Here is a 56,209-nt window from a genome sequence, read left to right on the forward strand (position 1 = left end):
AGAATTGAATAGCGCGCAGAATACTCATTAACGTTCGCTGTGCGGTGACGGATCCATTGACGAGCTACAAAAACCGGCAACTTCACGTGCAGCTTGATCTCACACATTTCAAACGGCGTTGAGTGCCAGTGGCGCATCAGATACCGGATTAGGCCTTCGTCATTTTGAACTGACTTGGTGCCCTTACCGTAACTTACTCGTGCCGCTTGTGTAATTGCGTTATCATCGCCCATGTAATCAATGACGCGGATAAAGCCGTGATCCAGAACAGGTTTCGCCTCATACAAGTGTGCTTCCATACCAGGCACTGTGGCGCGCGCTGTTTGGTGACGCATAGCGCGTTGTGCATCGATTTCGGCTTGTTGCTCGGGCGTTACAGGCATGGTGTTGTCTTTCTGTCCAGATTCGCATCATCACTATATCTGGGAACTGCCCATCAATAAACGCCCATATGCTGGGGTTTTTCGCCGCTGGCTTGTTGACTTAAATCACCAGAAATTAGACTATCGGGCTGTGTAGTGATTGCCAGTGTAAGGGTTGAAATGTTGGGTATTTTTCCGCGATTGATGATTGCAACCCTTGGCTTTGCGCCACTTTTGGGATGTGGCGGTGACGGGACGAACCCGTTCATCATCGACAGCATTCCAGCACAAGACACCACAAGCGACCCAAACACCGGTGCAGAAGCCACGCCAGACAACCGCTTTTTATTCAGCCCATCCGAGAACCTCATTCTAAACTCAGTCGATTTTGATGAAACAACCAATCAGTTGGTCCTGAATAACCTTCCGTTCGACAACTCTGACATAACGGGCGGTATTTACGAGCAGGTTCAACAGATTAACGCGCGCACCATCGAATACCGAAACGAGCGCGCAGGCGATCAACCTTTTGACACCTACTACGCCGTCTTCATCCGCTCACTCGAATACGAAGCAACTTCGGTTGCTTCAGGCGATTACCTTGGCTTTGGCTATGGCGGCGCGAACCTTCGGCGCATCGGCAACACGATCACCCTACCGGGCGTTGCCACCTACACCTACGCGGGCGATTATGCGGGGTACCGCACGTTTGATCAGGGGCGCGGCGGGATTGAACTGGTGACCGGTGACATCCGCATTGATGTCGATTTTGCAGATATTGATGTGGTCGAAAACATTGGCGGCACCCTGCGCGGCGTAATTACAAATAGGCAACGTGCTGCCCCTGGTGGCGGCGCTGCGATCCCAAGTGCGCTACCTAATGTATTGCTTGTGGACACTGAATTTAATCGTGATGGAGAAATCAACGAAGCCGAGGCCGGAACTGCCTTTGAAGGCGACCCGCGCGACAGCGGTATCTATGACGGCGGCTTTAACGGCGAAGATGCCGCAGCCGTTGCAGGGTTCATAAAGATTGAAGGTGTCGCAGGTATTCAGCGTGTGGGGTTCGATACGGTCACATATTCGCAGGTCATTGATGGACAAGCACAGCTCTTTACTCAAACAAGTCTGCCGAATGATTTGCGCGATGTCCGTGAACGTATTGGGCGTGGCCAAGTCATCGCAGACTTCGCATTCCAGCTGCCTGCGGGTGCTACTTTGGTTGAACGTGAAACCGATACGATTGTGCTCAGTTCAGAGTTCAACGCCCGTGAAGTTGGTGTTTTCAGCACAGACAGCGTCAACCGCGATCCGTGACGTGGTGAGGTACCCTGTTTTATTGTGCATTTGCCTATTGGCTTTCGCCATGAGCACACCCCAAACAGTGATGTCTCAAAGCGCCGGTCAGTTACGTCTGAGCAAAGAAGAAGCACGGGTATTTGCGCAAACCTTGGTTAATCAATCCGAGCCGCGCGCCGCACGTGAGGTGGCACTTGGACTTTTGCGTGCCGACCCTAACGATGTTTCAGCACTTTTTTCACTGGCGGCAGCTCAGCGTTTAATGGGTCGGTCCACTGCCGCACGGTTTGCTGCCAAAAGAGCGTTCAGCAAAACCGCAATCGGGTCAGAGAAATTTGCAGCGGCGATACTTGTTGCTGAAAGTCATCTTCGTGATGGGCAACATACCCGCGCCCAAATTTGGCTAAGACGTGCCGAACCTTTTGCGCGTGGTGCAGCGCAACAAGCGGCACTTGCCAGAAACTATGCGCAAGTTGCGCGAGCAAACCCGCTTACTTTTGAGTTGGAATTTCGCGCAGGACCGAACAGCAACATCAACAACGCCCCCAAGTCAGACAGCCTAATTTTCAACGGGATCGAAATTGCTGCACGCGGTGCCAGCCTTGCGCTTTCCGGAACCGAAATTTCTTACGGGCTAAAGCTTCGTCACAAACGCCCATCAAATGACGGTAGCGCGTTGTCTTTTGGGGCGCGGCTGAACGCCATCAATTACCGGCTTTCAGATTCCGCAAAAGCCCAAGCCCCTGAAGCGCGCCCAAGCGACTTTGCATTTTATGAGCTTGGAATTGACGCGCGCTACGACGCAAAGCCCACAGCAAATGCAGTCAACACCCTCAGATTTGAAATTAGCGCAAACTGGTACAGCGGCGAAAGGCTGACCAATTTTGCAAAAGTAGAAGCAGAGCGGCGCTTTCGCTGGGGGAGCGCGGCGACTGGCGCAATTGGATTGGGAATTACGCGCAATGAAAGGCTAGACGCCGATGAGCGGTCCTCGACTGTGGCCTCGGCAACGCTGAAAAGAATACAGACCTTAGCGGGTGGTTCACGCCTAAGCTGGTCAGCAAGCATTTCAAACACAGCGTCACGTTCAGCCCTCATTGAGCACTCAAGCCTGTCCGCAAATATCACCTACGCCCCAGCGAAACCGATATTTGGAGCCACAGCGGAATTTGGCGTTTCATTTGGTCAGCGTGATTATGCACAAGTCGTCAGCATTTTTGGCCCCAACAGCCGCAAAGACACGCAAGCGGGGATCCGCGCGCAGTTTTTACTGGAAAAGATCAATCTCTACGGATTTGCACCGCTAGTAACTCTGTCCGCCTCAAGGACTGGATCAAACATCAACCGCTATGATATCCGGCAAACAGGTGTATCATTGGGGATAGCGTCGGTCTTCTGATCGGCAATTTGAATTCTCAAAGCGAAGGAGCCAAAAATATGGCCTTAACTTACCTGCACACGATGGTTCGCGTGAAAAACCTCGAGGCATCAATGGCTTTTTTCGAGCTGTTAGGCCTGAAAGAGACGCACCGCACTGACCACGAAGGGGGGCGCTTTACTCTGGTTTTTATGGCCGCCCCCGGTCAGGAAGAAACGCCAGTTGAGTTGACCTACAATTGGGATGGCGATGATGAATTGCCTTCAGATAGCCGCCATTTTGGACATCTGGCGTACCGCGTAGACAACATCTACGAAGCCTGTCAGCATTTTATGGATAACGGCGTAACGATAAACCGCCCGCCCCATGATGGGCGCATGGCTTTTGTTCGCTCACCAGACAATATCAGTATTGAATTGCTACAAGCAGGTGAGGCGTTGGCGCCTGCAGAACCATGGGCCAGCATGAAAAATACTGGTCACTGGTAAAGACACCACGTTCTAACCAGCCCTACTGCGACTAACGTCAGGTTGGTTCTGCTGAACATTCGTTAATGTGAAATCAAAGGAGTGCGGACATCCCGCGCTCCTTTTGCCTAAGTGGACGTAGCCAACACTTAATAGATGTATCGGATTTGATCAGTCCAATAACGTTCCACGCGTTTCAGGCCATGCGTTATGTCATCCAGGCTTTCAAGATCAAGCACCTGATGCGCCTGTAGACCATCTGCGTGGCGTGCAAACAACTCGTCTACCACTTTACAGACATGCCGGCCGTTCTTAGATAGCTTTACCCGAACTGAGCGACGGTCGATTTCGCACCGCTGGTGGTGCATATATCCCATCTCAACGAGTTTTTTGAGATTATAGCTTACATTACTGCCTTGGTAGTACCCGCGTGATTTAAGCTCTCCGGCGGTGACTTCATTATGACCGATGTTGAATAACAGCAGCGCCTGAACAGCGTTGATGTCGAGCAAGCCAACCCGCTCAAACTCGTCTTTCAAAACATCGAGGAGCAGCCTATGCAGCCGCTCCACCAGTGACAACGCATCAAGGTAACTTGAGGCAAATGGGTCTTTTTGCTGGGTAATGCCCGATCCGGGAAGATTTCCTTGCATGCTCATGGCCGTGCCTCCGTCAACTAAATGTTGCGCAAGGCTTAGAGACCAATCGCTAATTACCGGTTAAAACGCAGCCATCTTTCAGCATATGCGCGGAAATCTCTGAAATCATATCCAAAAATGCAGGCGGTGTTTCGACCTGACCCGTGATCCACTGATACAGATCGTGGTCATTTTCAGCCAATAGCGCATCATATGTGGCCAACTCACCGTCGGTCATTTCACGCAGTTTACTATCCGCATAGTCCATCAAAATGACATCCATCTCTTTGATGCCCCGCCGGATTGAGCGCATGTAAAGACGCTTGATTTGCGTCTCACGCGGCTCGTCGGCAGGCGGGATCGGCTGTGGAATTTGGGGGAGTTCGCTCATGTGCCAGCCTTAATCGCTGCGCGCAGGCGCTTTTCAACAATGCCCATTCGCTCGGTTTCGCGGTAGATCCGTGCTTTGATGGCGCGAAGTTCCAACAACAACTCATCAACACCGTCAGGCAAATCCTGCCCCATATCTGGGGCCTCTACACCCTCGCCTTCGCCGTTCAACAACCAACTGAAAGACACGCCGATAATGCCCGCCATCATGGTCAACCGGTTGGCGCGCGGCTCGGACAGATCCTCCTCCCACGATTGCATTGTGGTTAGTTTCACACCAAGGCGCTTGGCCAGCTGTGCTTGGGTCATGCCAGCCGCCTCACGCGCGCCGGCAAGACGATCCCCGAAAGTAGAGGTGTCCTCGCTAAACCAATCTTCGTTTTGCTGTGTCACATCTTCCATTACATGCCTCTTCCGTCTAAGGGATATTTTAATCGTTCTAACACATTCTTATCACCGAGCAAAACGGAGCCTACAATGTCTTTTCTGTCCAAAACACTCGATCGCGTCAAACCGTCACCGACGATTGCCGTGACGACCCTTGCTGGTGAGTTGAAGGCAAAAGGCATGGATGTGATCGGCCTTGGTGCAGGTGAACCGGACTTTGACACTCCGCAAAACATCAAAGACGCAGCCGTTGCAGCAATCGCCGCAGGCAAAACCAAATACACAGCCCCCGACGGCATTCCTGAGTTGAAGCAAGCAATCTGTGAAAAGCTAAAACGCGACAACGGACTTGAGTACACCCCCGCACAGATCAGCGTGGGCACTGGCGGCAAGCAGACGCTTTATAACGCCTTCATGGCAACACTAAACGAAGGCGACGAGGTCATTATCCCCGCCCCATATTGGGTCAGCTATCCAGATATGGTTTTGCTGGGTGGCGGCACACCCGTGGCCGTTGAAGCGACCCTTGAGAACAACTTCAAAATCACTGCGGAACAGCTTGAAGCAGCGATCACGCCTAAAACAAAATGGTTTATCTTCAACTCACCCTCAAACCCAACGGGTGCGGGCTATTCAGCGGATGAGCTAAAAAAACTCACAGACGTGCTGCTAAAGCATCCGCATGTTTGGATCATGACAGACGATATGTACGAGCATCTGGCATATGATGATTTCAAATTTGCGACCCCTGCGGAAGTAGAGCCTAAGCTTTATGATCGCACCCTGACATGCAACGGCGTTTCCAAAGCCTATGCGATGACCGGATGGCGCATCGGATATGCGGCGGGTCCAGAAAACGTGATCAAAGCGATGCGTAAAGTGCAGTCGCAATCAACATCGAACCCCTGCTCTATCAGCCAGTGGGCCGCCGTTGAGGCACTGAACGGCACACAACACTTTTTGCCCGAGCATAACGTGGTCTTCAAACGCCGCCGTGACATGGTTGTGGACATGCTGAACGCAATTGACGGCGTTACCTGCCCCACACCCGAAGGTGCGTTCTATGTATATCCCAACATCGCCGGTCTGATTGGAAAAACTACACCCAAGGGCACCGTCATTGAAAACGACGAGGCTTTCTCGACCGCGCTTTTGGAAGACACAGGGGTGGCCGTGGTGTTCGGTGCAGCATTCGGACTTTCGCCAAACTTCCGCGTCAGCTACGCTACGTCAGACGAGAACCTGAAAGAAGCCTGCACGCGTATCCAGACTTTCTGCGCAGCCCTAAGCTAAGCGAGAGACCTTATGAGTAGCGATCTACCCGAGTACTATTTCCGCATCCGTGAAAACGGCGCGCAGGTATTTCGGGTGGACGCAGAAAACCGTCAACGGCGCATCGAAATGGAGCCGCTGGCGGTTCTCAACATTCGCAACAGCGAGATAAAACCGCAAGGCGACCGTGAGTTAAGCGAGGCTGATCTTGCGGTGATCCGTGAATGGATGGAAGAGCGTCAAGAGTTGCTCGCAGCCCGTGATATGGATGACATCCACCGTGCGATTGACAGTCTGAACCTGACTGCACAATGGGCACAATCCAAAGCCAGTGACGATCAGCTTGAGGAAGTAACCGACGCGCTGCTACTCGCCATGCACGACCTGCGCAGCGTATTGGTGCGCAAAAAAGCAGATCGCATCGTGGGCAAAGACTAGCCCACCTGCTGGTGTACCTCGATCACATTGCCTTCGGGATCGTGAAAAAACACCTGATGCCATTCCTTGGCAAAGGCCGTTCCGTAATCTGAGTACGGCACATCATTCGCATCCAAAAGCTTCAAAAAGGCCGCGATATCATCAGTTCGAAATGCGATGTGCCCCCGGTCCACTGGGTTGATGGTTTGGCCGTTCTTAAACGCTACATCCAAGTTTCGCTCGGCCAGATGCATCTGCATCCCACCATCTGTGGCAAAGCGGATTGAACCACTGTAGCCCGCCTCTTCAGTCTCATCCGTGCGCGGAAAATTATCTTGAGGAATGTCATCAAGCCCCAGCAGACCAGTGTAGAAATCATGCATGCGGTCAACGTCGCGGGACACAAAATTGATATGGTGGAATTCAAGCTTCATCGAAAACGCTCCTCAAATAAGTGCGCGCAGCCTAGCCCCAGTTCAGGGCGCCGTCACGCCGTGATGTAGACGCCGCGCCGCGCTGTAAATCGCCAAACCAACAAAACCGCCGCCCCTAGCAAGCCAACGATCAATCCGGCCCATACCCCAACACCGCCAAAGTCCAAGACAAATCCAAGAACATATGCTGCGGGCAATCCAAGCCCCCAATAGCTTAGCGCCGCCAGCCACATGGGCACACGGGTATCTTGCACACCGCGCAAAAGGCCCAAGCAGATAACCTGCAGCCCGTCTGCAAACTGAAACAGCGCTGCCATATAAATCAACGACACCCCAATCGGGATAATCACATCACGGGCCGGATCATCGGGATCCAAAAACGCTGTGACGAACAAATCTGGCACGCCAAAAAACACAACCATTGTCGCCGCGGAAAACGCAAAAGACGCACCAACGGCGACTTTACCGCCCAAGATCAAACCCGCCGCATCCCTGCGACCAACGGCGTTTCCGGCGCGGACAGTCGTGGCTTGGGACAGGCCCAGATGAACCATGAACGTGCCCGTGGCCACCTGCAGTGCGATGCCATGTGCGGCCAAAGCATCAGTACCAAGCCAACCCATCATTGTGGACGCCGCCGTAAACAGGCTCGTCTCAGCCAAGGACGTCAGCGCAATCGGCCAGCCTAATGCAAAAACCTGCCGCAACGCAGACGCATCAATTTTCCACAGGCTGCGGAACAGATCGTAGTGCGGCAGAACCCGTTGGGCATAGCCCATAAAGACGACAAGCATCGCAACTTGGACCAAAACTGAGGCAATCGCTGCCCCCTGGATGCCAAGTTCCGGCAAGCCCAAATTCCCAAAGATCAGGGCGTAGTTGAACACAACATTAATAGCTGCCCCGAAAAGAGTGACCCACAGCACTGGCCCTGCGCGGTCAACGGCACTTAGATAGCTTGCCAAAACCCGCACCAGCAGTGCAGGAAAAAGCCCCCACCCCGCGATACGTAAATACGTTTGCGCGCCTGATGCGACCTCAGGGGTTTGGCCCAGCCCGATCAACCAACCTTCCGAAAACCAAAGCGCCGGCATCACGGCAGCCGCAAATGCAACGGACAACCACATTCCCATGCGCGTGGCGCGGCGGACCTGAACCGTATCTGATCTCGCGTCCGCTTCTGCCACCAGCGACGTGACCGCCCATGCAAAGCCCGAGCCCACAACCTGCAGCGTCATGAAAAAGCTACCCGCAATCGTGGCCGCGGCCAGTGCCTCAACCGAATACCAGCCCAGCATAATCGTGTCGGTCAGTCCCAGCAAAAAGCCCGCCAGAAAACTGCCAATCAACGGAATGCCGAGGCGCAACAAAGCGCTAAGATGTGCGGATGCGTTCATCGCAAAACCGTTGATCTATCCCAGTGGGCCTTGCAACAAAAATCTGACTGTCCAGATGAACGAGACGCACTTCCCCCGATGCCCACGGCGTGTCATAGTGGAGCCAAACACGTATAAAAGAAGCAGTACCATGGCCAATGATCTTCTGTCCGGCGCCCAAGCCGATGACTATAACGCAGACAGCATCGAAGTGCTCGAGGGCCTCGAGCCCGTTCGCAAACGTCCCGGTATGTATATTGGCGGCACGGACGAGCGCGCCTTGCACCACATGGTCGCCGAGGTGCTCGATAACTCTATGGACGAAGCCGTTGCAGGCCATGCCAACCGCATCGAGGTCGAACTGAACGCAGATTACAGCGTGACCATCCGCGACAACGGTCGCGGCATCCCGATTGATCCGCACCCAAAGTTTCCCGACAAATCTGCGCTTGAGGTGATCTTGTGCACGCTTCACGCAGGCGGCAAATTTTCTGGCAAAGCCTATCAAACATCAGGCGGTCTGCACGGTGTGGGGGCGTCCGTTGTCAACGCACTGTCTGACAGCATGGTCGTGCAAGTGGCCCGCAACAAAGAACTCTACGAGCAAAGCTTTTCACGCGGTGTACCGTTGGGTGGGGTCGAGAAAATCGGCGCAGCCCCCAACCGGCGTGGCACCACTGTGACGTTCCACGCGGACGAGCAAATCTTTGGCTCACACCGCTTTAAGCCTGCGCGGATGTTCAAATCGATCCGCTCTAAGGCGTATCTGTTCTCTGGCGTTGAGATCCGTTGGAAATCAGCGATTGATGACGGTGAAACACCCACAGAAGCGACCTTCCATTTCCCCGGCGGCCTTGCCGACTATCTGGGCGAGACCCTCTCAGGGCTGTCAACTTATGCCGAGCGGCCCTTTGCGGGCACAGTTGATTTCCAAGAAAAGTTCAACACACCGGGCAAGGTTGAATGGGCCATCAACTGGACGCCCTCGCGCGATGGTTTTATCCAGTCCTATTGTAATACCGTGCCCACCCCCGAAGGCGGCACCCACGAAGCAGGCTTTTGGGCGGCAATCTTGAAAGGCATTCGTGCCTACGGCGAATTGGCCAACAACAAAAAGGCCGCCTCCATCACCCGTGAAGATCTGACAACTGGCGGCTCTGCGCTTGTGTCTTGTTTCATCCGCGAGCCAGAGTTTGTAGGCCAAACAAAGGACCGCCTCGCCACTGTTGAGGCGCAACGATTGGTAGAAAACGCCATACGCGATCACTTTGATACGTGGCTTGCTGCAGACACCAAATCAGCGGGTGCAATTTTGGATTTCCTCGTCCTGCGTGCCGAGGAACGTCTGCGCCGACGCCAAGAAAAAGAGACAGCACGAAAGTCAGCCACCAAAAAATTGCGCCTACCGGGTAAGTTGGTCGACTGTTCTGCGACCAACCGCGAAGGCACCGAACTGTTCATCGTTGAGGGTGACAGCGCGGGTGGGTCAGCCAAAATGGCCCGAGACCGCAAAACCCAAGCACTATTGCCACTGCGCGGTAAAATCCTGAACGTGCTTGGCGCAGCGTCCTCTAAACTTGGCAGCAACGCCGAAATTTCTGATTTGACCCAAGCGCTTGGAGTCGGTCTTGGCACCAAATTCAACGTCGATGATCTGCGCTACGACAAGATCATCATCATGACCGACGCGGACGTAGACGGCGCACACATTGCTGCGTTGCTAATGACATTCTTCTTCACACAAATGCGCCCGATGATTGACACAGGCCACCTCTATCTGGCCTGCCCGCCGCTTTTCCGACTTACCCAAGGGGCTAAGCGTGTCTATTGCCTTGATGAAGCTGAGCGCGACGCATGGCTTGAAAAAGGTTTGGGCGGCAAGGGCAAAATCGATGTGTCACGCTTCAAAGGCTTGGGCGAAATGGACGCCAAAGACCTTAAAGACACAACGATGAATCCCATGACCCGCAAGCTGATCCGCGTCACGATTGACGAGGATGTTGCCGGTGAAACCGGTGATCTGGTCGAGCGTTTGATGGGTAAAAAACCAGAAAAACGCTTTGAATACATTCAGGAAAACGCCCAGTTCGTTGAAGAGCTGGACGTCTAACCAAGGGCGCTGTTACGCGCCTTTGGCCAACTCCTGAACCCGTGTCCACAGGGCTACAGGAACCTCGACGTTGCTCATCACGTTGCGTTTTTTGCCTGGCACACGCGCACCTTCGTCGGCGGCGATTGCGTCACTCACCCGCGCGATACGCGCTGCAAATTCAGGTGCGCCGCTTGGGTCAATCATCAAGTAATACTGCCCTAAATCATGTGGCCTGCCTTCAGCTTTTTTAAGCCCGCCCACATCAAGCGAGTTAACGGAACCTGTCATACCAGCGGCCAGAATCTCGACCATCAGACCAAGCCCCCAGCCCTTGTAGCCGCCAGCTGACACAAGCGAGCCTGCCAATGCGGCCTCCGGATCAGTCGTTGGACCGCCCTGTGCATCAACCGCCCAGCCAAGCGGGATCGGCTGACCTGCGGCTTTAGCCATCGCGATCTTGCCCAATGCCACTGCGCTGGTCGAAAAGTCAAAATGCATCGCCACGCCGCCAGCGCCGTCCGGCACTGAAAGAGCGATCGGGTTCGTACCGATCACTGGCGTTTTGCCACCTGGAGCCGCCACTACAGGCGAAGCATTCGTCATCCCGATACAAATCACGCCTTTCGCGGCGGCTTGTTCGGTAAAGTACCCAAGCGACGTGCAAGTATGCGTATGCCCCACCGCCAAACTGGCGACGCCATTTTCTTTGGCTGCAATGACAGCCGTTTCAAGCCCTGCAGCAAAGGCAGGCTGTGCAAAACCAAAGCCACCGTCGACGAAAATTGCACTGGTTTTTTGACGCTCAACCCGTGGCTCAACAGACCCGTTTACACGCCCACTTTCCAATTGAATGCAGTAGCTTTCCAAATACGCCAGACCACAGATCACGTTGCCAAGGCTCTCGGAACGCGCGGTCGCATCTGCCACATGATGGGCAACGCTTTGCGTTGCGCCATAAGCCACCAGTGCTTCTTTCGCCGTTTGATAAATGTCAGTGATCGACTGGGATGTTGTGGTCATCTGGCGAAATCCTTGCGCGCTGTTGGAAAGTGGTTCGTGATTTTGGCCGCAGGTTTACGCCCTAATCCCGAAATGGCAATGCCGCTGCGTATGCCATCTGATGTGGCTACGCTTGAACGTCAGTCTCAAGCGGTGCGAAGCGCGCCTGCATCCAGCCTAATTTGGCGGTCCATTTTTGCGGCTAATTCAAGATTATGCGTCGCAATCAAAGCGGATAACCCCGTCTCACGCACCAAGTCCAACAATGTTGAAAAAACCCGTTCAGAGGTTTCAGGATCAAGATTGCCGGTGGGTTCATCAGCCAGAAGTAACTTAGGCTGATTGGCCAACGCACGACAGAACGCAACACGCTGTTGCTCACCCCCCGACAGTTCCGCAGGGCGGTGGGCTGCCCGGTGCGCAACCCCAACACGCTCTAGCAGCGCCTGACTTCGCGCGTCAGCCGCCCGTCGCGGTGTACCGGCTGCAAGTTGTGGCAAGGTCACGTTTTCAGTCGCCGAAAACTCAGGTAACAAATGATGAAACTGGTAAATAAATCCAACATCATCGCGGCGCGCGGATGTCCGCGCTCGGTCATTCAGCCGTGTCATCTCGCGCCCCGCCAGCAAAACATCTCCGCTTGTGGGCGTATCGAGCAGCCCCGCAATATGCAGTAACGTCGACTTGCCTGCACCCGACGGTGCAACAAGGGCCACCACTTCACCGGCCGAAATAGACAGATCAATACCCCGTAGCACGTCAATCTGGTTTGGCTGACCCGCGTTATAGGTCTTGGTGACGCCCTTAAGTTCCAGCACAGCATCACTCATAGCGCAGCGCCTCAACGGGGTTCATGCGCGCCGCTTTACGCGCAGGAAAAATTGTTGCCGTGAATGACAGTAGCAGCGACAAACCGACAGCTGACAAAACGTCTTCAAGCTGTAGTTTTGCGGGCAATTGATAAATGCCACGGATCGATGGATCCCACACACCACCGCCAGCGACCGTGTTCACAAACCCAAAAATCGGATCAATATAGAGGGCAAACAGACACCCCAAGATCACTCCAAGCGCCGTAGCGATAACGCCCGTAAACGCACCACATATAAAGAAGACCCGCAAAACTGCACCTTCCGTCAGGCCCATCGTGCGCAAAATACCAATATCGCGACCCTTGTTTTTCACCAACATAATCAAGCCACTGACAATGTTCATTGCTGCAATCAACACGAGGATCGACAGGATGATGAACATTACGTTGTCTTCGATATCAAGCGCCTGAAGGAACGACCCACTTGCATCTTTCCACGTCCACAGCAGCGTGCGATCCCCGCCAGCGGTCATCAATGGGCCCGCAAACCGCTCAATCTGTTCGGGCGTGTCCACCATCACTTCAATTTCATCCGCTACGCCTTCACGGTTGAAAAATTCCTGTGCTTGGGCAAACGGCATATAGACGCGGGTTTGGTCAATGTCATAGCGACCGGCGCTAAAAATATAGACCACTTCAAACGCGCCAACCCGTGGCTTCGTGCCAAAAGGCGTGCGTGCGCCATTGGGCGATATGATTTTGATCCTGTCACCGACGCCCAGACCCAATTCACGCGCAACACCTGAGCCAACGGCCACACCTTTTTCAAAATCCGAAATCACGCCGATGCTCTGCTCGGGCGCGGCGATGCGCGGGATGGTCAGCAGGTCAGGCAGACTGATGCCATAAACCTGAACGCCCGTATTACGATCGGCCTGATTGGCCATGACATTGCCACGAACAAGGGGGGCTGCACGGGTCACACCATCGATTTGGCGCAAGCGTTCGGCCACCGCGTCATAATCTTCGATCACACGGCTGGCGCCACCGTTCGGTGTGATCTCAGACGTTTGATAGACAGTCACATGGGCGTTCGCACCAAGGATCGTATCAACAAACTCTGCCCGAAAACCTGCGCGTACTGCCAATGTCGCAATAAGCGCAAAGACGGCTAGGGTGATCCCGATCAGCGAAATCCATGTCATTACAGACACGCCACCCTCTGCCCGTTTGGCGCGCAAATAACGCCAAGCGATCATCCATTCAAATGGCGCAAAGGGTTTGGGCATGAAGATCGACCCCTGTATTAATTACTCAAAATGTGTCGACGCGCTTACTATCACAAAGCGCGCCAACTTGGGATTTAAGACGCCGCCTTGCCATAGATTTGTGCAATCTTCAAAAGCGCCTGCTCGGGTGACAGCTCCTCACTTTCGCCGGTACGGCGCGATGTCAGCTCAACAACACCGTTCTTCAAGCCGCGCGGCCCGACGGTAATGCGCCATGGCAAACCGATCAGATCCATCGTGGCAAACTTACCGCCTGCCCGTTCGTTGCGGTCATCATAAAGCGGTTCAAGACCCAACGCGACTATGCTTTCATAGAGCGCTTCACAGGCCGCATCAGCCTCTGCATCACCTGTCTTGAGGTTGACGATACCACAGTGGAACGGCGTTACGCCTTCGGGCCAAATGATGCCGTTATCATCATGCGAAGCCTCAATAATTGCGCCCAACAGACGCGAAACGCCGATACCGTGGCTGCCCATGTGCACAGGTACTTTTTGCTGTTGATCGTTCACAACAGTAGCGCCCATGGCTTCCGAATATTTGGTGCCAAAGTAGAAAATCTGACCCACTTCAATACCGCGCGCAGTGCGCTGACGATCAGCTGGGACTTGGGCAAACAACTCTGCATCGTGGGTTTCATCCGTGCGCGCGTAGCGTGAGGTGAACTCATCCAGCACTCCAGCACAGGCCGCAACATCATCAAAATCAATCGCGCGGTCGCCAAACGTAAGGTCTGTGATCTCGCTGTCGTAGAAGACTTCGGACTCGCCTGTTTCAGCCAGCACCAAAAACTCATGCGTGTAATCGCCACCAATCGGGCCACCGTCCGCACGCATCGGGATCGCTTGTAGCCCCATCCGCTCGTAGCTGCGCAAATATGTCACCAAGTGACGGTTGTAGGCGTGAAGCGCGTCTTCTTTGGTCAAGTCAAACGTGTAGCCATCTTTCATCAAGAACTCACGGCCCCGCATAACACCAAAACGCGGACGGCGTTCATCACGGAATTTCCACTGGATTTGATAAAGGGTCAGCGGCAGATCTTTGTAGCTGCCCACGTGAGCGCGGAAAATATCGGTAATTTGCTCTTCGTTGGTGGGACCGTACAGCATGTCATGACCGTGGCGATCTGAAATGCGCAGCATCTCCTCGCCGTAGTCATCATAACGTCCGCTCTCCCGCCATAAATCAGCCGATTGCAGCGTTGGCATCAAAACCGGAATATGCCCAGCGCGCTGCTGTTCTTCGTGGACGATGGTCTCGATATTGCGCAGAACTTTCAGGCCCATCGGCAACCAAGAATAAATCCCCGCAGAAGCCTGTTTGATCATCCCCGCCCGCAACATCAAACGGTGCGACACGATTGACGCCTCAGAAGGGTTTTCCTTGAGGACGGGCAGGAAATAGCGGGACATACGCATGTGTTTGGGGCCTTTGTGTGTTGAATTAAAGCAGGTCTAGGCAATGTGGCCAGCGTTGGCAATCGACGATTGTTAGTGGCCAGTGAGGCTCAGCAGCAAATGGCTTTGGCAACTCATTGTGATCCATTCTCCTTGCCCACCGTAACACTAAGCACAACAGGTACCGCTTAACTTGGTTGCCGTTGGTGTAATTTATGGGAGTTAAAGAGTATGAACCGTTTTCTAAAAGCCGCCGCAGCAGGTGCAGTCGCCGCAACAATGGCAACAGCAGCGTCCGCACAGTCAATCGTTGATATCGCCGTCGGCGATGAGCGGTTCTCAACCCTTGTGGCCGCTGTTTCTGCCGCAGGCTTGGTCGACACACTGTCCGGACCTGGCCCCTTCACCGTTTTTGCGCCTGTAAACGATGCGTTTGCGGCCCTACCCGAGGGCACTGTTGAGACGCTATTGCTGCCAGAAAATAAGGGTGATTTGACGAATGTGCTGCTCTACCATGTGGATGATCGCAACCTGACCGCCGAGCAAATCCCTGCTGGTTCAAACTACTTCAAGCCGATTTTGGCTAGCGAGCGGATGTGCATCACCAAAGGTGCGGGCGGCGTCAGCATTGCCGATGGAACAGGCGAAAGCGCCAATGTCATCATCGCCAACATCAAAGCAGACAACGGTGTGATCCACGTGATCGACAAAGTGTTGCTACCCGGCACACGGCCCGCTTGCCACTAATCAATCAACCGTAAACTGAAAAAAGCTCCGTCGGTGCAAACTGGCGGGGCTTTATTTATGTTGTGGGCGGCTTTCGGTTGTTCGACAATGGATCAAGCTACGTGAAAGAGGATGGGACAAAACTATGAACGGTAAACGGATATTGATCACCGGCGCGTCACGCGGCATTGGCGAGGCGGCCGCACGGGTTTTGGCTGAACGCGGTGCAAAAGTTGCCGTGCTGGCGCGGAACGGCGCTGCCCTTGAAACCCTTGCCGCAGACATTGGCGGCATCGCAATTACCGCAGACGTCAGCGATTTCGCCTCAATGGAAAAAGCCGTAGCAACAGTGGTTGCTGAATGGGGCGGCTTGGATGTTTTGGTCAATAACGCAGGCCTGATCGACCCGATTGCGCGCATTGAAGACAGCGATCCTGCCGCTTGGAGCCAGATCGTCGATGTGAACCTTAAGGGCGTCTACTATGGTATCCGCGCGGCGCTTCCTGCGATGGACCAAGGCACGATCATCAATATTTCCTCAGGTGCGGCCACAGGCGCGCTGGAAGGCTGGTCACACTACTGCGCCACCAAAGCCGCAGTGCTGAGCCTGACCAAATGCACCCATCTGGAAAACGCATCCCGCGGTATTGTCTGTGTAGGTCTTAGCCCAGGAACAGTCGCCACGGATATGCAGCGCGACATCGCCAAAAGTGGCATCAACGCAGTCAGCCAAATGTCATGGGACGCGCATATCCCTGCTGAATGGGTCGGCAAAGCGATCGCCTACTTGTGCGGGCCGGACGGCGCAAAATACGCAGGCACAGACTTCAGCATCAAAACCCCAGAAGGCCGCGCAGCCGTCGGATTGCCAGCACCCTCTTAACAGGTGATATTGCTTGAAACCGCTCGTGCAAGACGCGATGTAGGACCAAAGGAGACGGCAATGGCGCTGCCCATCGAACAACAAGCAAAGTACTGGGGAATTGCAACGGCGGTTGTCTTTGCGATCCTGTGGTTTTTGGGCGACGTAATCCTGCCCTTCGTGCTTGGTGGCGCAATTGCCTACTGCCTGGACCCCCTTGCGGACCGGCTGGAAAAACTTGGCGCAAGCCGCGTTTTGGCGACTGTAACCATCACCATCGTCGCGATCTTGATCTTCTGTCTCTCCTTCTTGTTGGTTATTCCGTCATTGCTTGAGCAAGCAGGGCAGTTGGTGAACACCGCCCCTGATGTGTTTGAGCGCCTACGTGTTGCATTGACCGAGCGGTTCCCGTCGTTGATTGACGACCAGTCCGTGATACGCAAACAACTTTCAAGCATTGGCGAAGCAATCCAAGCCAAGGGCGGCGCATTAGTCGAAGGGCTTTTGACCAGCGCAAAGGGTCTGATCAATATTTTGGTCCTGCTCGTATTGGTGCCTGTGGTTGCATTCTATCTGCTACTCGATTGGGACAACATGACCGCCCGCGTCGATGAGCTTTTACCCCGTGACCACGCCCCTACGATCCGCAAACTTGCCGGTGATATTGACGCGACCTTGGCAAGCTTCATTCGCGGCATGGGCACGGTGTGTTTGGTTCTTGGTGCATATTATGCCGTGGCACTTATGACAGTGGGGCTGCAATTTGGTCTGATCGTCGGGTTCATCGCGGGGCTTGTGACGTTCATTCCCTATGTGGGCGCGTTGGTGGGTGGCATTCTGGCAATCGGGTTGGCCCTTTTCCAATTCTGGGGCGGCACACAAATGATCGACGGCACCAGCGTTGAGGTAGCAACTGACTGGTTCCGCATCGGGGCTGTGGGAGTAATCTTTGTCATCGGTCAGGTGGTTGAAGGTAACGTTCTTACCCCAAAACTCGTCGGCAAATCCGTGGGGCTACATCCAGTCTGGCTTATTTTTGCACTGTCGGTTTTTGGGTCAATATTCGGCTTTGTCGGCATGCTTGTCGCGGTACCATTGGCCGCAATGATCGGCGTTTTGGTACGCTTTGGCATTGAGCAATACACCGATGGCCGGCTATATCGCGGCCTTGATAAGCAGGACTAACCCCTTTCGATGCCACAACAGCTAAGCTTTGATCTGCCGTCCCGCACGGCGCTTGGACGTGATGACTTTTTCATCAGCGAGGCCAACGCGCTGGCCGTTGCCCAAGCAGAGCAAGACGATCTGTGGCCAAACGGTAAGCTTGTCCTGAGTGGGCCAAAAGGTGCGGGAAAAACCCATTTGTCCCACGTCTGGGCCAGCCAATCAGGTGCCAAGATCATACATGCCGCCAGCCTTGAGATGCCTGAAGAAAATGCAGTTGTGGTTGAAGACGTGCACACCATTGCGGGCCAACATGATGCCGAAGAGATGCTGTTTCACATCCACAACGCGGTTTTGGGCCGTGGGGGACGGCTGCTTCTTACGGGGATTGGCGCGCCAAACCACTGGCCTATCGCACTTGCGGATTTGGCTAGCCGTTTGCAAGGCACAGCACTCGTACAAATAGATGAGCCAGACGACATGTTGCTGATGGCAGTCTTGGTCAAAGGCTTTGCAGACCGACAGTTGCAACCCACACCGGCTGTGCTGACCTATCTTTTACGCCATTCCGAGCGTAGCTTTGCCCACGCCCACCAGATCGTCGCCGCCATGGATAAACGCGCTCTGTCAGAGCGCCGCACAATCAACCGTGATCTGGCGCGGGATGTTTTGTCTGACCTTGCACGCTAAATCGCGCTGCACGTAACCAAAGTGGCAATCGTTACTTCGGTGTTACAAATATCCATGTATAACTAGGCCATGACTCACGCAAATTTCCTTGACCATCCCTTTCCTGCGCCCATCGAAATCGACGCAGACATAAGCGGACCAGATCGCTTTTTTAACCGCGAAGTCTCGTGGTTGGCGTTCAACTGGCGGGTACTTGAGGAAGCGGCAAACCCTAAAGTCCCACTGCTTGAGCGGCTTAGGTTCGTGTCCATCTCAGCAACCAACCTGGACGAATTTTATACCGTGCGCGTGGCCGGACTGCGCGAGCTTGATGACGCAGGCAACCTGACACCCGCCGCGGACGGGCTAACGCCCGCGCAACAGCTGGCCATGATCAACACCAATGCCGGTGCTTTGATGGCCAAACAACAAGACGTGTTCAGTGTGCTGCGCGATCAGATGGAACACGAAGGCATCACCATTCTTGAGCGTGATGAGCTGACCCCTTCTGATCTGGAATTTTTGAACGAGCATTTTCTCAGTCAGGTTTTTCCGGTCCTTTCACCGCTGGCCATTGATCCAGCACACCCGTTTCCATTTATCCCAAATGCCGGTCTGTCGCTTGCCCTGCAACTTGAGCGCCGCCGCGATAAAGAACCCCTTCAAGCTCTTTTGCCGATCCCCGCGCAGGTTGACCGTTTTGTCCGCATGCCCGGTGATGCCGTGCGTTTCCTGCCTGTCGAAGACCTTATGCTGCTGCGCCTTGATACGATCTTTCCCGGCTATGCGACTGTTGGGCAATGTCTGTTTCGCATTTTGCGCGACAGTGATCTGGAAGTTGAAGAAGAAGCAGAAGACCTTGTGCGCGAATTTGAAACCGCACTGAAACGCCGCCGCCGTGGTGAGGTTATCCGCGTTGAATTGTCTACCGGCGCCCCCGCAGCACTGCGCAAGATGCTGATGCACAACCTCGATGTCGAAGACAGTGAGATCGTTGATGTATCAGGGGTTGTTGGTGTTGCAGACCTGTCAGCACTGATCATCAAAGATCGAAGCGACTTGATGTGGCCGGGGTTCAAGCCGCGCGTTCCTGAACGGGTTATGGACCACGACGCTGATATGTTTGCGGCTATCCGCCAGAAAGACATGCTGCTGCATCACCCCTATGAGACTTTTGATATGGTAGTCAGGTTTGTTCAACAGGCCGCCCGTGACCCCAACGTGTTGGCCATCAAACAAACACTTTATCGGACCTCCAAGAATTCCCCGATCGTGTCAGCACTTTGCGAAGCGGCAGAGGACGGCAAATCCGTCACCGCACTAGTTGAACTGAAAGCACGGTTTGATGAGGCCGCCAACATTCGCCAATCGCGCCGGCTTGAGCGCGCAGGCGCTCATGTTGTCTACGGCTTTATGACGCTTAAAACCCACGCCAAGATCAGCACCGTCGTTCGCCGCGAGGGTGACCAACTGGTCACCTACACCCACTACGGCACTGGGAACTACCACCCTGATACAGCCCGCATTTACACTGATGTATCGCTCTTTACCTGCGATCCCGCCTTGGGACGCGATGCAACCAAAGTGTTCAATTTCCTTTCGGGCTATGCAGAGCCCGAAGTTTTGGAAAACCTGTCGATCAGCCCCATGACACTGAAATCAACGCTGCTTGAGCGGATCGAGGAAGAGGCAAAACACGCCCGCGCAGGCCGCCCTGCCGCTATTTGGGCCAAGATGAACAGCCTGATCGAGGCAGATGTGATCGACGCGCTTTATGCTGCCAGCCAAGCGGGTGTGCAAATCAGCCTCGTGGTGCGCGGTATTTGCGGGCTGAAGCCCGGTATCAAAGGGCTGTCAGAAAATATCCGTGTCAAATCAATCGTCGGACGTTTTTTGGAACACAGCCGCATTGTGTGTTTCGGAAACGGCAAAGGCCTGCCCAGCAAAAAAGCGCGGGTCTACATCAGCTCTGCAGATTGGATGGGGCGGAACCTTAACCGCCGCGTTGAGACGTTGGTTGAGATCGATAATCCCACCGTAAAAGCACAAATTGTCAGCCAAGTGATGGCGGCTAATTTGGCTGACGTTGCGCAAAGCTGGGTAATGGACGGAAACGGCAACTGGACCCGTCCCGACATCCCCGAAGACAGCTTTGCGTTTAATTGTCACCGTTTCTTTATGGAAAACCCGTCACTTTCAGGACGGGGCTCCGCAGGTGCAGCAGACGTGCCCAAATTGACCCACACCGAGGACTAACGTCGCGGAGCTGTTTCTAGGATTGTGCGCCACGGCCAAAATCGGCCATACAAGAGGCGCAAGTGGCCAAAGACGGATGCGCAATGACCAAAACCAGCACCCCCAAAAGCGCTCCGCGTCAAGATAGCACTGGCGATGACATCTCCGAATGGGGCCCGTTCGGCAGACCCCTTTTCCAAGAAACGTCTGCACGTGCTTTGTCACGGGTTGGTGTGATTGATGTTGGCTCAAACTCAGTTCGATTGGTCATTTTTGACGGCGCTGCGCGATCGCCTGCGTATTTCTACAACGAAAAAATCATGTGCGGTTTGGGGGCGGGGCTTGCCGAAACGGGTCATCTGAATCCCGAAGGACGCACCCGTGCGCTGGCTGCTATTTTGCGCTTTGTGAAACTTGCCGAAGGCTTGGGGATCCCACCGCTGACAACTGTTGCGACAGCCGCCGTGCGCGAAGCCTCTGACGGGCTGGCCTTTCGAGACGAGGTCGAGGCGCAAACCGGCCTGAAGCTTTGGATCATCGACGGCAAAGAAGAGGCGCGCCTTTCTGCACAAGGTGTGTTGCTTGGCTGGCCCAAGTCATACGGGCTGGTGTGCGATATCGGTGGCGCCTCGCTTGAGTTGGCCGAGTTGCGTGACGGACGCGTTGGTAAGCGCGAAACATCGCCTTTGGGTCCGCTCAAGCTGCGCGATATCAAAGGCGGCAAGAAAGGGCGCAAGGCCCACATCGAAGCGGTCATGGATGAGCTGCACGCAAAAATGGGCGATCAAAATGACCGCTTATTCTTGGTAGGCGGTTCGTGGCGGGCCATCGCACGCATTGATATGGAGCGTTTGGGCTATCCGCTGCACGTGCTGCATGAATACCGGATGACATCAAAATCCGTGCGTGCAACTGCCGAATTTGTAGCTGGCCACGATCTTGAAGAACTGCGCCAATTGTGCGGCATTTCGGGCAGCCGCATGGCGCTTGTGCCCTACGCGCTTGAGGTGCTCAAAGTGCTGACAAGCCGTTTCAAGCCCAAAGACATCGCCATCTCAAGCTATGGGATCCGCGAAGGCATGCTCTATGAGCAGATGCCGCAGCGCCTGCGCGAACGTGATCCTTTGATCGAAGCCTGCCGCTTTGCAGAAGATAAAGACGCCCGCCTACCCGGCTTTGGCCGCACGCTTTATACCTTTATCAAACCGCTGTTTCGTGCCCTACCCGATGGACGCAAGCGTATGGTGAAAGCCGCCTGTTTGCTTCATGACGTCAGCTGGCGTGCCCACCCTGACTACCGTGCCGAGGTGTGTTTTGATACTGCAACACGCGCAAACCTTGGTGGTTTGAAGCACGCAGAGCGCGTCTACCTTGGCCTTGCCCTGCTGCACCGCTACCGCAACAACCGTGAAGGCACGCGCTTTGAGGAGCTGTCTTCCCTGCTCCCTGTTGAGGCCCAACGCGAGGCTGAAATTCTGGGCAAAGCCATTCGTTTTGGCGCGATGCTTTGGATGCAGGCGGACACGCCCATGGGCGAGCTGAAGTGGTATCCCAAGAAAAAGGTTTTGGAACTGGTTCTATCGGCGGATGCGCAGCCCCTTTACGGTGAGGTCGCCGAAGCTCGCTTTATGTCTCTGTGCAGCAGCCTAGATGCTAAGCCACAAGTGAACATGCGCCGCCGCTAAATCTCGATCTGCCCGTCTGCTGAGGGTGCGTCCGTGTTTGGCGCCGCGTCTTCTTTGCGGCGGATAATGATGTCGCCGTTCGGTAAAACCTCGGGCGCTTCATAACGTGTCGCGTCGTCGATCTTGTCTGCCAAATCGCGCAACGCAGGGCCAAACTCTTCGATCAGCGCCTGCAAAGATGGCTCAAGAGCGTCGGACAGCTGATCCAAATCTTCCTTAAGCGGCTCTACTTCGTTCAAAAGCCCCTCAAAGAACATCTCAAAACCGCGCTGCATCAACGATCGTTCATCTTGCTCTGGCTGTTCTTGCGCCACGTCCTGCGCCGTAGCCGAAAGCGTCAAAGCAAAGGTTATCGCAGCAACATAAAGAATACTTTTCATACCATTCACCTAAAATCGATTGTCCAAATTTGAAGTCCCAAAAGGCTCAGTGTACTTTTTGGCCCGCAATTTCGTCCCAAGCAGCGTTAACATCTATCAGACGTTTTTCAGCCATCCGCACAGCCTCTGCCGGCAAGCCGCGCGCAGCCAAACGGTCTGGATGGGTATCGCGCACAAGGGCGCGCCATGCGGTTCTGATTTCGCTCAGAGGGGTGCTCGGTGTGACGCCCAGAACATCGTAGGGGTCTTTGTGCGCGCCTTCCACAAATCGCGCGCGAAGCTGTCGGAACTGTGCCTCGGACAGCCCCATAATGTTCGAGACTTCGTGCAAAAAATCATCCTCGTTGGGATGATAGACACCGTCCGCAAGTGCGATATGGAACAGCCCTTCCATCAGGTCGTAAATCACATGACTATCGCGCTCAAACATCTTTGCAATCCGCGCGGCGTAAATATCAAAGCCCGCAACGTCTTGACGGGCAAGGTTAAAAACCCGTGCTGCCTGATCTTCTTCTTGTGCGGGAATATGGAAAACTTCGCGAAAGGCAGTGACCTCGTCACGGGTAACATGCCCGTCAGCTTTTGCCATTTTTGCCCCCAAAGCGATTACCGCGATGGTAAAACCAACAGTCCGCTCAGGCGGGGTGCGCAGCTTTTCAAATACGCTCGACAGGCCCTCACCCAAGGTGAGCGCAGATAATGCATCAGCTATTCGAGACCAAATCGACATACCGCCAAGTTACGCCTTTTTGAGACCTTTGTCAGTGCAAAGCGCCCTCCCAACACATGTAAATCAGGCAGGCCTGCTGAAACGGTCAAATTACGGTTAATTTCGGACGATTTCGCAGGTCAGATATCTTGAAAATCACCCGCTAAACACCATTTTGAGGACTATGTGACAGCAAAAGCTGTTACCCACAACAATAACCAAATGGACAGTCAAATGCCCTTACAACGCGCTATCGATCGCTTCTTTTCCTCCGAGGCCTCCGGAGGGATCTTGCTTATGCTCTCTGCCGTGGCGGCGCTTATCGTCGCAAACTCGGCGCTCGCACCGTTTTATGAGAGCTGGTTGAACTCCTATTTCTCAGTCAAACTTAATGATGAGGGCATCGCCAAGCCTCTAATCTTGTGGATTAACGATGGTTTGATGGCGATCTTCTTCTTTCTAATCGGTCTTGAACTGAAGAAAGAGCTGCTTGAGGGCAAACTGAAAAATCCGCGCGATGTGGTGCTTCCGGGTATGGCCGCTGTTGGTGGAATGGTTGTTCCCGCACTTGTTTTCTTCGCCTTGAACTCTGGCCTTGTCAGCATCAAAGGCTGGGCCATCCCTGCGGCAACAGACATTGCCTTTGCCCTTGGTGTGCTTGCACTTATGGGTGACCGCGTGCCGTCCTCGCTTAAGGTGTTTTTGCTGACCCTTGCGATTTTGGATGACATGGGTGCGATCATTATTATTGCGCTGTTCTACACAGCCAATCTGCAGGTCGATTATCTCTACCTCGCGCTGATCCCGCTGGCTGGTATGGTGATGCTTAACCTCAAAGGCGCGCACCGTATTGCGCCGTTCATTTTGCTTGCGACAATCATGTGGGTCTTTGTTTTGAAGTCCGGTGTTCACGCAACGCTGGCCGGTGTTGTTGCGGCGTTCTGTATCCCGCTCAAGGACAAATGGGGCAAGTCACCGCTACACTCACTCGAGCACGCTTTGTCGCCTTACGTGCTGTACCTGATCGTGCCGATCTTTGCTTTTGCCAACGCAGGCGTGGTCTTCAAGGGCATGTCTGTGACGGACATCTTCCTCCCACTGCCACTTGGTATCGCACTTGGTTTGATCGTCGGTAAGCAGGTCGGTGTCTTCGGCATCACATGGCTGATGGTCAAATCGGGACTGGCAAAATTGCCCGCTGGTGCCAATTGGTTGCACATCTACGGCGTTGCCTGCCTTGCCGGTATCGGCTTCACAATGTCGTTGTTCATCGGCTCACTCAGCTTTGATGATCCGGCCTTGATGAACCAAGTCCGCGTAGGTGTTCTGGCAGGCTCTGTCGTCTCTGCAATTTTGGGCTTTGCGGCCCTCAAGATTGCCGCACGACGCGACGAAAAAGAACAAGCCGTCGCCGCCTAGGCCACGCTCTTGAACGAACAACAAAAAGCCCACGCATCACGCGTGGGCTTTTTTCGTTTCCGACCTTCACTTCAGACAGCTTAGCTGCGCGTCTCTTTGATGATACGCAGGATATCTTGCGCGGCTTCGGGGATATTTGTCCCCGGCCCAAAGATCGCCTTCACGCCTGAGTTGTACAAGAAATCATAGTCCTGCTGCGGGATCACGCCACCACAGATCACAATGATGTCGCCAGCACCTGCAGCTTTCAGCGCCTCAACCAGTTTGGGCGCAAGCGTCTTATGACCCGCTGCTTGGCTGCTGATGCCGATCACATGCACGTCGTTGTCGATGGCGTCTTGTGCCGCTTCTTCCGGCGTTTGGAATAATGGGCCAACGTCCACATCAAACCCGATATCTGCAAAGGCGGTCGCAATTACTTTGGCGCCCCGATCATGTCCGTCTTGGCCCATTTTGACGACCAGCATCCGTGGGCGGCGGCCCTCCTCTTGGGCGAAATCTTCGACAGATTTCTGGATCGCGGCGAACCCTGCGTCACCGTCATATGCGGCACCATAAACACCCGCCAACGTCTTAACTTCAGCGCGGTGACGGCCAAACGCTTTTTCCATCGCCATACTAATTTCTCCTACAGTCGCCCGCGCACGTGCGGCCTCCACCGCCAAAGCCAACAAGTTGCCCGTACCATCTTCTGCTGCTTGGGACAGCGCATGCAGCGTGTGATCCACATCGGCTTGGTTGCGGGTCGCTTTGATCCGCTCAAGTTGTTTGATCTGGCTGTCGCGCACAGACGCATTGTCGATATCGCGGATGTCGATCTCGTCCTGTTTATCCAGCTTGAATTTGTTGACCCCAACGATCACTTCGTCGCCGCGGTCCACAGCCGCCTGACGGCGCGCAGCGGCTTCTTCGATGCGCAGTTTTGGCATGCCTGAGGCAACCGCTTTGGTCATCCCGCCCATTTCCTCGACTTCTTCGATCAGCTTCCACGCTTCATCCACCAAGTCAGCGGTCAGTTTTTCAACGTAGTAGCTGCCCGCCAGCGGATCGACCACATTGGTGACACCAGTTTCGTTTTGCAAAATGAGCTGGGTGTTGCGCGCGATCCGCGAGCTGAACTCTGTCGGCAGCGCAATCGCCTCATCAAACGAGTTGGTATGCAAAGACTGCGTGCCGCCCAGCACCGCTGACATCGCCTCGTAGGCCGTGCGAACGATGTTGTTATAGGGGTCTTGCTCTTGCAGTGACACACCAGAGGTCTGGCAGTGTGTACGCAGCATCAGTGAGCCCGGCTTTTTGGGCTCAAACTCTTCCATGATGCGGTGCCAAAGGAAGCGCGCTGCCCGCAGCTTTGCCGCTTCCATAAAGAAGTTCATGCCGATGGCGAAAAAGAACGAAAGCCGCCCTGCAAACGCATCAACATCAAGCCCCTTGGCGATGGCCGTGCGTACATACTCGCGCCCGTCAGCCAGCGTAAACGCCAACTCCTGCACAAGGTTCGCACCCGCCTCTTGCATGTGATACCCGCTGATCGAGATCGAGTTGAACTTGGGCATATCGGTGCTGGTGAACTCGATGATGTCCGCCACAATCCGCATCGAAGGCTCCGGCGGATAAATGTAGGTGTTGCGCACCATGAACTCTTTGAGAATGTCGTTTTGAATGGTCCCGGACAACTGCTCGGTCGGCACGCCCTGCTCTTGGCCCGCCACAATGAAACTTGCCAACACAGGAATAACCGCGCCGTTCATCGTCATAGAGACCGAAATTTTATCAAGCGGGATGCCATCAAACAGCGTTTTCATATCTTCAACACTGTCAATCGCCACACCTGCCTTGCCGACGTCTCCCTCAACACGTTCATGATCGCTGTCATACCCGCGGTGCGTTGCCAGATCGAACGCAACCGAAACGCCTTGCTGGCCCGCATCAAGTGCTTTGCGGTAGAAGGCGTTACTTTCTTCAGCAGTGGAAAAGCCCGCATACTGACGGATCGTCCAAGGACGGCCTGTGTACATCGTCGCACGCGGCCCGCGCGTAAACGGCGCGCTGCCAGGCATGCCGCCCATATGCTCAAGCCCTTCGGCGTCATCACTTGTGTAAACCGGCTGCACTTCGATACCTTCGGGCGTCTGCCACTTTAGATCATCAAGCGGACGGCCACGCAGTTCTTTGTTGGCCAATTCAGTCCATTCGGTTTTGTTTTCGGTCTTTTTCGTCATCTGAGCCTCCTTGGGCTGTGCAACGGGAAATTGGTAATTATATCATTACGTATGAAACGAGTTTTAGCTTTCGCGCTTGGCGCATTTATCAGTTGTGGTCCGGCCCTTGCGGCTGACGCCCCCTTGTCACCCGTGCTGTCGCCAGTGGATGAATGGCGCGCTGATCGGGCGGTGGTACTGTCCACAGATGCAGTTAGCCTTGATGATTTCAAATGGCTCGCACGGCCCATTGTTGTTTTCGCCGACAGCCCGAATGACCCGCGTTTCATCGAGCAAATGGAACTGCTTGCCGCCCGCGCAGATGACCTGGCCGAGCGCGACGTGGTTGTGATGGTGGACACAGCGCCTACTGCCAACTCTGCGCTGCGCAAAAAGCTGCGACCACGCGGATTTATGCTGGCGTTGATCGGCAAAGACGGTGGCATCAAACTGCGCAAACCGTTTCCGTGGGACGTACGCGAACTGTCGCGGACCATCGACAAAATGCCCGTGCGCAAGCGTGAAATCCGTGAAGGTCTGACGGCGGAATAACTCATACGCCCTCCTCGGCAAATTCGAAAACCGCGTCCCGCGGTAATCCTTTTTCCCACAAACGAAGCGCCACAGTTAGCGACGTCGTAAACGCGGGATCAGCTGCATAAAACTGCACCTCTGCGCCGCCCAGAAAACCAGCGGGGTTTTGCATGCGCAAAGCACCAAGCCGCGTCCAATCACGGCCCAGCCCCTCATCAATCCAGTGATCATAGACCATCACCAGCGGGACATTCTGCGCGCGTACCAACTCGCCCGCCCAGCCATCTTGCGGCTGGCTCAGGCGCATCTCACGGACCTGCGCATTGGCGAGGCCCCATAAATCCAGCACATAATTGTCATTGCCCCACGCCACGCGACCCAAGTCATTTACCGCTACAGAAGTTTTCGCAAAATCTTGGGCGAACCGCGCCATTTGCGTGTGCTGAAGGTGGATCGCTCGCGGATTGTCGATGAAATCCTTTTGTTGCCAAAGCAGCAGGCCCGAACACGCCGCAATCACCGCCACATTGGGCACACGCCACTGCCCCGCCATGATCAATCCCGCAGCCAGCATCAACAACGCATAGGCCTCATAGCGGTCCATCCAGCCGATCCGTCCTAGCACCAGATGCGCGAACCCTGCCGCTGAAATAGCCAAAGCCGCGCCACGCATCCGTCCAGAGACACCGCGTACCGACAGCAACAGAAAACCGCTGAGCGCAGCCAAAAACAGCCCGCCCGTTTGATTGAGGTTTTGCGCTACACCGCCAAAAAACTGCGCCAAAGCCCCGCCACTTGGGCTGATCCCATCACTAAGTTTTGACACCACCGAGCTTGGCAGGGGTTCAAGTCCCAGACTGCTTAAAAACACCATAAATGCAGTAATCGGCAAAAGGGCAGCGGCACCCATTATCACACCCAGCTTTGGCCGATCAACACCAATCACAACCGCTGCAGCAACAGCCAAGGCAAGCCCCTCAAGACGCAGCGCCGGCGCAAGCAAAATACCCGCCACCAACATCCACGACACACCGCGCCCTTGCACCCATTTTTGTAAACCGGCCACAATCATCAACGTTGCAGCAATGTGGGGGGTGTGTTCCATCGCGGTCATTGTAGCGCCCGCAAGGTTCAATCCCGCAGGCGCCAGCCCGGCGCCGATCAACACCCACACGCGCCCCGCGTTGTCCTCGGGCAAAGCCCGCCAACAGATCAGCGCCCAAACCAAAACCGCCCCAACCATCGCGATCAGATTAAGCGCAAACGGCACCATCCGCCCGATGCTATCTTGGGCAAAAGGCGCCAGAAGAAAGGGATAAAGGGGCGATGAGGCCGCGCTAGCAGCCTCATTTGCGTTCACCCCGTAACCACCAAGCGCAATCTGCTCGGCCATGGCGAGATGGATGTAGACATCATCAAGGGGGTATTCAAACACGCCACCGGCGCGCAAAATTCCCCCACCGATCAGAAAAACCCAGACTGCAGCAACGGGCACCAGCGCCACGAAAGCAACCACCGAATACGGCATGTTATGATACAGCCGTTGCGCAGACATTTGGGTTATTCGAACTCCATGATGATGTCATCAACCGCCAGATTGTCACCCGCAGCGGCGTTGATTTTGGTGATCTTCGTGGTCTTTTCGGCGCGCAGGATGTTCTCCATCTTCATCGCCTCCACGGTGCACAAAGCTTGGCCTTCTTGCACTTCGTCACCAACCGCTACGTCCACTTTCACAATCAATCCGGGCATCGGGCACAGCAGCAGCTTTGATGTATCAGGCGCCACTTTTTCAGGCATCAAACGGGCAAGCTCGGCCTGACGCGGGGTGTAGCACTTCAAGATCACTTCAGCACCACGCCACCGCATGCGGAAACCGGCAGTCACTTTGTTCATCTTGATCAGCATCGGCGCACCGTCAACAAAGACTTCCGCAAGCGTGTCGCCCGGGGTCCATGTGCTTTCAATACGGTGCGTGCTGCCATCATCAAAACGGACACTGGCCCCAGCTTGGTCTGCATCGATGTGCACGGGCATTTCCGTCCCGCCTGTCACGACGACCCAATCTTGGCCAACTTTACGCTCGTGATTGTCCATGCGGCCCGAGACGCGCGTGCGGCGAATTTCGGCAACACGGTACATCGCTGCCGCCGACGCCGCGAGACGCTTAAGATCAGCCTCCGCAAGGGTCACACCTTCAAAACCGTCAGGATATTCTTCCTCAATGAAGGCCGTCGTGATGTTGCCACTTGTGAATTTCTCGTGGTCATAAACCGCTGCAAGGAACGGCAGATTGTGACCAATCCCCTCCATCTCAAAGCCGTCAAGCGCGTTGCGCATATGCTCAATCGCGGTCGCACGGTCAGGGCCCCATGTGCACAGCTTTGCGATCATCGGGTCGTAATACATGCTGATTTCGCCGCCCTCAAAAACACCCGTGTCATTGCGCACAACACGGGTTTCCTCGGCCACTTCAAGCGGCGGGCGGTAGGTTTGCAAACGTCCAATTGACGGCAGGAAGTTGCGATACGGATCTTCCGCATAAAGGCGGCTTTCCATCGCCCAGCCATTCAATTTGATGTCTTCTTGCTTAAGGGACAGTGCCTCGCCGTATGCCACGCGGATCATCTGCTCAACCAAATCAACACCAGTGATCAACTCGGTCACAGGGTGTTCCACCTGAAGGCGTGTGTTCATCTCGAGGAAGTAGAAGTTGCGGTCGCCGTCCACGATAAACTCAACCGTACCAGCGGACGTATAGCCCACAGCAGCGGCCAAGGCGCAGGACTGTTCGCCCATGGCTTTGCGGGTCGCCTCATCCAAAAACGGCGAGGGTGCTTCTTCAATGACTTTTTGGTTGCGGCGCTGAATAGAGCACTCGCGTTCGCCCAAATAAAGCGTGTTTCCATGCGCATCCGCCAGCACCTGAATTTCGATGTGGCGCGGCTGTGTCACAAACTTCTCGATGAAAATGCGGTCATCACCAAAACTGTTGGCCGCCTCATTCTTGGACGACTGGAACCCCTCACGGGCTTCGGTGTCATTCCACGCAATACGCATCCCCTTGCCGCCGCCGCCAGCAGAGGCCTTAATCATCACAGGGTAGCCCACTTGGTTAGAGATTTTGACCGCGTCGTCCGCGTCCTCGATCAGGCCCATGTACCCGGGCACAGTCGATACGTTCGCTTCTTGGGCCAACTTTTTGGATGTGATCTTGTCGCCCATCGCCTCAATCGCGCCAGCGGGTGGCCCGATAAAGGCAACGCCTTCTGCCGCAAGCGCCTCGGCGAAAAGTTTATTCTCAGACAAAAAGCCGTATCCCGGATGGACCGCTTCCGCGCCCGTTTGGCGAATTGCATCCATCACTTTGTCGATCACGATGTAGGACTGATTGGCCGGTGCAGGCCCGATGTGAACCGCTTCATCGGCCATCTTCACGTGCAGCGCGTTGCGGTCAGCGTCCGAATAAATAGCGACAGTCGCAATGCCCATTTTGCGCGCGGTCTTGATAACACGACATGCAATTTCACCGCGGTTGGCGATCAGGATCTTTTTAAACATGGGGTGTCCTTTCATGGGCTGGCCCAAAGGCAGCACCGGTCTTAAATGTCAGAAATTCAAAAGCAAAAGAGCGCATCACACGATCACCTCGGGAAACGAAGCCTGCGCGCGGGCGACATCAATCACCAACATCGCCTCGTAACTTTCAGGATCAAACGGGTCTTCCGCAGGGATCACTTCACGCCCGAAAAACCAGCTTAGGCGGCCCGCATCAAGATTGCCGCGCTCAAAAGGTTGATCGCCGAAATGCTCCCAAAGGGCGCGAATAAAGCCTTCGTCTGCGCGCTTATCGGGCGGACGGCGGTCGCGAAACCGCTCACGCGAGACAAGCTTGGTCGGCCCTGCTTTTGCAGGACGGCGAATGACAAATTGGAAATCAGTCCCAGGTAAACGGCCCGGAAAGCCGCGGTGTTTCAACATACCGCACCCCCTGAATAAGATGCTGCATGGAAGCGGGAGGGCGTAACCGCCATCCCGCGTGAGTAATTACTTGTATTTGCCTGTGAAAGCAGGCTCTTGGCTGATCGGCTCTTGCTCAATGATGACAACATCATCCGCTTGCTTGCCAGCACATGCTGCCAAGAATGCAGTAACCCCAAGAACGGCGACGAGTTTAAGTGTTTGCGACATGAAATACTCCCAGTGCCCAATGCATCTGTACCGGCGTTGCGCCAGCACACTGCGTGCGTGTTAAAGCCTGCCCATGCAGACATAGCCAAAACCATAGTCACTCCAGAGATCAAAAGATACTTTATTTGCAAAATCGCGCGAAATCCCGCTGCAAATTGGTCACAGGTCGGGCGTAGGCGCGCATCAGGATTAATTGCACAGGACCGCATCAGAATTGCTCCCAAACACAGCGCGCACCATCGCGCGAGAACGCCTCAAAGAACTGCGTCGCGCGTGCATCCGCAGCCCCAAACGGCACCGCACGATCCGCAAGGGAGATCACAATCTGCTCAGGACGCAGCGCTTTTTCGTCAAGCCAATGAAGCGCATATTCCTCGCAGAGTTGCTGAAAATCTAACTCAACATCCGCATATTTCAGACCGCCAGCGTCGCGCGTAATCTCAGGGGCAATCAAACGGAACCGCACCACATCCTCTAGGGTCAAAACCTCATGCATCTGCACGGTCTGCCCTGACGGCAACGCTAAATCCGCCACATCCGCCATCGCGAAAGCAAACGATGGCAGCAGCGCCGCGCCCATCAGATATGGCAGACAAGTTCGGATCATAGCGGAATGTTATCGTGCTTTTTCCAAGGGTTGCTTAGCTGTTTGCCGCGCAGGGACGCAAACGCGCGGCACACGCGGCGGCGCGTTGATTGGGGCATGATGACCTCGTCAATAAAGCCCTTCTCGGCGGCCACGAACGGGTTGGCAAAGCGGTCTTCATATTCCGCTGTGCGCGCCGCAATCTTATCCGCGTCACCCAATTCAGAACGGTACAGAATTTCCGTCGCGCCCTTGGCACCCATCACAGCAATCTCCGCTGTGGGCCATGCATAGTTAATGTCGCCGCGCAGGTGCTTGGACGACATCACATCATAGGCACCGCCGTAGGCCTTGCGCGTGATCACTGTTACTTTCGGCACCGTCGCCTCGCCGTAGGCAAAGAGCAGTTTTGCACCGTGCTTGATGACGCCACCGTACTCCTGACTGGTCCCCGGCAAGAAGCCCGGCACGTCAACAAGGGTCAAAATCGGAATTTCAAACGCATCACAGAAGCGCACAAAACGGGCCGCCTTGCGCGAGCTATCAATGTCCACACACCCCGCCAAAACCATCGGCTGGTTGGCCACAACACCAACGGTTGAGCCCTCAAGACGCACAAAACCGGTGATGATGTTCTTGGCGAATTCTTCTTGGATCTCGTAGAAGTCGCCCTCGTCCGCCAGCTTGGTGATCAGCTCTTTCATATCATAAGGCGTGTTCGGGTTGTCAGGGATCAGCGTGCTGAGGCTGTCGTCAATGCGCTGCACGTCGTCATAAAACGGGCGAACTGGCGGCTTTTCTTTGTTGTTAAGCGGCAGCAAATCCACAAGGCGGCGCACTTCGGTTAACGCCTCGACGTCGTTCTCAAATGCCGCATCCGCAACACTTGATTTACGCGTGTGCGTCGACGCACCGCCCAACTCTTCTGCGGTGACCACTTCGTTCGTGACGGTTTTCACAACGTCGGGACCGGTTACAAACATGTAGCTGGTGTCTTTAACCATAAAGATGAAATCAGTCATCGCGGGGCTATAAACAGCGCCACCCGCGCACGGCCCCATGATCACGCTGATTTGCGGGACAACACCGCTGGCCATAATGTTGCGCTGGAACACCTCGCCGTAGGCGGCAAGACTGTCGACACCCTCTTGGATGCGCGCGCCGCCACTGTCATTCAGGCCAATCACGGGTGCGCCGTTTTGCACGGCCATATCCATGATCTTACAGATTTTCTTGGCATGAGTTTCCGAGACCGAGCCACCCAAAACTGTGAAATCCTGTGAAAACACATAGACCATGCGGCCATTGATCGTGCCCCAACCGGTGATGACGCCATCACCCGGATGCTTGGTCTTTTCCATGCCAAATTCGGTGCAGCGGTGCGCCGCGAACATATCAAATTCTTCGAAGCTGCCTTCATCAAGCAACAGATCAATACGCTCGCGCGCGGTCAGCTTGCCTTTGGCGTGTTGTGCTGCGACACGGCGTTCGCCACCACCCATGCGGGCCTCGTCACGGCGGGCCTCAAGTTCACTCAGGATATCTTTCATCGGGTGTCCCCTTTATCAACGCATGGAGTGTCACAAATGCTGCGACTGCACAAAGTTGCGCTGACCATAGGCTTAACCGCGCCCCAACAGAAGGCTTATTTCGCCAAGCTGCGTAGTTTGCATATAATAGCATATGCAAATTGCAAAACTGCGAATATATAAAACCGCTTCCCCTTGCCGCCCCAAACCCGCTAAAGCAAAGTCATGAAGTTTACCATGCAGCCAGCGCGTAAGGCTCCCCACATCGCAACCCTCATCTCGCTCGCAGGCATCTCTGCGCTGACGATGAACATCTTTCTGCCCTCGCTGCCAACGATGACGGCACACTTCGGGGCGGACTACGCAGTGATGCAGCTGTCAGTCGCGCTTTATCTTGCGGTAAGTGCCGCGCTGCAGATCGTTATTGGCCCGCTGTCTGACAGATACGGCCGCCGGCCGGTGCTGCTGTGGGGGCTTTCTCTTTTTTGTCTGGCAACGCTTGGCACCCTTGTGGCCCCAACGACCGAATGGTTCCTGGCCGCGCGCATGGCACAGGCAGTGATGGCCGTAGGGCTAGTGCTGTCGCGTGCCGTGGTCCGCGACATGGTGCCCACGGATCAAGCCGCCAGCATGATCGGATATGTAACCATGGGCATGTCGATCGTGCCGATGATTGGCCCCGGCATCGGCGGCGTTCTGGATCAAGCGTTTGGATGGCAGGCCAATTTCTGGCTGCTGCTCGGGCTTGGTGTGGCGATGCTTTACGCCGTTTATGTGGATCTGGGGGAAACACTTCCCGCAGACCGTTTGGGCGCCGGCCAAAGTTTTCGCGCCCAAATCCGCGACTATCCCCATTTGCTTCTCTCACAACGCTTCTGGGGCTACTGCCTTGCGTCTGCCTTCGCATCGGGCGCGTTTTTCGCCTACCTTGGTGGCGCGCCGTTTGTGGGCACGACCCTTTTTGACCTTGATCCAGCAATGCTTGGCTTTTTGTTTGGCGCACCAGCGTTGGGGTATTTTGCAGGCAATTGGATCACAGGCAAATACGCAGCCCGCGTCGGCGTGAACATGATGGTGCTTGTGGGCGCTATTTTGATCACCCTTGGAATGACACTTTTGTTCCTGACCTTTCTGGCGGGCATCCAAACGGAGTTGGTCTTTTTCGGCTTCATGACAACCGTGGGATTGGGCAACGGCATGGTCATCCCCAACGCCACTGCGGGCATGCTAAGCGTGCGTCCACAACTTGCGGGCACTGCATCTGGTCTGGGAAGCGCCATCATGATCGGCGGTGGTGCTGCGTTGTCGGCCATGGCGGGCATCATGCTGAATGAAGAGACCGGCGCATGGCCACTGCTGTGGATCATGATGCTGACGTCGTTCGCCGCACTGGCGTGTATCCTCTACACAATTCACAGAGAGCGCCAATTGGCCCGCCAAGCGTAACTTTGCAAACCCATTGATTAACCGCAGCGTATTTGCAAATATTTTGGGATGGCACAGCAAAAACTCTACGCTGGCGTAAAGCTACGCGACATCCGAACCAAGCACGGCCTGACCCAAAAGCTTTTCGCTGAGCGGTTGGGCGTGTCCTTGAGCTATCTAAACCAGATGGAAAACAACAACCGCCCCCTTGCGACGGGGGTTGTCTTGGCGCTGGCGTCCGAGTTTGGGTATGACGTGCGCGGCCTATCCATGGGCGAGGCCGAGCGGATGGTCACGGATATCCGCGAGGCCTTGGCCGATCCCGTTTTCCCCGATCAAGTCCCCCTGCCCGACCTTCAATTAATCAGCTCAAACGCACCTGCTTTTGCCAAGTCGTTTCTGGATTTGCACAAAGCCTACCGCGAAGTGCACGACAGGCTTGCCTCGCTCGACGAGGCCCTCGGGCGCGATGGCACGGGGCTGCGCCTGTCGCCGTGGGAAGAAGTGCGCGACTTTTTTCACTATTGCGACAACTACATTGATGCAGTCGATGTGGCTGCTGAAAACTTTGCATTGCGTAAACTGACCCTGGATGAGGCATTTGACGAGATCGGCGTGATGTTGCTGCGCACGGACGCAGGCCCGTTGCGGCGCTATGATCCGGCCACGCGCTGTTTGCGCATTTCTGAACGCGCAAGCCCCGCCACTTACCGCTTTCAGGCACTGGTGCAAATTGCCCTACTGACCCACGACAAGCTGCTTGAGGCGACCCTTGATCTGGCCCGCTTTCAAACGACTGAGGCGCGCGACATTGCCAAGATTGGTCTTGCTAACTATTTCGCGGGCGCTGCGATGATGCCATACGGCGAGTTTTTGGATGTGGCGCGCAGTACTCGCCATGATCTTGAACGGTTGGCCGCGCATTTCGGCGCCTCAATCGAGCAGGTCGCACACCGGCTTTCCACCCTGCAGCGGCCCGGTGCCAAAGGGATTCCGTTCTTCTTTGTGCGCGTTGATCCGGCAGGCACGATCACCAAACGTCACTCCTCTACAAGGCTGCAATTCGCCCGCTTCGGTGGGGCCTGCCCACTTTGGAATGTCCACCGCGCTTTTGAAACGCCGGGGCGTTTCTTGCGCCAACTGGCCGAAACCCCTGATGGGCATCGCTACATCAGCATCGCCCGTGACGTCAGTAAATCAGGTGGTGCTTTTGATGCACCCACGCGCCGCTATGCCATTGCCCTTGGCTGCGAAGTGCAGCATGCACCGCAAATCATTTACGCCGACGGAATGGATATTTCGGGGCCCCATGTTTTTGAACCGATCGGCGTGTCGTGCCGTATTTGTGAGCGGTCAAATTGCCACCAACGATCTGTTCCGCCCCTTGAGCGCAGCTTGAACGCGGACCCAAATAGTCGTGAAATCCTGCCTTACACGTTGGACCCGTAACCGCGCATCATTGCCCCGCACGCCGCCAACCTGCGCGCTGCGCTTCAGATGCCGAGCAAAACCAGCGCTCGCCGCGGTTTTCATTGATGCCCGTGCGCGCGTAGAACCGATCGCCGGGCATGTGATAGATGTGGCCGTTCTTTGAGATGTTGCCTTTGATCGCACAGTTTGGGTCCGGTGCATCACGGCCACGGGCCGCTTGTTGGCGCGCCACGGCGGGACGTTCGTAGGTACTTGACCAGAGGCCGCGGTTTTGCACGGAAGCCGATTTTTCAAGGGTGACGTAATCGCGTGAGTATTTCACGTAGGCCAGCGCCAATCCACCAGCCACAAGTTCTGCGCCCACGTCGCGGCCCGCTACGAAACATTTGGCCACGATTCGGCCATACCGGTCCACATCACGGGTTTTGCAGGTTGCGCGCTGGCCTTGGTAACGGGCGCGCACTTCGTCTTGGACATAGGTGCCGCAGTCCCACCGCACGCCCTGTGCAGAGCGGCAGGTTTGGCCTACTTCGACCGCATCAATGCCGTGCAACCGCACACGTTCGCCGCCCACATCGAAGGTGTCGCCATCAATCACACGAATGACACCTGACGGGTCAGCCGTAGCAAGTGTTGCTGAAAACAGGGTCAGAAAAAGGAAAAAGGCACATCTTACCATTTCGTTAAGATGTGCCCCAACGCCCCATGGCGCAAGTCAAATCGGGCGAAAGGTTAACCGTTTAAAACGGGGCCTCAACGTCCCCCATTGCCACGTAGACGGTCTTTACTTCCGAGTAGTGATTGATCGCCTCTTTCGAGTTTTCGCGGCCCACACCGGAGGCTTTCGCACCGCCAAAGGGGGCCTCAACAGGGGCAAGGTTATAGGTGTTGATGTAGCACGTGCCTGCCTCAAAGCCTTTCACCACGCGGTGCGCGCGGGTGATGTCTTTGGTAAACACCCCTGCGGCCAGCCCGAATTCCGTGTCATTTGCGCGGGCCAGAACTTCTTCTTCGGAGGTGAATGACAACACGGACATCACGGGGCCGAAAATTTCCTCGCGGGCAATTGTCATGTCATCTGTGACGTCCGCGAACACAGTCGGCTGAAGGTAGAACCCTTCTTGGTCCAGCTGTTTGCCGCCATAGACCAGACGCGCGCCATCGGCCTCGCCTTTGGCGATGAAGCCTTTGACGATCTCCATTTGCGCGGCGCTGACCATGGGGCCGAAAGTTGTTTCAGGGTCCATCGGATCACCGATGATTGCCGTATCGAGGCGCGCGCAGAGCCGCTCAAGAAACTGCTCAAGAATGTCTGCATGCACAAAGACACGGGTGCCGTTTGAGCACACCTGACCTGAGGAATAGAAATTGCCCAAGATTGCGCCACTTACGGCGTTTTCAATATCAGCGTCCTCAAAAACGATCATGGGGGATTTGCCGCCAAGCTCCATCGTGACGTGCTTCATCTGCGTCGCAGCGGCCGCGTAGACCTTGCGTCCCGTTGGCACAGAGCCCGTCAACGACACTTTGTTGACGCGCGGTTCGCCCACCAGTTTTGCCCCCACATCACCCAAGCCTTGGACCACGTTGTAAAGGCCCGCAGGGGCGCCTGCTTCGATCATGATTTCCGCAACTTTCAACGCACAAAGCGGTGTGGTTTCGGATGGTTTGAAGATCATAGCGTTGCCGCAGGCCAAGGCGGGCGCGCCTTTCCAGCACGCAATCTGCGTGGGGTAGTTCCACGCGCCAATCCCAACGCAAAGCCCCAATGGCTCACGCACCGTGTAGACGAAATCATCGCCCAGCTGGATGTGCTCGCCTGTCAATGAGCCTGCCAGCCCGCCGAAATACTCAAGCGCGTCCGCACCAGACGTGGCATCCGCGACAGAGGTTTCCGAGTAGGGTTTGCCCGTGTCATAGGTCTCGAGGACAGACAGATCATGGTTGCGCGCGCGCATGATGTCAGCGGCCCGTCGCAACACGCGGCCACGCTCTGTGCCGGTCATCGCGGCCCACTCTTTTTGCGCCCGAAGACCGCTTTGCACCGCCGCTTCGATCACCGCATCAGTGGCCGAATGAACTGTGGCCACTACTTCGCCAGTTGCGGGGTAAATCACGTCGATTGGCGTGCCCGCAGTATCTTCGAGGTATTTGCCGTCCACAAAATGGCTCGCCTTGGGTTGGGTTTGCATGATGCTCTTCTTACTCGCCGCGCGGGAAGCGTTTGTTTTCTTCCAGCACGTTCAGATCCATATGGTTGCGCATGTATTGCTCGGATGCGCGCTTGAGCGGCTGATAGTCCCAAGGGTAGTAATCGCCGTTGCGAAGCGCCTCGTAGACCACCCACCGTTTGGCCTGTGAGTGGCGCACATCTGCATCAAAACGGGCAAGGTCCCAACGGGCTTCTGACTTGGCGCGCAGGGTTTGCAACGTGCCTTGATGCGCAGGGTCTTCTGCCAAGTTCGTCAGTTCGTGCGGGTCATCTTCAAGGTTAAAAAGCTGATCCGCATCAAGGGCACAGCGGTTGTATTTCCACGGGCCATAGCGCAGCGAGACAAGCGGCGCGTAAGAGGCCTCGGCGGCGTATTCCATTGCAACGGGCTCGGTCCGCTCAACGCCCTGCCCCATCGGAACTAGCGACTGACCTGCGGTCCATGGCATAACCTCATCCATACTGACACCCGCCAGATCACATAAGGTCGGGCATACGTCGATGTTGCTAACGGGGGTCTCGTGAAGGCCCGCCTCCATTTGCGGGGCACAGATCATCATAGGCACCCGCGACGATCCTTCATAGAACGACATTTTGAACCACAACCCACGCTCGCCCAGCATATCACCGTGGTCTGAAACAAAGACGATGATCGCTTCTTGGCGGGTATCTTCAAGCACCTGAAGCAGTTCCCCAACTTTGTCATCAAGGTACGAGATGTTGGCAAAATACGCTTGGCGCGAGCGGCGGATATCTTCTTTCGTGATGTCAAAACTGCGCCAATCGTTCGCATCGAAAATACGCTTGGAGTGGGTGTCGTGATCTTCGTAATCCATCGCCGGAATTTCCGGTTCAAGATGCTCACAATCCTCATAAAGGTCCCAATATTTCTTGCGCGCCACATAAGGGTCATGGGGGTGCGTGAAGCTGACGGTCATGCACCACGGACGCTCATCAAGCCCACGGGAAAACTCGTAAAGTTTGGTCTTTGCGTTATAGGCGACCTCGTCATCATATTCCATTTGGTTGGACGTTTCAGCCACCCCAGCACCGGTCACAGAGCCCATATTGTGATACCACCAATCAATCCGCTCACCGGGTTTGCGGTAATCGGGGGTCCAGCCGAAATCAGCGGGATAAATGTCTGTGGTCAGACGTTCCTCAAAGCCGTGCATCTGATCTGGGCCAACAAAGTGCATCTTGCCTGACAAGCAGGTCCGGTAGCCAGCGCGGCGCAGATGATGCGCATAAGTTGGCACGCTTGACGGAAACTCGGCCGCGTTGTCGTAAACACCTGTGGCGGAAGGCAACTGCCCCGACATGAACGCAGCCCGGCCCGGCGCGCAAAGCGGGCTTGCCGTGTAGGCGTTTTTGAAACGGGTTGAACGCGCCGCAAGCTTTTTGAGGTTTGGTGCATGAAGCCACTCTGCGGGACCATCGGGAAAGAGTGTGCCGTTCAACTGGTCAACCATAAGAATTAGGATATTCGGCTTCATTATTTATACCTTCGTTTCATGAGTAACTGGCGTGACGGCGCGCTTTTTCTGCGCCTCGCGCCACGTGATAAATATGACGGATGCGACAATGACTAGCCCGCCAAAAACGACCCAAGCATCAACAGGTTCGCCAAAAACCACAACCCCTAGAAGCGTCGCCCAGACAAGCTGTAGGAACGTTGCGGGCTGAGTCACGGTGACCGGGGCCGCCGCGAATGCAAGCGTCATGGTGTAGTGACCAGCGGTGGCAAAACACGCAACGCCAAATAAGATAACGATGTCGTGAAAACTGACCGGCACCCAGACTGCATAGGCAAAAGGCGCAAGGCCAATTGTCACCGTGATCGAGAGCATGCCAACAATCACCGCCGGTCCAAGCTGTCCGCTGAGTTGTTTGGCCAGAAGATATCCTGCGCCGAAACCAAAAGCCGTAAACAGCATTGCGATATGGCCGATATCAACTTCCCGAAATCCCGGGCGCAGAATGATCAGCGCGCCAACCAGCGCACAGATAATCGCAGCGATCCGCGGCAGGGCAAGCTTTTCACCCAAAAACAGCGCCGCACCGATGGTGACATAAACAGGTCCTAGGTAATTCATCGCCGTGACCTCGGCCAAGGGGATGCGCGTCATTGCATAAAACCAACAGATCACCGCAAGCGTGTGTACAAATCCGCGAGCTGAAAACAGGACCAACTGGCGCTTGGTCAAATGCGCATCAAGGATCGGCTTGATCATTGGGATCAGGAACACCAACCCAAGCAGATACCGCAAAAACGCGCTTTGTGCGGCGGGCACGCGGCCATCCGTGTATTTGACCAACGCCGTGACAGTCACGAACATCACACCCGTGACAACCATCCAGAAAATACCGCGGCGCGCAGAAGGTTGGGTCATGGCAGCAACAACTTAAGCGCAATCGCCCACATCAACAGCCCCACACCGGCATCCAAGATTTGCCAACTGCGCGGCTTGGCAAAGAAAGGTGTCAGCAACCGCGCGCCATAGCCGAGGGTGAAGAAAAACGAAAAGCTGGCCAAAATTGCCCCGATGCCAAAAGCCATTTTATCATCATATTCCGCCGACACCGATCCGATCAGAATGACCGTATCAAGATACACATGCGGGTTTAGCCATGTGATGGCTGCTACCGCGGCCAAAGCACCAATCAGCGGTATGCGTTGCCCTTCCGATGGTACCAGCGCTTGCCCGCCTTTATAAGCAGACAGAAAACTACGCGCGCCATAGGCGATTAAGAACGCCGCACCACCGTATGTGAAAAGCGGCTCAACCCAAGGTGCCGCATTCGTCATGGCTGTAAATCCCATGACCCCTGCTGTGATCAAAATGGCATCTGAAGTTGCGCAGAACAGCACCAGTGGCAGGACATGCTCGCGGCGTACGCCAAAGCGCAACACCAAAGCGTTTTGCGCCCCAATCGCCACGATCAATGACAAAGCAACACCATAGCCCGCGAAAAACGCACCGTTCACCATGGGCATACCCTCTTCTTCTCTTGTTCAAAAATATCCAGAATAAAAAATGCCGCGACCCAGAGCCGCGACATTAGAACCTTACAGAGCTAGTAGCTGGGTTTACTCACTGCCCAGTTGCTCCATGACCTCGTCGCTGGCCTCGAAGTTGGCGGTGACTGTTTGCACGTCATCATCGTCTTCAAGCGCTTCGATCAGGCGCATCAGCTTTTGCATACCTTCAAGATCAAGTTCTGTCGTCGTTGTGGGTTTCCAGATCAGTTTTGTGCTGTCTGACTCGCCCAATTCAGCCTCAAGCGCTTGGGATACCGCGTGCAAATCTGTGTCGGCGCAATAGACCACGTGGCCTTCTTCATCGCTTTCCACATCTTCGGCACCAGCTTCAATTGCCGCCATCATAACTGTGTCGTTGTCGCCTACGGATGCTGGGTAGCTAACTGCGCCTTTGCGGTCGAACATAAAGCCCACACTACCGGTTTCGCCCAAGTTGCCACCTGATTTGGTGAAAGTTGAACGCACGGTGCTGGCTGTGCGGTTGCGGTTGTCGGTCATCGTCTCGACGATCACAGCAACGCCACCTGGGCCGTAGCCTTCGTAGCGGATCTCATCGTAATTTTCCGCATCACCACCTTGGGACTTCTTGATCGCGCGATCAATTACGTCCTTGGGAACCGATTGTGATTTGGCTTCTTTCACCGCAAGACGCAGGCGCGGGTTGTTGTCTGGATCAGGGTCGCCCATTTTGGCGGCCACGGTGATCTCTTTTGCGAGCTTGGAAAACAGCTTTGAGCGCAGCTTATCCTGACGGCCCTTGCGGTGCTGAATATTCGCCCATTTTGAGTGGCCAGCCATGTGCCATCCTCCCTCTTTAATCTAGTGTTGCTGCCTTATAGCCCCGCGTGAAAGCGGGTTGCAATGGGCAGGGGCTTGCTTTCACATGACCCAAACGGAGCGTGCCTTATGACGATTGATCAAATTATCCTTTTCACTCTTTTTGGTGCCGTGTTCGGCATGCTTCTTTGGGGGCGGTTTCGCTATGATCTGGTGGCATTTGCTGCCCTGATGATCGGGGTAGTGTTGGGCGTTGTGCCTACCAAGGATGCGTTCAGCGGTTTCGGTCATCCAGCCACTTTGGTGGTAGCCCTCGTTTTGATTGTGTCTGCGGGTCTGGTCAGATCAGGCGCGGTTTACTTGATCACCCGCACTTTGGTGGACGCCACACGGGGACTTGGCGGGCATATCGCGTTGATGGGCGGTATCGGCGGGGTGTTATCAGCCTTTATGAACAACGTGGCGGCGCTGGCACTTTTGATGCCAGTCGACATTCAAACCGCGCGCAAAGCAGGCCGTGCGCCGGGGCTATCCCTGATGCCTTTGTCGTTTGCAACAATCCTTGGGGGCATGGCCACGCTGATTGGGACACCCCCGAATATCATCATTGCAACGATCCGCGAAGAAAGCCTTGGTGAGCCGTTCAAGATGTTCGACTTCGCCCCTGTTGGCGGGATAACGGCCATCGCCGGTTTGGCATTTGTGGCGCTAATCGGGTGGCGATTAATCCCCAGTAAAGCCGGTAGCACCAACACCGCAGATGAGTTTGCCTCATATATCGCCGAGTTGACTGTACCTGAGGACAGCAAACATATCGGCAAAACCGTGGCCGAGCTTGATGAGGTGGCCGAGAAAAACGACGTGGCAATTTTGGGACTGATCCGCGATGGCAAACGCCTGCGCGGGCTGTCCAAAACCCGCACGTTGAAAGCGGCTGACGCCTTAGTGATCGAAGCCTCCCCCGAGGCATTGGATGAATTCCGTGCAGCCCTTTCGTTGGATTTTGCAGATGAACGCCGCGAAGAATTACTACGCGCCGATGGGGCCGGACTAAACGTCATAGAAATTGTTGTGACCGATGGGTCACGTCTGAACGGCCGTACCGCGCAGGCCGTGGGTATGTCATGGCGACGGCGGGCCATTTTGATGGGCATCAGCCGCGAAGGCCGCGCAATCAAAAGCCAAATCCGCCAAACACCCCTTAAGCCCGGTGATATCTTGCTGGTGTTACTGCCCGATGGAACCGAGGCTGATGTCACTGATTGGCTTGGATGTCTGCCCCTTGCGGACCGTGGTCTTAGTGTGACCCAAGACAATAAAGTGTGGGTGGCGATTGGACTTTTCGCAGCTGCGGTCATTGCCGCCTCTCTTGGCTGGATTTACCTGCCCATCGCCCTTGGTATTGTGGTCATCGGTTTTGTTTTGTTGAAGATCATTCCGATCCGCGAAGTGTATGACCATATCGAATGGCCCGTGGTGGTCCTGCTTGGTTCAATGATCCCGCTTGGCGCTGCCCTTGAGACATCGGGCGGCACAGAATTGATCGCGGACGGCTTGATTGATCTGACAACGGGCCTGCCCGCATGGGCTATTTTGACAGTGCTGATGATTGTAACCATGACCCTGTCTGACGTGCTGAACAACACCGCAACGACCATTGTTGCGGCCCCGATTGGCATCCAGATGGCGCAGTCTTTGGGCGTGAACCCCGATCCATTTTTGATGGCTGTAGCAGTGGCCGCATCATCGGCGTTTCTCACCCCAATCGGGCACAAGAATAACACCCTTATTCTGGGGCCTGGGGGCTACAGTTTCGGGGACTACTGGCGGATGGGATTGCCGCTTGAAATTCTTGTTGTCGGTGTGTCCATCCCAGCCATCTTGGTGTTCTGGCCGCTATAACTAGGCAGCTAGAACGGCCACAAGATTGGAATAATCGCACTTGCCAGCACACCAATTGACAGGTTCAGCGGAATACCCACCCGCATGAAATCTTTGAAATGATATCCGCCGGGACCATAGACCAGCATATTCGTTTGATAGCCTATTGGCGTGGCAAAACTGGCGCTGGCCGCAACCATCACGGCCACAACCAGCGGGCGTGGATCAATCCCTAATTGGGTCGCGACACCAATGGCCACGGGGGTGACAACCACTGCAACGGCGTTGTTGCTGACCAGCTCCGTCAAAACAGAGGTGATCAGATAAATCACCCACACCAACAAGAAGGGTGGCAAGATCGCCAAAGCGGGCTCAAGAATGCCAACGATCAACGACACCGCCCCCGATGATTGCAACGCAGCACCCACCGCGAGCATTGCAAAAATTAGCGCCAACAAACGGCCATCCACAAAACCAAAGGCCTCCTCTGCATCGATGCAGCGGGTGGCCAAAACAACTGCAACTGCAACAATCGCCAACAAGAAAATCGGCGCAACACCAAGGCCAGCAAGAGCCACGATCGCGACAAGGGCCGCTAGGGCGATGGGCGCTTTGCTGCGGCGTAAGGCGCGGTCCGATGGCTGGCTGACGTCGACCAAATCCATCTCTTCGGCAAGGCGGGAAATATCTGCTGCCGCGCCCTCAATCAGCAACGTGTCCCCGACCCGCACCACAATATCATCAAGGCCGCGCCCGATGTTTTGGTTACGGCGGTGTACGGCCAAGGGATACACACCAAAACGGCGACGCAGCCGCATCGCCCCGAGGGAGCGACCAACCATTTTACACCCCGGTGTAATCAGCACCTCAACGGTGCTTGTCTCAACAGAGCTAAGCTTATCGACTGTTGCCACATCTTTACTGGCTTGGATGCCCAGCAACTCGGACATCTCGGTGCGCAATACCACGCGGTCTCCTGCCTCAAGGCTGACGGATGGCAGATTGCGGCGCAAAGACAGATCACCGCGCAGAACATCAACCAGGCGCACACCTTCACGCTTGAACATATCCACGTTAACCACCTGCTGGCCGATCAACCCCGACCCTTCGGGCAGTGCGACTTCGGTGAAAAACTTCATCTTACTGCGGCCGCCCAGAAGGCCCGCCATGCTGTCACGGTCAGGTAGCAACATCGGTGCGATCACCCCAAGATACACCATACCCCACGCCACCAAGATGATACCAAGAGGCGTGATCTCAAAGATTGTGAAAGGCGCCAGCCCTTCCGCCCGCGCAACACCGTCCACCAGCAGGTTTGTCGACGTGCCGATCAACGTCAGCGTGCCGCCCATCACCGCCGCATAGCTAAGCGGGATCAGAAGTTTCGAGGGTTTCTTGCCAAGCTTTCTGGCCAACTGGATAAACACAGGGATCATCACAACAACCACAGGCGTGTTGCTAACAAACGCGCTGGCAATTACCACGAACCCGATCAGTCCACCCACCGCGAGAGCAGGGTTTTTATCCGCATGCCGCTCGGCCAAATGGGTAAAAGCCGCCAGAGCTCCGGTTCGCACCAAAGCCCCCATCACGATAAACATCGCGGCAATTGTCCACGGCGCAGGGTTGGCCAACACATCCACCGCCGCCTGATAGGGCAACACACCCAAAGCCAACAGTACCGCAACGCCCAAAATCGCGACCACTTCGGTGGGAAAGGCTTCGCGCATAAACAGCACAAACATCCCCACAACAACCGCCAGCGTGATAACCGCTTGGCCCGTCTGCCCAAGGGAAAAAAGTTCAATCATGATGCTACCTTACTCAATAGACTTGTCCGTAAGTATAGCGCGTCTGTCTTGCGCGCAAAAGAAATGCTTGCGCGTGCTTGGGGCTTATTTTTGCGAGGTAAAAACGATCTAAGTCAGCGGGCTTGGCCCAGATTGCTGAAGCCGTCCCCCGATGCGCACCATCTCGACGCGCAGCGCCTTGCCCGTGGCATCATCAGTCTCAACATAAAGGCCCGCGCACGTGCCCGCCTCAGCCGCCGGTTCAAAACGCCCCTTACCCATGCCCGTCACAAAACGGCGCAACGGTTCTTTTTTGTCCATGCCAATTACTGAATTGTAATCGCCGCACATGCCCGCATCTGCCTGAAAGGCTGTACCGCTTGGCAAAATCTGCGCATCACCGGTTGGCACATGGGTGTGCGTCCCCACAACGACGCTGGCGCGCCCGTCACAAAAATGCCCCATGGCCATCTTCTCGGATGTTGCCTCGCAATGCACATCGACCAAAATGGCCTGCACCTGACCGCCCAGTGGGTGGCGCGACAACACCGCATCGATGGCCGAAAACGGATCATCAAACGCACGCTTCATGAAGACTTGTCCCAAAACCTGAGTAACCAAAATGCGCTTGCGGCTAGCGGTTTCGAAAATGCGCACGCCGCGGCCCGGTGCTTGCTTGGCAAAGTTCAAAGGGCGAATGATGCGGGTCTCTTTTTCGGCGTATTGCAGCATGTCTCGCTGATCAAAAGCATGATCACCAAGCGTCAGACAATCGGCCCCTGCTTCAAACAGCAACTTGGCATGGGCTTCGTTCAGACCTGCGCCATTGGTTGCATTTTCGCCGTTCACCACAACAAAATCGAGGCCCCATTGCACGCGCATCTTTGGCAGATGTTCGACCACAGCACTGCGGCCAGAGCGGCCAACGACGTCACCTAAAAAGAGTATCTTCATAGGGCCCCTGCCTAGGCCTAGTCGCCGGTGTGAGCAAGATGCGCGCTCAAATAATCCAACAAACGCCTATGGCGTGATCACGCCCTGTTCGGTCACAATCATGTTGAGCGGCTGATCTGTTGGCTCAAGCGGCAAGGCGGTTTGCTGTTGTGCGCTATAGGCAAAGCCAATCGCCAACGTAGGACGCGCAGCGCGCAGCAACTCAAGAGTGCGGTCGTAAAAGCCGCCACCGTAGCCCAAACGCCCGCCAGCGCCATCAAATGCGACAAGCGGCACAATCACAACTTCGGGGATCAACGTATCGCCCTTTTCGGGCACCATCGCCTTAAACGGGCCTTCGATCATGGGCGCGTCAGGTACCCACTCACGAAACGTCAGCGGTTTTCCCGCAGCCTCGATCACGGGCAAGCACACTTTACCGTGTGCAGCGGCCTCGGACATTGCAGGGCGCGGATCAATCTCGGTGTTGATGGGCCAGTATCCGGCGACGCAAGAGCCACGGTATCCTGCAAGAACCTCACTTAGCACACCCGCAGCCGCGTCTGTGCTGGCCTCATGGGCAATGTGGCGGGCGGCAAAAGCAGTGGCGCGGGCGGCCTTTTTCAACGAAGCAAGTTCGTTTTCAGCGCTGCTCATAGTAGCACCATCGCGGCCAAGCCGAGAAACGCGAAAAAGCCTACAACATCCGTAACGGTGGTCACAAAAGCACCGGAGGCAAGCGCAGGATCAACGCCCAGCTTTTCTAGCACCACCGGAATAACCGTGCCCGCAAGCCCCGCAATGACCAAATTGACCACCATGGCTACACCGATGACAGCCCCCAACACGGGCGAGCCAAACCACAGCACACCGACCACGCCCATCACAACCGCAAAAATCAAACCGTTCACCAAGCCCACCAAAACCTCGCGGCGGATAACGCGCCATACGTTGCTGCCGGTCAAATCTTTGGTCGCAATCGCGCGCACAGCCACGGTCAATGACTGCGTGCCCGCATTACCGCCCATGGAGGCAACAATCGGCATCAAAACCGCAAGGGCCACAAATTGCGCGATCACATCTTCAAACTGCGCGATCACGAGCGAGGCCAAGATCGCCGTGACCAAATTTACAGCCAACCAAGGGAAACGGCGCTTGGTGGTCTCGATCACTTTGTCCGACAGCGATCCCTCGCCCACACCTGCAAGCCGCAGGATATCTTCTTCGTGTTCTTCATCTAGCACGGCCATGGCGTCATCTATCGTGATGATGCCTACAAGGCGCTCGTCAGCATCCACAACGGGGGCCGAAATGAGGTGATATTGGTTAAACGCATAGGCCACATCGCCTTCGTCCTGATCCACGCGGAACGTGCGAAAACTGTCCTCAACGATCTCAGTCAACTCTGTGTCGCGGCGTGAGCCTAAAAGCTTGCCAAGTGTCACATAGCCCACGGGCTTCATGCGCGGGTCCGTCAGAACGACGTGATAAAAATCATCCGGCAGATCATCTTCATTTCGCAGAAAATCAATAGCTTGGCCGACTTTCCAATGCTGCGGGGCCATAACGACCTCACGCTGCATCAAACGGCCAGCGGATTCCTCGGGGTATGAAAGTGACTGCTCAACCGCGACGCGGTCCGCATCATCAAGCGCCTCAAGCACCGCGCCCTGTTGCTCGGCGCCCATGTCCTCAAGCAGGTCAACAACGTCGTCAGTTTCAAGATCGCGCACCGCCGAGGCAAGCTCTTGCGGCTCAAGCCCGTCAATGACTCCTTCGCGCAGACTTTCTTCCAACTCGGACAGAACATCCCCGTCCACGCCGCCCTTCCAAACCGACAACAAACGCGACCGCGCGCTGTCATCAATTTGCTCAAGGTAGTCGGCAATATCGGCGGGGTGGAGCGGCTCCATCAGAACCGAGATTGCATCCCCGTCTTGCGCCTCAACAGCCTCGCGCACCGCCGAAGCAAACCGTCCATCAAGGGCGAAATCACCGGCGTCACTCATGGATGCTGTGCTGTCGTGCTCGGCCATTGTTGCCCCCATCGCCCTCGTCGCTGCGCCTCTTGTATGAAACGCGCGGGCCAATCAATCAACCGCGCAATCGCCCGAACCTAGCGGCAGGGGGCGGCCAAAACCATTACCCAGTTGTCGCCGTCTTGCGCCAAACCAAAAGCGCGGGCTTTGGGGTTCAAAATATTGGCGCGGTGCCCCGCAGAGCCCAGCCATGCGGCCAGCACAGCTGCCTCACTGGGCCACGTGTTGGCAATGTTTTCTGCAGCAAAACAGGCATCGTAACCGGTCATTTTCACCCGCTGCAGCACGTTGGAGCCGCTTGAGCCGCGATGCGAGAAAAAACCAACCGTGCTCATGTCAGAGGCATGGGCCAGTGCTGCGCGGTCCAATCGCGTATCACGCACAACCGAGGGCACACTGTTGCGCAACCTGTTTTGATTAACCGCGAGCAGAAAGTCACCCTGTACCGCGGACAGCTCTGCGTATTGCTCACCCTCAATTACGATGGGCCGTAAATTACCGCCAACAGCGCATCCGCTTAGGGTCAAAATACACGCCCCGATCCATACTCGTAACATCTTTCACCCCTTACTAAACGCTATCGTTAAACGGCTCCAAAATCTTCAACGCCTCAGCGTGTACCTGCGCATTTGCAGCAGCTACTACCCGCCCGCCGTGATGGGCTACCCCCCCATCCCAGCTGGTCACAACACCACCCGCGGCCTCGATCACCCCGATCGGACCCGCTACATCATAAGCATTCAACCCCGCTTCGATTACTAAATCAACCTGACCCGTCGCAACCAAAGCATATCCGTAACAATCCATGCCAAACCGCGTTAGTTTGCACAGCTTCGAGACGGCCTCAAAACCTGCGCGTTCAACAGGACTGCCCACTTCGGGGAAAGTGCTGAGCAAAATCGCATCGCCAAGTGCTGTCGTCTGGGTCGATGTACGCAGCGGCATTTCGCCGTGCGGGCCGCTCATCCGTGCGGTGCCAAACCCACCAACGAAACGCTCGCCAATATACGGCTGATCAATCACGCCAAGCAAAACACCGCTCTCATCTTGCAGAGCAATCAACACGCCCCAAGTCGGCGTGCCACTAATGAACCCGCGTGTGCCATCAATCGGATCAAGCACCCACGTCAGCCCCGATGTGCCAGCGGTCGCGCCATATTCTTCACCCAAAATCCCGTCATCGGGCCGCAGATTTGCAAAAACGTCCCGCATCGCACGCTCGGCGGCGCGGTCTGCTTCGGTCACAGGGTCAAAATCGGCTGGGCGCTTGTTGTCCACCACCAGCGGCGCGCGGAAATACGGCAGGATCACATCACGCGCAGCACCTGCTGCCGCATGTGCGGCTTCGATCAAAGCGCGTTGCAGGTCTGGATCAATCGTGCGGCGGTCCATGTGCGGCGCTCCATCAAAGCAAAAAGGGCACCCTACGGCGCCCTAGAGACCTACAGCAGACCCACTGCCCTATTCAAGTGATCCCGAAAATGAGGAAGCGTAAGCTGCGCTAAGCAACGTCGCTGAGGACACGCGCGAGATCAAACAGCTTGCGGCGCTGGTTTTCTGGAATGGCGTAATATGTGCGCACCAATTCCATCGCCTCTTTTTCAGCGAACATGTCATCAACCTCAGTGGTGGGCGTGTCTGCGCCATCAAAGAAAAAGCTAACAGGGCAATCAAGAGCACCGGCAATGTCCCAAAGTCGAGACGCAGAAACCCGATTTGCACCGGTCTCGTACTTTTGGATCTGCTGGAACTTGATCCCGACAGCTTCCGCCAATTGCTGTTGGGTCATCCCCACCAGCCAGCGCCGGTGACGGATCCGTTTCCCAACATGTTCGTCGACGTGATGCGTCATAAATTCATTCCACCTCTGATTGCATAGCAATTACCACAAGCAACCCATGCGACAAATCACAAAAAATTCACGCTGCTGTAGCCAAAAAATTTCAATGTAATGCAATACATTGATAATGTTATAAATAACTAGCCTCTATTGTTGAATATGTGCGCGAATATCTTTCGAAACGAGAAAATATTCAAAATCCTGCATTTGTGGTACATATTTGACACCTTGCCCCTACGTCACTTCACTGTATCCATTGGTATGCAATTAAAACAGCATACAAAATTGTATGGGAAATTTTACAAAAGCACCCTTTTGTCCCTAACGATTCGCCTGAATGCTTAACCAATGAGGCCCGATATGCGCGCTTTTCAAATTCACGACCTCAAAACACCTCCCACTTTGTGTGACGTGCCCCGCCCCGCTGCAGCCGCTGGTGAAGTGGTCGTGAAAGTTGCGGCATGCGGACTAAACTTTGGCGACTTACTGATGATGACGGGCCGCTACCAAGAACGCCCGCCCTTGCCTGCTACATTAGGTATGGAAATCTCTGGCACGGTGGCAGAAGTGGGTAATGGTGTGCACCATCTTCGCGTGGGTCAACGAGTCATTGGATTTGGTGGCCACGGCGGTCTTGCAGATTACTGCGCACTGGCAGCAGACCGTTGCGCCCCGCTTGATGACACTATGGACGACATAACCGCGGCCGCTTTTCAGGTGGCCTACGGGACCAGCCACCTAGCGCTCACCAAGCGCACGCGCCTTGCCAAGGGCGAAACCTTGCTGGTGACTGGCGCCGCCGGTGGTGTTGGACTAACCGCGGTTGAATTGGGGGCCAAGCTTGGCGCAACAGTGATTGCAGCCGCGCGCGGAGCACAAAAACTCGAAATCTGCAAAGCGGCAGGCGCACATCATGTGATCGACACAGATACTGACGACCTAACAGCCCGCGTCAAAGCGCTTGGCGGCGCGGACGTTATCTATGAAACCATCGGTGGTGATGTTTTCACGTCGGCTTTCAAAGCGTGCAACCGAGGCGGGCGTATCGTTGTGATCGGCTTTGCTGGTGGCACTGTGCCCCCCGTTGCTGCAAATCACCTCTTGGTGAAGAACATTGATCTGATCGGTTTTTATTGGGGTGGATACCTACCCATAAATCCGGGCGCGCTGCATGAAAGCCTGAGTGATCTGATGCGTTGGCACGCTGCCGGCAATCTTGCGCCCCACGTCAGCCACGTTCTACCGATTGAGCAAGCAGCAGACGCCTTTGAGTTGTTGCGTGCACGCAAATCTACAGGAAAGATCGTTATTACGCTCTAGCGGTGCGGCTTAATGCAGGCCTTACAACGCAATTTCAAAACACCGTGATTAAAGGTAATTTTGAACCGGATATTCCATACTACACACCAATATATTAGACCGATATCCCTTGAAAACGGGTGGTAGTATGACAATATGACAAGCAATCGCGGCGGGGGTTTTAACCCTTCCCGACGCGGCGTCAGGGAAACTTAAGCGAAAGGGCCAATGGAAATGGCACAATTCGACACTGCCCGCGCAGGCGTGGGCATCCGCACCGCAGAAATCGACGAGGGTCTGCGCGCACATATGAACAAAGTCTACGGCACAATGTCCGTGGGCATGCTGATCACATTCGCAGTAGCTTGGGCCGTGGGTACATCCCCTGCCTTGCTGTCTGTGTTCCGTGACCCCGCAACACTGCAACCAAACATCCTCGGCTGGATCATCATGTTCGCACCGCTGGCGATGGTTTTCGGCTTCAGCGCCATGATTAACCGCTTCTCGGCGGCGGCTGCACAGCTGTTCTTTTACGCCTTTGCGGCGGTGATGGGCCTGTCAATGGCTTGGATCTTCGTGGCCTTCACAGGCATGAGCATCGCGCAAGTGTTCCTGGTAACATCGATCGCCTTCGCGGGTCTGTCGCTTTACGGCTATACTACAAAGAAAGACATCTCAGGCTGGGGTAGCTTCCTCATCATGGGTGTGATCGGCATCTTGGTGGCAATGGTCGTCAACATCTGGCTGCAATCACCAGCGATCATGTTCGTGGTCTCTGTTCTGGGTGTTCTGATCTTCGCGGGCCTCACAGCTTACGACACACAAAAGATTAAGACAGAGTACCTCGCACACGCCCACCACGGCGACACAGAGTGGCTCGGCAAGTCAGCGATCATGGGTGCGTTGAACCTCTACCTCGACTTCATCAACATGTTCATGTTCCTGCTGCAACTGCTCGGCAATCGTGAATAATCAAACGCTAGTTTGACGAACGCAAAGCCCTCCGCGCACATCGCACGGGGGGCTTTTTTCTGTCTGCGATGCAGGTTTAACCTGCAACTAAAGCAGGTGCTCTGAGAGAAGGTACAGAGGCGCAGTAGGTCTCTTTGAGGGGATCCGGAACGTGTATCCCATTGCATCCACCCAAACTGATCTACACACTGTTGAGACGGCTAAACAAAAACCAGCGAACAAAAAAAGCCACGCAGATCTGCGCGGCTTCTTGAATTAGATTAAGTAGTCGGAAAACCAGTAGCGCGAAGCTTACTTGATTTTGCCTTCTTTGTACTCAACGTGCTTGCGGATGACCGGGTCGTATTTGTTTACAACCATTTTCTCAGTCATCGTGCGGGCATTCTTTTTGGTCACGTAGAAGTGGCCAGTGCCTGCTGTTGAATTCAGGCGGATTTTAATCGTGGTTGGCTTCGCCATTTGATCTCTCCTAAAAGGGGGCCGCGCCACACCTCGGGGGCCGCTCCGGAAACTTGAACCCGCCTTCTATCCGCAACAGGCCCCAAGTCAACCTGATTCTGCGTCCAAATCGGGCAAATCATCCGCCGCTTGAAAAATACCTGCGCTAAACTGGCTGATTGGCGGATTGCGGATGGGATACCACCATAATTGCCGTGATATCATCAGGTCCATACGTGATCGGCGCAAGCACCGCCGCCATAATCTGCTGACGCCGCTGCTGTCTACGCGCTTGTGCTCAACGCGCACTGTAAGCCCATCTGCACTGCTACAAATCGCTGCTGCTATCGCCTCTCGCACCGAAGCAGGCCAAAGCATCTTCCAATGCAGCCCCTTGCGCTCACCTACACCGAAGTGGCTTTGGCTCATGTTATTTTCGCGGATGATCCTGCCATCCGTTTCAAGAATTTCGACGGACAGGTTCGTTTCGTCCATCATCAAATCCATGCGCGCCTGAGCGCGCGCTCCGCTCAAATCGCACGCATAACTATCGATTGTTCGAATTACATTTAACGCTGCCATAGCGGCAGACCCCAATCATAAACAAAGTATGAATATACTTAGAAACAGCGAACATGCCGCCTCATTGTTTGAACATACACCGTCAACTTTTAACCACACATGAATGTGTAACGTTTAGTTTACATTTTACTTTCAGAATACCGAAACTCATGCTGAGTAAAAATGTGTGGAGGGTCTATAAGCCGGATTTTGTCCAAGGCGTTGCCACCTCTGGATGACCATTCCTCTAGCGGACCTGTCACCAAGCCCGTCAAGCTGCCAACCCGAACCTGCTGGGGCCGATGGCGCCCCGCCCGACCGAAATCAGGCACGCGGTTCCTATTTGGCATTGCTCCTGGTGGGGCTTGCCATGCCGTCCCTGTTACCAGCGACGCGGTGGTCTCTTAAACCACCGTTTCACCCTTACCTTGCATGCAAGGCGGTCTGTTTTCTGTGGCGCTATCCGTCAGATTGCTCTGCCCAGGCGTTACCTGGCACCATTCCATCACGGAGTCCGGACTTTCCTCGATGCGCGCCCCCGAAAGGGCGCAACAGCGCGGTCATCCGACCCTCCACACATAGACTCGCGCTTACCCCTGTGCCTGTCTCAGGTCAACGACAAGCTGCGCGCGCTGAACCGTGCCGCAAGATCGTCCATCATCGCGCAGTCCGTCGCATCAAGCGGGCCAACGTGCCACGGGCGAAACCTTTGGCGGAATGCCTCAAAGACCGCATCCACACCCGCCTCGCTCACAGGATAGCCGAACTGTGCAGCAGTCTGCGCAAAATCAGCTGTGTCGCGCCCAATCGATGCATCAGGCCAAACAGAAAGCCCTTTTTGGGCCAAACGTTGCCAATCAAAAAACCGGCCCGGGTCTTGCTTGCGCGCAGGCGCCATATCCGAGTGGCCAATAACGCCGTGTGGTGCGATGCGCCAACGATCCATCACACAGGCCAGCACCACTTCAAGACGATGCATTTGGGCGTCACTAAAACGTACCCGCCCGCTGTTTAGCAGTTCAATCCCGATTGAGCGCGAGTTGATATCACTCACCCCCGCCCAACTGCCTGCCCCTGCGTGCCACGCGCGCATAGTACCGTCCACAAGCGTAAAGAGGCGACCATCCTCATCAATCAGATAGTGACAGCTGACCTCATGCTCGGGGGTACAGAGCCGTTCAAGCACCTCGTCCAAATCTGTCATCGCTGTGTAATGCAGCACCACAAGCTGGGGCGTCAGCCCATCCCGACGGGGGCCGAAATTAGGACTTGGGTGCCAAATACTATCCGCCAGCATTCTGTGCGCGGACCCTAGTTAATTGCCCGACTGTGCCTGAGCACGGGCGCGGCGGTAGGGGCTTGGATCCCAATCACAAGCAAATCCATCACCGTCAGGATCAAGTGCTTTGCGATCACGACGCGGGCCGCCTAACTCCAAAAATTCCTGCTGGGCCAGATCGTCGGATAAATACTGCGCACAATTGCGGGCATTTTTAGCCGCGAGGGCAATGCCGCGACGGGTGTAAAGGCTCTCACCCCGCGCGTTGGTGGTCTGCAGCGCATACTGCACAATGTTCGGCCCAGACGCGCCGTCCCGCGTGGGCAACGCAGTTGGCGCGACCTGCTCGAAGCGGCCTTGGTTTGCCGTGCGCCGTGCCGCGTCCGCTTCA

Annotated in this window: 55 protein-coding genes and 1 other RNA gene (2 of these 56 cut by a window edge); 19 read left to right on the forward strand and 37 right to left on the reverse strand. The window is 55.3% G+C overall.

Going from position 1 to position 56,209, the window contains the following annotated elements:
- A protein-coding gene (gene thyX / locus NeNHUV3_RS04130) for an FAD-dependent thymidylate synthase (RefSeq protein ID WP_341245961.1) crosses the window boundary here: on the reverse strand, positions 1-383 show its beginning. 529 nt of this gene lie to the left of the window's left edge; only the first 383 of its 912 coding nucleotides appear in the window; it begins with the start codon at positions 381-383; the stop codon falls past the left edge of the window.
- A gap of 183 nt (positions 384-566) precedes the next feature.
- On the opposite strand from thyX, the gene NeNHUV3_RS04135 reads away from it, so the two are divergent.
- From NeNHUV3_RS04135 to NeNHUV3_RS04145, 3 genes are read left to right on the forward strand one after another with little or no spacing between them, the layout of a single operon-like run.
- Positions 567-1,679, forward strand: a complete 1,113-nt coding sequence (locus NeNHUV3_RS04135) for a hypothetical protein (RefSeq protein WP_391482671.1) — start codon at positions 567-569, stop codon at positions 1,677-1,679.
- A 49-nt stretch (positions 1,680-1,728) separates the two neighbouring features.
- Complete coding sequence (locus NeNHUV3_RS04140) at positions 1,729-3,060, forward strand: surface lipoprotein assembly modifier (RefSeq protein WP_391482672.1); 1,332 nt, start codon at positions 1,729-1,731, stop codon at positions 3,058-3,060.
- 38 nt (positions 3,061-3,098) lie between these two features.
- Entirely contained in the window at positions 3,099-3,527 is a 429-nt protein-coding gene (locus NeNHUV3_RS04145) for a VOC family protein (RefSeq protein WP_048597757.1), read from the forward strand.
- Positions 3,528-3,655: 128 nt separating this feature from the next.
- Here NeNHUV3_RS04145 and NeNHUV3_RS04150 read toward each other — a convergent pair whose 3' ends face one another.
- Genes NeNHUV3_RS04150 through NeNHUV3_RS04160 form a run of 3 tightly spaced genes read right to left on the reverse strand, consistent with a single transcriptional unit; the run spans position 3,656 to position 4,936 of the window.
- A complete protein-coding gene (locus NeNHUV3_RS04150; protein WP_391483169.1) occupies positions 3,656-4,159 on the reverse strand; it encodes a MarR family winged helix-turn-helix transcriptional regulator in 504 nt (167 codons plus the stop codon).
- A 55-nt stretch (positions 4,160-4,214) separates the two neighbouring features.
- Positions 4,215-4,535, reverse strand: a complete 321-nt coding sequence (locus NeNHUV3_RS04155) for a succinate dehydrogenase assembly factor 2 (RefSeq protein ID WP_391482673.1) — start codon at positions 4,533-4,535, stop codon at positions 4,215-4,217.
- Positions 4,532-4,936, reverse strand: coding sequence for a helix-turn-helix domain-containing protein (locus NeNHUV3_RS04160; RefSeq protein WP_341245965.1), 405 nt, complete (start codon positions 4,934-4,936; stop codon positions 4,532-4,534). The genes NeNHUV3_RS04155 and NeNHUV3_RS04160 overlap by 4 nt, the downstream gene beginning before the upstream one ends.
- 75 nt (positions 4,937-5,011) lie before the next feature.
- Between NeNHUV3_RS04160 and NeNHUV3_RS04165 the strand changes: the two genes are divergently transcribed.
- Together NeNHUV3_RS04165 and NeNHUV3_RS04170 are read left to right on the forward strand one after the other, a co-directional pair.
- On the forward strand, positions 5,012-6,214 hold the full coding sequence (locus NeNHUV3_RS04165) for a pyridoxal phosphate-dependent aminotransferase (protein ID WP_391482674.1): 1,203 nt from the start codon (positions 5,012-5,014) through the stop codon (positions 6,212-6,214).
- 12 nt (positions 6,215-6,226) lie between these two features.
- Positions 6,227-6,631 (forward strand): hypothetical protein, encoded by a 405-nt coding sequence (locus NeNHUV3_RS04170; protein WP_391482675.1) that lies wholly within the window; start codon positions 6,227-6,229, stop codon positions 6,629-6,631.
- Here the strand turns inward: NeNHUV3_RS04170 and NeNHUV3_RS04175 are convergent.
- Both NeNHUV3_RS04175 and NeNHUV3_RS04180 read right to left on the reverse strand, forming a co-directional pair.
- Positions 6,628-7,044, reverse strand: coding sequence for a VOC family protein (locus NeNHUV3_RS04175; RefSeq protein WP_391482676.1), 417 nt, complete (start codon positions 7,042-7,044; stop codon positions 6,628-6,630). The two genes, NeNHUV3_RS04170 and NeNHUV3_RS04175, sit on opposite strands and share 4 nt — an antisense overlap.
- Before the next feature lie 53 nt (positions 7,045-7,097).
- Entirely contained in the window at positions 7,098-8,441 is a 1,344-nt protein-coding gene (locus NeNHUV3_RS04180; protein ID WP_391482677.1) for an MATE family efflux transporter, read from the reverse strand.
- 130 nt (positions 8,442-8,571) lie between these two features.
- Here NeNHUV3_RS04180 and parE point away from each other — a divergent pair, with 130 nt between their 5' ends.
- The gene (gene parE / locus NeNHUV3_RS04185) at positions 8,572-10,530 is read left to right on the forward strand and encodes a DNA topoisomerase IV subunit B (protein ID WP_391482678.1); all 1,959 of its coding nucleotides are present in this window, start codon (positions 8,572-8,574) and stop codon (positions 10,528-10,530) included.
- 12 nt (positions 10,531-10,542) lie between these two features.
- On the opposite strand, the gene NeNHUV3_RS04190 is transcribed toward parE, so the two are convergent.
- The 4 genes from NeNHUV3_RS04190 to proS form a co-directional block, all read right to left on the reverse strand.
- Positions 10,543-11,532 (reverse strand): Ldh family oxidoreductase, encoded by a 990-nt coding sequence (locus tag NeNHUV3_RS04190; RefSeq protein ID WP_391482679.1) that lies wholly within the window; start codon positions 11,530-11,532, stop codon positions 10,543-10,545.
- 125 nt (positions 11,533-11,657) lie between these two features.
- Positions 11,658-12,341, reverse strand: coding sequence for an ABC transporter ATP-binding protein (locus tag NeNHUV3_RS04195; protein ID WP_391482680.1), 684 nt, complete (start codon positions 12,339-12,341; stop codon positions 11,658-11,660).
- Positions 12,334-13,611 carry a lipoprotein-releasing ABC transporter permease subunit gene (locus NeNHUV3_RS04200; protein WP_391482681.1) on the reverse strand — a complete coding sequence of 426 codons (1,278 nt, stop codon included), beginning with the start codon at positions 13,609-13,611 and terminating at the stop codon, positions 12,334-12,336. The genes NeNHUV3_RS04195 and NeNHUV3_RS04200 overlap by 8 nt, the downstream gene beginning before the upstream one ends.
- A 74-nt stretch (positions 13,612-13,685) precedes the next feature.
- Complete coding sequence (gene proS / locus NeNHUV3_RS04205; RefSeq protein ID WP_391482682.1) at positions 13,686-15,029, reverse strand: proline--tRNA ligase; 1,344 nt, start codon at positions 15,027-15,029, stop codon at positions 13,686-13,688.
- Between the two features lie 210 nt (positions 15,030-15,239).
- Here proS and NeNHUV3_RS04210 point away from each other — a divergent pair, with 210 nt between their 5' ends.
- The 6 genes from NeNHUV3_RS04210 (at position 15,240) to NeNHUV3_RS04235 (ending at position 22,349) form a co-directional block, all read left to right on the forward strand.
- On the forward strand, positions 15,240-15,755 hold the full coding sequence (locus NeNHUV3_RS04210; protein WP_082136594.1) for a fasciclin domain-containing protein: 516 nt from the start codon (positions 15,240-15,242) through the stop codon (positions 15,753-15,755).
- A gap of 124 nt (positions 15,756-15,879) precedes the next feature.
- Positions 15,880-16,617, forward strand: coding sequence for an SDR family oxidoreductase (locus tag NeNHUV3_RS04215; protein ID WP_391482683.1), 738 nt, complete (start codon positions 15,880-15,882; stop codon positions 16,615-16,617).
- Positions 16,618-16,677: 60 nt separating this feature from the next.
- Complete coding sequence (locus NeNHUV3_RS04220; protein WP_391482684.1) at positions 16,678-17,781, forward strand: AI-2E family transporter; 1,104 nt, start codon at positions 16,678-16,680, stop codon at positions 17,779-17,781.
- Between the two features lie 9 nt (positions 17,782-17,790).
- Positions 17,791-18,450: a DnaA ATPase domain-containing protein gene (locus NeNHUV3_RS04225; RefSeq protein ID WP_391482685.1), complete on the forward strand. Its 660-nt coding sequence runs from the start codon at positions 17,791-17,793 to the stop codon at positions 18,448-18,450.
- A gap of 69 nt (positions 18,451-18,519) precedes the next feature.
- Entirely contained in the window at positions 18,520-20,685 is a 2,166-nt protein-coding gene (locus NeNHUV3_RS04230; RefSeq protein ID WP_391482686.1) for an RNA degradosome polyphosphate kinase, read from the forward strand.
- Positions 20,686-20,768: 83 nt separating this feature from the next.
- Positions 20,769-22,349, forward strand: coding sequence for a Ppx/GppA family phosphatase (locus tag NeNHUV3_RS04235; RefSeq protein ID WP_391482687.1), 1,581 nt, complete (start codon positions 20,769-20,771; stop codon positions 22,347-22,349).
- Here the strand turns inward: NeNHUV3_RS04235 and NeNHUV3_RS04240 are convergent.
- Together NeNHUV3_RS04240 and NeNHUV3_RS04245 are read right to left on the reverse strand one after the other, a co-directional pair.
- Complete coding sequence (locus NeNHUV3_RS04240; protein WP_391482688.1) at positions 22,346-22,729, reverse strand: hypothetical protein; 384 nt, start codon at positions 22,727-22,729, stop codon at positions 22,346-22,348. The two genes, NeNHUV3_RS04235 and NeNHUV3_RS04240, sit on opposite strands and share 4 nt — an antisense overlap.
- 46 nt (positions 22,730-22,775) lie before the next feature.
- Positions 22,776-23,459, reverse strand: a complete 684-nt coding sequence (locus NeNHUV3_RS04245; protein ID WP_341245981.1) for a molecular chaperone DjiA — start codon at positions 23,457-23,459, stop codon at positions 22,776-22,778.
- 213 nt (positions 23,460-23,672) lie between these two features.
- On the opposite strand from NeNHUV3_RS04245, the gene nhaA reads away from it, so the two are divergent.
- Positions 23,673-24,857, forward strand: a complete 1,185-nt coding sequence (nhaA, locus tag NeNHUV3_RS04250) for a Na+/H+ antiporter NhaA (RefSeq protein ID WP_391482689.1) — start codon at positions 23,673-23,675, stop codon at positions 24,855-24,857.
- An 80-nt stretch (positions 24,858-24,937) separates the two neighbouring features.
- Here the strand turns inward: nhaA and scpA are convergent, their stop codons facing one another.
- A complete protein-coding gene (scpA, locus tag NeNHUV3_RS04255; protein WP_341245983.1) occupies positions 24,938-27,079 on the reverse strand; it encodes a methylmalonyl-CoA mutase in 2,142 nt (713 codons plus the stop codon).
- Between the two features lie 51 nt (positions 27,080-27,130).
- Here scpA and NeNHUV3_RS04260 point away from each other — a divergent pair, with 51 nt between their 5' ends.
- Entirely contained in the window at positions 27,131-27,610 is a 480-nt protein-coding gene (locus NeNHUV3_RS04260) for a DUF4174 domain-containing protein (protein WP_391482690.1), read from the forward strand.
- A gap of 1 nt (position 27,611) precedes the next feature.
- Here the strand turns inward: NeNHUV3_RS04260 and NeNHUV3_RS04265 are convergent, their stop codons facing one another.
- The 6 genes from NeNHUV3_RS04265 to NeNHUV3_RS04290 form a co-directional block, all read right to left on the reverse strand.
- Positions 27,612-29,147: a hypothetical protein gene (locus tag NeNHUV3_RS04265; protein ID WP_391482691.1), complete on the reverse strand. Its 1,536-nt coding sequence runs from the start codon at positions 29,145-29,147 to the stop codon at positions 27,612-27,614.
- A 5-nt stretch (positions 29,148-29,152) separates the two neighbouring features.
- A complete protein-coding gene (locus NeNHUV3_RS04270) occupies positions 29,153-31,153 on the reverse strand; it encodes an acetyl-CoA carboxylase biotin carboxylase subunit (RefSeq protein WP_391482692.1) in 2,001 nt (666 codons plus the stop codon).
- Positions 31,154-31,228: 75 nt separating this feature from the next.
- Positions 31,229-31,573 carry a hypothetical protein gene (locus NeNHUV3_RS04275; RefSeq protein ID WP_048597328.1) on the reverse strand — a complete coding sequence of 115 codons (345 nt, stop codon included), beginning with the start codon at positions 31,571-31,573 and terminating at the stop codon, positions 31,229-31,231.
- 66 nt (positions 31,574-31,639) lie between these two features.
- Positions 31,640-31,783: a hypothetical protein gene (locus NeNHUV3_RS04280; RefSeq protein ID WP_177193447.1), complete on the reverse strand. Its 144-nt coding sequence runs from the start codon at positions 31,781-31,783 to the stop codon at positions 31,640-31,642.
- A gap of 208 nt (positions 31,784-31,991) precedes the next feature.
- Positions 31,992-32,390 (reverse strand): DUF6497 family protein, encoded by a 399-nt coding sequence (locus NeNHUV3_RS04285; RefSeq protein ID WP_391482693.1) that lies wholly within the window; start codon positions 32,388-32,390, stop codon positions 31,992-31,994.
- A complete protein-coding gene (locus tag NeNHUV3_RS04290) occupies positions 32,387-33,919 on the reverse strand; it encodes an acyl-CoA carboxylase subunit beta (protein ID WP_391482694.1) in 1,533 nt (510 codons plus the stop codon). The genes NeNHUV3_RS04285 and NeNHUV3_RS04290 overlap by 4 nt, the downstream gene beginning before the upstream one ends.
- 204 nt (positions 33,920-34,123) lie before the next feature.
- Between NeNHUV3_RS04290 and NeNHUV3_RS04295 the strand changes: the two genes are divergently transcribed.
- Together NeNHUV3_RS04295 and NeNHUV3_RS04300 are read left to right on the forward strand one after the other, a co-directional pair.
- On the forward strand, positions 34,124-35,344 hold the full coding sequence (locus NeNHUV3_RS04295) for a multidrug effflux MFS transporter (RefSeq protein WP_391482695.1): 1,221 nt from the start codon (positions 34,124-34,126) through the stop codon (positions 35,342-35,344).
- 48 nt (positions 35,345-35,392) lie between these two features.
- On the forward strand, positions 35,393-36,772 hold the full coding sequence (locus NeNHUV3_RS04300; protein WP_334066273.1) for a short-chain fatty acyl-CoA regulator family protein: 1,380 nt from the start codon (positions 35,393-35,395) through the stop codon (positions 36,770-36,772).
- 7 nt (positions 36,773-36,779) lie between these two features.
- Here NeNHUV3_RS04300 and NeNHUV3_RS04305 read toward each other — a convergent pair whose 3' ends face one another.
- The 6 genes from NeNHUV3_RS04305 to NeNHUV3_RS04330 all read right to left on the reverse strand — a co-directional run bounded on the left by NeNHUV3_RS04305 (position 36,780) and on the right by NeNHUV3_RS04330 (position 42,807).
- A complete protein-coding gene (locus NeNHUV3_RS04305; protein WP_391482696.1) occupies positions 36,780-37,433 on the reverse strand; it encodes a thermonuclease family protein in 654 nt (217 codons plus the stop codon).
- Positions 37,434-37,494: 61 nt separating this feature from the next.
- Positions 37,495-38,946 (reverse strand): betaine-aldehyde dehydrogenase, encoded by a 1,452-nt coding sequence (gene betB, locus NeNHUV3_RS04310; RefSeq protein WP_391482697.1) that lies wholly within the window; start codon positions 38,944-38,946, stop codon positions 37,495-37,497.
- A 10-nt stretch (positions 38,947-38,956) separates the two neighbouring features.
- Entirely contained in the window at positions 38,957-40,465 is a 1,509-nt protein-coding gene (gene betC / locus NeNHUV3_RS04315) for a choline-sulfatase (RefSeq protein ID WP_341246018.1), read from the reverse strand.
- Positions 40,466-41,359, reverse strand: coding sequence for a DMT family transporter (locus NeNHUV3_RS04320; RefSeq protein WP_391482698.1), 894 nt, complete (start codon positions 41,357-41,359; stop codon positions 40,466-40,468).
- Positions 41,356-41,964, reverse strand: coding sequence for a LysE/ArgO family amino acid transporter (locus NeNHUV3_RS04325; protein WP_391482699.1), 609 nt, complete (start codon positions 41,962-41,964; stop codon positions 41,356-41,358). Before NeNHUV3_RS04325 ends, NeNHUV3_RS04320 begins: the two co-directional genes overlap by 4 nt.
- Positions 41,965-42,057: 93 nt before the next feature.
- On the reverse strand, positions 42,058-42,807 hold the full coding sequence (locus tag NeNHUV3_RS04330) for a YebC/PmpR family DNA-binding transcriptional regulator (RefSeq protein ID WP_048597319.1): 750 nt from the start codon (positions 42,805-42,807) through the stop codon (positions 42,058-42,060).
- 108 nt (positions 42,808-42,915) lie between these two features.
- On the opposite strand from NeNHUV3_RS04330, the gene NeNHUV3_RS04335 reads away from it, so the two are divergent.
- Positions 42,916-44,688 (forward strand): SLC13 family permease, encoded by a 1,773-nt coding sequence (locus tag NeNHUV3_RS04335; RefSeq protein WP_391482700.1) that lies wholly within the window; start codon positions 42,916-42,918, stop codon positions 44,686-44,688.
- A gap of 8 nt (positions 44,689-44,696) precedes the next feature.
- Here NeNHUV3_RS04335 and NeNHUV3_RS04340 read toward each other — a convergent pair whose 3' ends face one another.
- The 7 genes from NeNHUV3_RS04340 to NeNHUV3_RS04370 all read right to left on the reverse strand — a co-directional run bounded on the left by NeNHUV3_RS04340 (position 44,697) and on the right by NeNHUV3_RS04370 (position 51,281).
- Entirely contained in the window at positions 44,697-46,478 is a 1,782-nt protein-coding gene (locus NeNHUV3_RS04340) for an SLC13 family permease (protein ID WP_391482701.1), read from the reverse strand.
- A 108-nt stretch (positions 46,479-46,586) separates the two neighbouring features.
- On the reverse strand, positions 46,587-47,411 hold the full coding sequence (locus tag NeNHUV3_RS04345; protein WP_391482702.1) for a TIGR00282 family metallophosphoesterase: 825 nt from the start codon (positions 47,409-47,411) through the stop codon (positions 46,587-46,589).
- A 66-nt stretch (positions 47,412-47,477) separates the two neighbouring features.
- On the reverse strand, positions 47,478-48,047 hold the full coding sequence (locus NeNHUV3_RS04350; RefSeq protein WP_391482703.1) for a 5-formyltetrahydrofolate cyclo-ligase: 570 nt from the start codon (positions 48,045-48,047) through the stop codon (positions 47,478-47,480).
- Complete coding sequence (mgtE, locus tag NeNHUV3_RS04355; RefSeq protein WP_391483170.1) at positions 48,044-49,399, reverse strand: magnesium transporter; 1,356 nt, start codon at positions 49,397-49,399, stop codon at positions 48,044-48,046. Before mgtE ends, NeNHUV3_RS04350 begins: the two co-directional genes overlap by 4 nt.
- A 107-nt stretch (positions 49,400-49,506) precedes the next feature.
- A complete protein-coding gene (locus NeNHUV3_RS04360) occupies positions 49,507-49,986 on the reverse strand; it encodes a CAP domain-containing protein (RefSeq protein WP_391482704.1) in 480 nt (159 codons plus the stop codon).
- Between the two features lie 13 nt (positions 49,987-49,999).
- A complete protein-coding gene (locus tag NeNHUV3_RS04365; protein WP_391482705.1) occupies positions 50,000-50,821 on the reverse strand; it encodes an inositol monophosphatase family protein in 822 nt (273 codons plus the stop codon).
- 109 nt (positions 50,822-50,930) lie between these two features.
- A complete protein-coding gene (locus NeNHUV3_RS04370) occupies positions 50,931-51,281 on the reverse strand; it encodes a helix-turn-helix domain-containing protein (RefSeq protein WP_048597312.1) in 351 nt (116 codons plus the stop codon).
- 348 nt (positions 51,282-51,629) lie between these two features.
- On the opposite strand from NeNHUV3_RS04370, the gene NeNHUV3_RS04375 reads away from it, so the two are divergent.
- Positions 51,630-52,589: an NADPH:quinone oxidoreductase family protein gene (locus NeNHUV3_RS04375; protein WP_391482706.1), complete on the forward strand. Its 960-nt coding sequence runs from the start codon at positions 51,630-51,632 to the stop codon at positions 52,587-52,589.
- A gap of 213 nt (positions 52,590-52,802) precedes the next feature.
- On the forward strand, positions 52,803-53,540 hold the full coding sequence (locus NeNHUV3_RS04380; RefSeq protein WP_048597336.1) for a Bax inhibitor-1/YccA family protein: 738 nt from the start codon (positions 52,803-52,805) through the stop codon (positions 53,538-53,540).
- A 291-nt stretch (positions 53,541-53,831) separates the two neighbouring features.
- Here NeNHUV3_RS04380 and rpmG read toward each other — a convergent pair whose 3' ends face one another.
- From rpmG to NeNHUV3_RS04405, 5 genes are all read right to left on the reverse strand, one after another.
- Positions 53,832-53,999 (reverse strand): 50S ribosomal protein L33, encoded by a 168-nt coding sequence (rpmG, locus tag NeNHUV3_RS04385; protein ID WP_048597310.1) that lies wholly within the window; start codon positions 53,997-53,999, stop codon positions 53,832-53,834.
- An 87-nt stretch (positions 54,000-54,086) separates the two neighbouring features.
- Positions 54,087-54,560 (reverse strand): hypothetical protein, encoded by a 474-nt coding sequence (locus NeNHUV3_RS04390; protein ID WP_391482707.1) that lies wholly within the window; start codon positions 54,558-54,560, stop codon positions 54,087-54,089.
- Positions 54,561-54,722: 162 nt separating this feature from the next.
- Positions 54,723-55,115: RNase P RNA component class A (gene rnpB, locus NeNHUV3_RS04395), an RNA gene on the reverse strand.
- Between the two features lie 31 nt (positions 55,116-55,146).
- Positions 55,147-55,836: an N-acetylmuramoyl-L-alanine amidase gene (locus NeNHUV3_RS04400; RefSeq protein WP_391482708.1), complete on the reverse strand. Its 690-nt coding sequence runs from the start codon at positions 55,834-55,836 to the stop codon at positions 55,147-55,149.
- 18 nt (positions 55,837-55,854) lie between these two features.
- Positions 55,855-56,209 carry the end of a hypothetical protein gene (locus tag NeNHUV3_RS04405; protein ID WP_048597307.1) on the reverse strand. 449 nt of this gene lie beyond the right edge of the window, so the window shows 355 of its 804 coding nt (coding positions 450-804); the start codon falls outside the window, past its right edge; its stop codon occupies positions 55,855-55,857.

The sequence above is a fragment of the Nereida sp. NH-UV-3 genome, from assembly GCF_042939535.1.
Lineage (GTDB): Bacteria > Pseudomonadota > Alphaproteobacteria > Rhodobacterales > Rhodobacteraceae > Nereida > Nereida ignava.

Excerpts from the sequence above, each read along its gene's own strand:
- NeNHUV3_RS04330 (WP_048597319.1), bottom strand. The coding sequence starts at position 42,807 with ATGGCTGGCCACTCAAAATGGGCGAATATTCAGCACCGCAAGGGCCGT.
- NeNHUV3_RS04370 (WP_048597312.1), bottom strand. The coding sequence starts at position 51,281 with ATGACGCATCACGTCGACGAACATGTTGGGAAACGGATCCGTCACCGG.
- NeNHUV3_RS04285 (WP_391482693.1), bottom strand. The coding sequence starts at position 32,390 with ATGATCCGAACTTGTCTGCCATATCTGATGGGCGCGGCGCTGCTGCCA.
- NeNHUV3_RS04200 (WP_391482681.1), bottom strand. The coding sequence starts at position 13,611 with ATGCCCAAACCCTTTGCGCCATTTGAATGGATGATCGCTTGGCGTTAT.
- NeNHUV3_RS04155 (WP_391482673.1), bottom strand. The coding sequence starts at position 4,535 with ATGAGCGAACTCCCCCAAATTCCACAGCCGATCCCGCCTGCCGACGAG.
- NeNHUV3_RS04280 (WP_177193447.1), bottom strand. The coding sequence starts at position 31,783 with ATGTCGCAAACACTTAAACTCGTCGCCGTTCTTGGGGTTACTGCATTC.
- NeNHUV3_RS04240 (WP_391482688.1), bottom strand. The coding sequence starts at position 22,729 with ATGAAAAGTATTCTTTATGTTGCTGCGATAACCTTTGCTTTGACGCTT.
- NeNHUV3_RS04365 (WP_391482705.1), bottom strand. The coding sequence starts at position 50,821 with ATGGACCGCCGCACGATTGATCCAGACCTGCAACGCGCTTTGATCGAA.
- proS (WP_391482682.1), bottom strand. The coding sequence starts at position 15,029 with ATGCGTATGTCCCGCTATTTCCTGCCCGTCCTCAAGGAAAACCCTTCT.
- NeNHUV3_RS04400 (WP_391482708.1), bottom strand. The coding sequence starts at position 55,836 with ATGCTGGCGGATAGTATTTGGCACCCAAGTCCTAATTTCGGCCCCCGT.
- NeNHUV3_RS04210 (WP_082136594.1), top strand. The coding sequence starts at position 15,240 with ATGAACCGTTTTCTAAAAGCCGCCGCAGCAGGTGCAGTCGCCGCAACA.
- NeNHUV3_RS04225 (WP_391482685.1), top strand. The coding sequence starts at position 17,791 with ATGCCACAACAGCTAAGCTTTGATCTGCCGTCCCGCACGGCGCTTGGA.
- NeNHUV3_RS04170 (WP_391482675.1), top strand. The coding sequence starts at position 6,227 with ATGAGTAGCGATCTACCCGAGTACTATTTCCGCATCCGTGAAAACGGC.
- NeNHUV3_RS04300 (WP_334066273.1), top strand. The coding sequence starts at position 35,393 with ATGGCACAGCAAAAACTCTACGCTGGCGTAAAGCTACGCGACATCCGA.
- NeNHUV3_RS04320 (WP_391482698.1), bottom strand. The coding sequence starts at position 41,359 with ATGACCCAACCTTCTGCGCGCCGCGGTATTTTCTGGATGGTTGTCACG.
- NeNHUV3_RS04270 (WP_391482692.1), bottom strand. The coding sequence starts at position 31,153 with ATGTTTAAAAAGATCCTGATCGCCAACCGCGGTGAAATTGCATGTCGT.
- NeNHUV3_RS04160 (WP_341245965.1), bottom strand. The coding sequence starts at position 4,936 with ATGGAAGATGTGACACAGCAAAACGAAGATTGGTTTAGCGAGGACACC.
- NeNHUV3_RS04245 (WP_341245981.1), bottom strand. The coding sequence starts at position 23,459 with ATGTCGATTTGGTCTCGAATAGCTGATGCATTATCTGCGCTCACCTTG.
- NeNHUV3_RS04165 (WP_391482674.1), top strand. The coding sequence starts at position 5,012 with ATGTCTTTTCTGTCCAAAACACTCGATCGCGTCAAACCGTCACCGACG.
- NeNHUV3_RS04195 (WP_391482680.1), bottom strand. The coding sequence starts at position 12,341 with ATGAGTGATGCTGTGCTGGAACTTAAGGGCGTCACCAAGACCTATAAC.
- NeNHUV3_RS04360 (WP_391482704.1), bottom strand. The coding sequence starts at position 49,986 with ATGTTACGAGTATGGATCGGGGCGTGTATTTTGACCCTAAGCGGATGC.
- NeNHUV3_RS04350 (WP_391482703.1), bottom strand. The coding sequence starts at position 48,047 with ATGAGCAGCGCTGAAAACGAACTTGCTTCGTTGAAAAAGGCCGCCCGC.
- NeNHUV3_RS04305 (WP_391482696.1), bottom strand. The coding sequence starts at position 37,433 with ATGGTAAGATGTGCCTTTTTCCTTTTTCTGACCCTGTTTTCAGCAACA.
- NeNHUV3_RS04325 (WP_391482699.1), bottom strand. The coding sequence starts at position 41,964 with ATGCCCATGGTGAACGGTGCGTTTTTCGCGGGCTATGGTGTTGCTTTG.
- NeNHUV3_RS04230 (WP_391482686.1), top strand. The coding sequence starts at position 18,520 with ATGACTCACGCAAATTTCCTTGACCATCCCTTTCCTGCGCCCATCGAA.
- NeNHUV3_RS04335 (WP_391482700.1), top strand. The coding sequence starts at position 42,916 with ATGACGATTGATCAAATTATCCTTTTCACTCTTTTTGGTGCCGTGTTC.
- NeNHUV3_RS04140 (WP_391482672.1), top strand. The coding sequence starts at position 1,729 with ATGAGCACACCCCAAACAGTGATGTCTCAAAGCGCCGGTCAGTTACGT.
- NeNHUV3_RS04145 (WP_048597757.1), top strand. The coding sequence starts at position 3,099 with ATGGCCTTAACTTACCTGCACACGATGGTTCGCGTGAAAAACCTCGAG.
- parE (WP_391482678.1), top strand. The coding sequence starts at position 8,572 with ATGGCCAATGATCTTCTGTCCGGCGCCCAAGCCGATGACTATAACGCA.
- NeNHUV3_RS04235 (WP_391482687.1), top strand. The coding sequence starts at position 20,769 with ATGACCAAAACCAGCACCCCCAAAAGCGCTCCGCGTCAAGATAGCACT.
- NeNHUV3_RS04265 (WP_391482691.1), bottom strand. The coding sequence starts at position 29,147 with ATGTCTGCGCAACGGCTGTATCATAACATGCCGTATTCGGTGGTTGCT.
- mgtE (WP_391483170.1), bottom strand. The coding sequence starts at position 49,399 with ATGAGTGACGCCGGTGATTTCGCCCTTGATGGACGGTTTGCTTCGGCG.
- NeNHUV3_RS04390 (WP_391482707.1), bottom strand. The coding sequence starts at position 54,560 with ATGGCAGCGTTAAATGTAATTCGAACAATCGATAGTTATGCGTGCGAT.
- NeNHUV3_RS04220 (WP_391482684.1), top strand. The coding sequence starts at position 16,678 with ATGGCGCTGCCCATCGAACAACAAGCAAAGTACTGGGGAATTGCAACG.
- NeNHUV3_RS04375 (WP_391482706.1), top strand. The coding sequence starts at position 51,630 with ATGCGCGCTTTTCAAATTCACGACCTCAAAACACCTCCCACTTTGTGT.
- NeNHUV3_RS04290 (WP_391482694.1), bottom strand. The coding sequence starts at position 33,919 with ATGAAAGATATCCTGAGTGAACTTGAGGCCCGCCGTGACGAGGCCCGC.
- rpmG (WP_048597310.1), bottom strand. The coding sequence starts at position 53,999 with ATGGCGAAGCCAACCACGATTAAAATCCGCCTGAATTCAACAGCAGGC.
- NeNHUV3_RS04215 (WP_391482683.1), top strand. The coding sequence starts at position 15,880 with ATGAACGGTAAACGGATATTGATCACCGGCGCGTCACGCGGCATTGGC.
- scpA (WP_341245983.1), bottom strand. The coding sequence starts at position 27,079 with ATGACGAAAAAGACCGAAAACAAAACCGAATGGACTGAATTGGCCAAC.
- NeNHUV3_RS04345 (WP_391482702.1), bottom strand. The coding sequence starts at position 47,411 with ATGAAGATACTCTTTTTAGGTGACGTCGTTGGCCGCTCTGGCCGCAGT.
- NeNHUV3_RS04260 (WP_391482690.1), top strand. The coding sequence starts at position 27,131 with ATGAAACGAGTTTTAGCTTTCGCGCTTGGCGCATTTATCAGTTGTGGT.
- NeNHUV3_RS04295 (WP_391482695.1), top strand. The coding sequence starts at position 34,124 with ATGAAGTTTACCATGCAGCCAGCGCGTAAGGCTCCCCACATCGCAACC.
- NeNHUV3_RS04380 (WP_048597336.1), top strand. The coding sequence starts at position 52,803 with ATGGCACAATTCGACACTGCCCGCGCAGGCGTGGGCATCCGCACCGCA.
- betB (WP_391482697.1), bottom strand. The coding sequence starts at position 38,946 with ATGCAAACCCAACCCAAGGCGAGCCATTTTGTGGACGGCAAATACCTC.
- nhaA (WP_391482689.1), top strand. The coding sequence starts at position 23,673 with ATGCCCTTACAACGCGCTATCGATCGCTTCTTTTCCTCCGAGGCCTCC.
- NeNHUV3_RS04135 (WP_391482671.1), top strand. The coding sequence starts at position 567 with ATGATTGCAACCCTTGGCTTTGCGCCACTTTTGGGATGTGGCGGTGAC.
- NeNHUV3_RS04340 (WP_391482701.1), bottom strand. The coding sequence starts at position 46,478 with ATGATTGAACTTTTTTCCCTTGGGCAGACGGGCCAAGCGGTTATCACG.
- NeNHUV3_RS04175 (WP_391482676.1), bottom strand. The coding sequence starts at position 7,044 with ATGAAGCTTGAATTCCACCATATCAATTTTGTGTCCCGCGACGTTGAC.
- NeNHUV3_RS04180 (WP_391482677.1), bottom strand. The coding sequence starts at position 8,441 with ATGAACGCATCCGCACATCTTAGCGCTTTGTTGCGCCTCGGCATTCCG.
- NeNHUV3_RS04275 (WP_048597328.1), bottom strand. The coding sequence starts at position 31,573 with ATGTTGAAACACCGCGGCTTTCCGGGCCGTTTACCTGGGACTGATTTC.
- NeNHUV3_RS04150 (WP_391483169.1), bottom strand. The coding sequence starts at position 4,159 with ATGCAAGGAAATCTTCCCGGATCGGGCATTACCCAGCAAAAAGACCCA.
- NeNHUV3_RS04190 (WP_391482679.1), bottom strand. The coding sequence starts at position 11,532 with ATGACCACAACATCCCAGTCGATCACTGACATTTATCAAACGGCGAAA.